Annotated in this window: 49 protein-coding genes (1 of these 49 running past the window's edge); 28 read left to right on the forward strand and 21 right to left on the reverse strand. The window is 68.3% G+C overall.

The genetic code is table 11. The features are described from left to right. Together D5S18_RS01695 and D5S18_RS01700 are read right to left on the reverse strand one after the other, a co-directional pair. Positions 1 to 109: the beginning of an ABC transporter ATP-binding protein gene (locus D5S18_RS01695; protein WP_120037178.1), read on the reverse strand. The gene continues 668 nt to the left of window position 1, outside the view; the window shows 109 of its 777 coding nt (coding positions 1-109); the start codon lies at positions 107 to 109; its stop codon lies off the left edge, out of view. 112 nt (positions 110 to 221) lie between these two features. Further along, the gene (locus tag D5S18_RS01700) at positions 222 to 668 is read right to left on the reverse strand and encodes a MarR family winged helix-turn-helix transcriptional regulator (RefSeq protein WP_120037180.1); all 447 of its coding nucleotides are present in this window, start codon (positions 666 to 668) and stop codon (positions 222 to 224) included. Between the two features lie 68 nt (positions 669 to 736). On the opposite strand from D5S18_RS01700, the gene D5S18_RS01705 reads away from it, so the two are divergent. The 3 genes from D5S18_RS01705 (at position 737) to fmdA (ending at position 3,462) form a co-directional block, all read left to right on the forward strand. Next, complete coding sequence (locus tag D5S18_RS01705; RefSeq protein ID WP_282434814.1) at positions 737 to 1,813, forward strand: substrate-binding domain-containing protein; 1,077 nt, start codon at positions 737 to 739, stop codon at positions 1,811 to 1,813. Positions 1,814 to 1,908: 95 nt separating this feature from the next. Beyond that, positions 1,909 to 2,187, forward strand: a complete 279-nt coding sequence (locus D5S18_RS01710) for an FmdB family zinc ribbon protein (protein WP_203236531.1) — start codon at positions 1,909 to 1,911, stop codon at positions 2,185 to 2,187. Positions 2,188 to 2,208: 21 nt separating this feature from the next. Continuing rightward, a complete protein-coding gene (gene fmdA, locus D5S18_RS01715) occupies positions 2,209 to 3,462 on the forward strand; it encodes a formamidase (RefSeq protein ID WP_120037184.1) in 1,254 nt (417 codons plus the stop codon). 56 nt (positions 3,463 to 3,518) lie between these two features. On the opposite strand, the gene D5S18_RS01720 is transcribed toward fmdA, so the two are convergent. From D5S18_RS01720 to D5S18_RS01730, 4 genes are read right to left on the reverse strand one after another with little or no spacing between them, the layout of a single operon-like run. Next, complete coding sequence (locus tag D5S18_RS01720) at positions 3,519 to 4,439, reverse strand: hydroxymethylglutaryl-CoA lyase (RefSeq protein ID WP_120037186.1); 921 nt, start codon at positions 4,437 to 4,439, stop codon at positions 3,519 to 3,521. After that, positions 4,436 to 4,630, reverse strand: a complete 195-nt coding sequence (locus tag D5S18_RS34310; protein ID WP_147403811.1) for a hypothetical protein — start codon at positions 4,628 to 4,630, stop codon at positions 4,436 to 4,438. Before D5S18_RS34310 ends, D5S18_RS01720 begins: the two co-directional genes overlap by 4 nt. After that, the gene (locus D5S18_RS01725) at positions 4,627 to 5,841 is read right to left on the reverse strand and encodes a CaiB/BaiF CoA transferase family protein (protein ID WP_120037189.1); all 1,215 of its coding nucleotides are present in this window, start codon (positions 5,839 to 5,841) and stop codon (positions 4,627 to 4,629) included. The genes D5S18_RS34310 and D5S18_RS01725 overlap by 4 nt, the downstream gene beginning before the upstream one ends. Before the next feature lie 53 nt (positions 5,842 to 5,894). Further along, positions 5,895 to 6,665 carry a deoxyribonuclease IV gene (locus D5S18_RS01730; RefSeq protein ID WP_120037191.1) on the reverse strand — a complete coding sequence of 257 codons (771 nt, stop codon included), beginning with the start codon at positions 6,663 to 6,665 and terminating at the stop codon, positions 5,895 to 5,897. 124 nt (positions 6,666 to 6,789) lie between these two features. On the opposite strand from D5S18_RS01730, the gene D5S18_RS01735 reads away from it, so the two are divergent. Further along, positions 6,790 to 8,016 carry a serine/threonine-protein kinase gene (locus D5S18_RS01735; protein ID WP_120037193.1) on the forward strand — a complete coding sequence of 409 codons (1,227 nt, stop codon included), beginning with the start codon at positions 6,790 to 6,792 and terminating at the stop codon, positions 8,014 to 8,016. 12 nt (positions 8,017 to 8,028) lie between these two features. Here D5S18_RS01735 and D5S18_RS01740 read toward each other — a convergent pair whose 3' ends face one another. After that, a complete protein-coding gene (locus tag D5S18_RS01740; RefSeq protein WP_147403812.1) occupies positions 8,029 to 8,313 on the reverse strand; it encodes a hypothetical protein in 285 nt (94 codons plus the stop codon). A gap of 280 nt (positions 8,314 to 8,593) precedes the next feature. Here D5S18_RS01740 and D5S18_RS01745 point away from each other — a divergent pair, with 280 nt between their 5' ends. Beyond that, positions 8,594 to 9,100 carry a hypothetical protein gene (locus D5S18_RS01745; RefSeq protein WP_120037197.1) on the forward strand — a complete coding sequence of 169 codons (507 nt, stop codon included), beginning with the start codon at positions 8,594 to 8,596 and terminating at the stop codon, positions 9,098 to 9,100. A gap of 46 nt (positions 9,101 to 9,146) precedes the next feature. Here the strand turns inward: D5S18_RS01745 and D5S18_RS01750 are convergent, their stop codons facing one another. Together D5S18_RS01750 and D5S18_RS01755 are read right to left on the reverse strand one after the other, a co-directional pair. Then, a complete protein-coding gene (locus tag D5S18_RS01750) occupies positions 9,147 to 10,265 on the reverse strand; it encodes an acyl-CoA dehydrogenase family protein (protein ID WP_120037199.1) in 1,119 nt (372 codons plus the stop codon). A gap of 9 nt (positions 10,266 to 10,274) precedes the next feature. Continuing rightward, the gene (locus D5S18_RS01755; RefSeq protein WP_120037201.1) at positions 10,275 to 11,447 is read right to left on the reverse strand and encodes an acyl-CoA dehydrogenase family protein; all 1,173 of its coding nucleotides are present in this window, start codon (positions 11,445 to 11,447) and stop codon (positions 10,275 to 10,277) included. 235 nt (positions 11,448 to 11,682) lie between these two features. Between D5S18_RS01755 and D5S18_RS01760 the strand changes: the two genes are divergently transcribed. Continuing rightward, entirely contained in the window at positions 11,683 to 12,537 is an 855-nt protein-coding gene (locus D5S18_RS01760; RefSeq protein WP_120037202.1) for a hypothetical protein, read from the forward strand. A gap of 55 nt (positions 12,538 to 12,592) precedes the next feature. On the opposite strand, the gene D5S18_RS01765 is transcribed toward D5S18_RS01760, so the two are convergent. Further along, entirely contained in the window at positions 12,593 to 13,489 is an 897-nt protein-coding gene (locus tag D5S18_RS01765) for an SMP-30/gluconolactonase/LRE family protein (protein ID WP_239003468.1), read from the reverse strand. A 103-nt stretch (positions 13,490 to 13,592) separates the two neighbouring features. On the opposite strand from D5S18_RS01765, the gene D5S18_RS01770 reads away from it, so the two are divergent. The 5 genes from D5S18_RS01770 to D5S18_RS01790 are packed head-to-tail and all read left to right on the forward strand — an operon-like array spanning position 13,593 to position 17,360. After that, positions 13,593 to 14,315: an alpha/beta hydrolase gene (locus D5S18_RS01770; protein ID WP_120037206.1), complete on the forward strand. Its 723-nt coding sequence runs from the start codon at positions 13,593 to 13,595 to the stop codon at positions 14,313 to 14,315. A 32-nt stretch (positions 14,316 to 14,347) separates the two neighbouring features. Next, positions 14,348 to 14,737, forward strand: coding sequence for a hypothetical protein (locus D5S18_RS01775; RefSeq protein ID WP_120037209.1), 390 nt, complete (start codon positions 14,348 to 14,350; stop codon positions 14,735 to 14,737). Next, positions 14,730 to 16,025, forward strand: a complete 1,296-nt coding sequence (locus D5S18_RS01780; protein ID WP_120037211.1) for a PPE domain-containing protein — start codon at positions 14,730 to 14,732, stop codon at positions 16,023 to 16,025. Before D5S18_RS01775 ends, D5S18_RS01780 begins: the two co-directional genes overlap by 8 nt. Then, positions 16,007 to 16,771, forward strand: coding sequence for an ESX secretion-associated protein EspG (locus D5S18_RS01785; RefSeq protein ID WP_239003469.1), 765 nt, complete (start codon positions 16,007 to 16,009; stop codon positions 16,769 to 16,771). Before D5S18_RS01780 ends, D5S18_RS01785 begins: the two co-directional genes overlap by 19 nt. 58 nt (positions 16,772 to 16,829) lie before the next feature. After that, positions 16,830 to 17,360, forward strand: coding sequence for a gamma carbonic anhydrase family protein (locus D5S18_RS01790; RefSeq protein ID WP_120037215.1), 531 nt, complete (start codon positions 16,830 to 16,832; stop codon positions 17,358 to 17,360). Between the two features lie 3 nt (positions 17,361 to 17,363). Here the strand turns inward: D5S18_RS01790 and D5S18_RS01795 are convergent, their stop codons facing one another. Then, positions 17,364 to 18,005 carry a phosphoribosyltransferase gene (locus D5S18_RS01795; protein ID WP_120037217.1) on the reverse strand — a complete coding sequence of 214 codons (642 nt, stop codon included), beginning with the start codon at positions 18,003 to 18,005 and terminating at the stop codon, positions 17,364 to 17,366. Between the two features lie 98 nt (positions 18,006 to 18,103). On the opposite strand from D5S18_RS01795, the gene D5S18_RS01800 reads away from it, so the two are divergent. Together D5S18_RS01800 and D5S18_RS01805 are read left to right on the forward strand one after the other, a co-directional pair. Next, complete coding sequence (locus D5S18_RS01800) at positions 18,104 to 19,882, forward strand: DEAD/DEAH box helicase (RefSeq protein ID WP_120037219.1); 1,779 nt, start codon at positions 18,104 to 18,106, stop codon at positions 19,880 to 19,882. A 91-nt stretch (positions 19,883 to 19,973) separates the two neighbouring features. Continuing rightward, positions 19,974 to 23,273 carry a bifunctional RecB family nuclease/DEAD/DEAH box helicase gene (locus D5S18_RS01805; protein WP_120037221.1) on the forward strand — a complete coding sequence of 1,100 codons (3,300 nt, stop codon included), beginning with the start codon at positions 19,974 to 19,976 and terminating at the stop codon, positions 23,271 to 23,273. A 23-nt stretch (positions 23,274 to 23,296) separates the two neighbouring features. On the opposite strand, the gene D5S18_RS01810 is transcribed toward D5S18_RS01805, so the two are convergent. Continuing rightward, a complete protein-coding gene (locus D5S18_RS01810) occupies positions 23,297 to 24,484 on the reverse strand; it encodes an amino acid deaminase/aldolase (protein ID WP_439651071.1) in 1,188 nt (395 codons plus the stop codon). A 69-nt stretch (positions 24,485 to 24,553) separates the two neighbouring features. Beyond that, complete coding sequence (locus tag D5S18_RS01815) at positions 24,554 to 25,093, reverse strand: TetR family transcriptional regulator (protein WP_120037226.1); 540 nt, start codon at positions 25,091 to 25,093, stop codon at positions 24,554 to 24,556. A gap of 388 nt (positions 25,094 to 25,481) precedes the next feature. Between D5S18_RS01815 and D5S18_RS01820 the strand changes: the two genes are divergently transcribed. After that, a complete protein-coding gene (locus D5S18_RS01820; RefSeq protein ID WP_120037228.1) occupies positions 25,482 to 26,228 on the forward strand; it encodes a tyrosine-protein phosphatase in 747 nt (248 codons plus the stop codon). A gap of 9 nt (positions 26,229 to 26,237) precedes the next feature. Here D5S18_RS01820 and D5S18_RS01825 read toward each other — a convergent pair whose 3' ends face one another. The 6 genes from D5S18_RS01825 to D5S18_RS01850 all read right to left on the reverse strand — a co-directional run bounded on the left by D5S18_RS01825 (position 26,238) and on the right by D5S18_RS01850 (position 31,465). Further along, positions 26,238 to 27,476: a class I adenylate-forming enzyme family protein gene (locus tag D5S18_RS01825; RefSeq protein WP_120037230.1), complete on the reverse strand. Its 1,239-nt coding sequence runs from the start codon at positions 27,474 to 27,476 to the stop codon at positions 26,238 to 26,240. Between the two features lie 77 nt (positions 27,477 to 27,553). Further along, a complete protein-coding gene (locus D5S18_RS01830; RefSeq protein ID WP_120037232.1) occupies positions 27,554 to 28,348 on the reverse strand; it encodes an enoyl-CoA hydratase/isomerase family protein in 795 nt (264 codons plus the stop codon). A gap of 46 nt (positions 28,349 to 28,394) precedes the next feature. After that, positions 28,395 to 28,865, reverse strand: a complete 471-nt coding sequence (locus D5S18_RS01835) for a hypothetical protein (RefSeq protein ID WP_147403813.1) — start codon at positions 28,863 to 28,865, stop codon at positions 28,395 to 28,397. A gap of 209 nt (positions 28,866 to 29,074) precedes the next feature. Beyond that, entirely contained in the window at positions 29,075 to 29,539 is a 465-nt protein-coding gene (locus D5S18_RS01840; RefSeq protein ID WP_120037236.1) for a hypothetical protein, read from the reverse strand. A gap of 32 nt (positions 29,540 to 29,571) precedes the next feature. After that, complete coding sequence (locus D5S18_RS01845) at positions 29,572 to 30,303, reverse strand: hypothetical protein (protein ID WP_120037238.1); 732 nt, start codon at positions 30,301 to 30,303, stop codon at positions 29,572 to 29,574. A gap of 37 nt (positions 30,304 to 30,340) precedes the next feature. After that, entirely contained in the window at positions 30,341 to 31,465 is a 1,125-nt protein-coding gene (locus D5S18_RS01850) for a hypothetical protein (protein ID WP_120037240.1), read from the reverse strand. Between the two features lie 154 nt (positions 31,466 to 31,619). Between D5S18_RS01850 and D5S18_RS01855 the strand changes: the two genes are divergently transcribed. The 6 genes from D5S18_RS01855 to D5S18_RS01880 all read left to right on the forward strand — a co-directional run bounded on the left by D5S18_RS01855 (position 31,620) and on the right by D5S18_RS01880 (position 42,690). Then, the gene (locus D5S18_RS01855) at positions 31,620 to 32,624 is read left to right on the forward strand and encodes a glutathione S-transferase family protein (protein ID WP_120037242.1); all 1,005 of its coding nucleotides are present in this window, start codon (positions 31,620 to 31,622) and stop codon (positions 32,622 to 32,624) included. A 52-nt stretch (positions 32,625 to 32,676) separates the two neighbouring features. After that, positions 32,677 to 33,396 carry a hypothetical protein gene (locus D5S18_RS01860; RefSeq protein WP_120037244.1) on the forward strand — a complete coding sequence of 240 codons (720 nt, stop codon included), beginning with the start codon at positions 32,677 to 32,679 and terminating at the stop codon, positions 33,394 to 33,396. Positions 33,397 to 33,398: 2 nt separating this feature from the next. Next, on the forward strand, positions 33,399 to 34,328 hold the full coding sequence (locus D5S18_RS01865) for an ABC transporter ATP-binding protein (protein WP_120037245.1): 930 nt from the start codon (positions 33,399 to 33,401) through the stop codon (positions 34,326 to 34,328). Beyond that, complete coding sequence (locus D5S18_RS01870; protein WP_120037247.1) at positions 34,325 to 35,107, forward strand: ABC transporter permease; 783 nt, start codon at positions 34,325 to 34,327, stop codon at positions 35,105 to 35,107. The genes D5S18_RS01865 and D5S18_RS01870 overlap by 4 nt, the downstream gene beginning before the upstream one ends. 86 nt (positions 35,108 to 35,193) lie before the next feature. Next, entirely contained in the window at positions 35,194 to 38,826 is a 3,633-nt protein-coding gene (locus tag D5S18_RS01875; protein ID WP_239003471.1) for an ABC transporter ATP-binding protein, read from the forward strand. 174 nt (positions 38,827 to 39,000) lie between these two features. After that, positions 39,001 to 42,690 (forward strand): multifunctional oxoglutarate decarboxylase/oxoglutarate dehydrogenase thiamine pyrophosphate-binding subunit/dihydrolipoyllysine-residue succinyltransferase subunit, encoded by a 3,690-nt coding sequence (locus tag D5S18_RS01880; RefSeq protein WP_439651072.1) that lies wholly within the window; start codon positions 39,001 to 39,003, stop codon positions 42,688 to 42,690. A gap of 56 nt (positions 42,691 to 42,746) precedes the next feature. Here D5S18_RS01880 and D5S18_RS01885 read toward each other — a convergent pair whose 3' ends face one another. Continuing rightward, positions 42,747 to 43,367 carry a TetR/AcrR family transcriptional regulator gene (locus D5S18_RS01885; RefSeq protein WP_120037251.1) on the reverse strand — a complete coding sequence of 207 codons (621 nt, stop codon included), beginning with the start codon at positions 43,365 to 43,367 and terminating at the stop codon, positions 42,747 to 42,749. A 91-nt stretch (positions 43,368 to 43,458) separates the two neighbouring features. Between D5S18_RS01885 and D5S18_RS01890 the strand changes: the two genes are divergently transcribed. The 4 genes from D5S18_RS01890 to D5S18_RS01905 all read left to right on the forward strand — a co-directional run bounded on the left by D5S18_RS01890 (position 43,459) and on the right by D5S18_RS01905 (position 48,614). Beyond that, positions 43,459 to 44,994 (forward strand): flavin-containing monooxygenase, encoded by a 1,536-nt coding sequence (locus D5S18_RS01890; protein ID WP_120037254.1) that lies wholly within the window; start codon positions 43,459 to 43,461, stop codon positions 44,992 to 44,994. After that, the gene (locus D5S18_RS01895) at positions 44,994 to 45,821 is read left to right on the forward strand and encodes an SDR family NAD(P)-dependent oxidoreductase (protein ID WP_120037256.1); all 828 of its coding nucleotides are present in this window, start codon (positions 44,994 to 44,996) and stop codon (positions 45,819 to 45,821) included. Before D5S18_RS01890 ends, D5S18_RS01895 begins: the two co-directional genes overlap by 1 nt. Positions 45,822 to 45,836: 15 nt before the next feature. After that, positions 45,837 to 46,742 carry an alpha/beta hydrolase gene (locus tag D5S18_RS01900; RefSeq protein ID WP_120037257.1) on the forward strand — a complete coding sequence of 302 codons (906 nt, stop codon included), beginning with the start codon at positions 45,837 to 45,839 and terminating at the stop codon, positions 46,740 to 46,742. An 81-nt stretch (positions 46,743 to 46,823) separates the two neighbouring features. Continuing rightward, positions 46,824 to 48,614, forward strand: a complete 1,791-nt coding sequence (locus D5S18_RS01905) for an AMP-dependent synthetase/ligase (protein WP_120037259.1) — start codon at positions 46,824 to 46,826, stop codon at positions 48,612 to 48,614. A 40-nt stretch (positions 48,615 to 48,654) separates the two neighbouring features. Here D5S18_RS01905 and D5S18_RS01910 read toward each other — a convergent pair whose 3' ends face one another. After that, positions 48,655 to 49,395: an IclR family transcriptional regulator gene (locus D5S18_RS01910; RefSeq protein WP_120037262.1), complete on the reverse strand. Its 741-nt coding sequence runs from the start codon at positions 49,393 to 49,395 to the stop codon at positions 48,655 to 48,657. 144 nt (positions 49,396 to 49,539) lie between these two features. On the opposite strand from D5S18_RS01910, the gene dhaK reads away from it, so the two are divergent. From dhaK to D5S18_RS01930, 4 genes are all read left to right on the forward strand, one after another. Further along, complete coding sequence (dhaK, locus tag D5S18_RS01915) at positions 49,540 to 50,541, forward strand: dihydroxyacetone kinase subunit DhaK (RefSeq protein WP_120037264.1); 1,002 nt, start codon at positions 49,540 to 49,542, stop codon at positions 50,539 to 50,541. Positions 50,542 to 50,543: 2 nt separating this feature from the next. After that, the gene (gene dhaL / locus D5S18_RS01920; RefSeq protein WP_120037266.1) at positions 50,544 to 51,155 is read left to right on the forward strand and encodes a dihydroxyacetone kinase subunit DhaL; all 612 of its coding nucleotides are present in this window, start codon (positions 50,544 to 50,546) and stop codon (positions 51,153 to 51,155) included. Next, positions 51,152 to 53,671, forward strand: coding sequence for a phosphoenolpyruvate--protein phosphotransferase (gene ptsP, locus D5S18_RS01925; protein ID WP_120037268.1), 2,520 nt, complete (start codon positions 51,152 to 51,154; stop codon positions 53,669 to 53,671). The genes dhaL and ptsP overlap by 4 nt, the downstream gene beginning before the upstream one ends. A 155-nt stretch (positions 53,672 to 53,826) precedes the next feature. Further along, on the forward strand, positions 53,827 to 54,477 hold the full coding sequence (locus tag D5S18_RS01930) for a TenA family protein (protein ID WP_120037269.1): 651 nt from the start codon (positions 53,827 to 53,829) through the stop codon (positions 54,475 to 54,477). Positions 54,478 to 54,606: the final 129 nt, after the last annotated feature.

Consider the following 54,606-nt stretch of genomic DNA (forward strand, 5'->3'; position numbering starts at 1 on the left):
CCTGTGTATCTCCTGATCCATAGACCTTGGTGAGGTCGATGGCGCGGGCCGCGGCGGGCTCGGTGCGCGTCGAATCTGCGGTGGGGACGCCCACGGCTTGGGAAGTCATGCTGTCCAGTGTGTAGAGGATTGACCGTGCGCGCCATCGGGGAGGTCCCCGGCTTCGGGACGATCCCGCTACCTCACCGGGATGGTCGCGCTACCCCACGAGGATGGTCGCGCTACTTCGCGGGGATGGCCGCGGCGCCCCTGGTGTCGTGCAATCGGTCCACGAAGGCGTCCAGGGTGCGCGTCATGCGGGAGCGGTCCGCGCCGAACGCGTCGAGTCCGGATTCGGCCAGGGTCCGATTCATCACCTGGTAGGCGAGTAGGCCGCGCCGGGTCGGGAAGACCAGCACCCGGCGGCGATCGGCCTCGTCCACCCGGCGGTGCACCAGATTGTCGGAGATCATGCCGTCGATGAGCCGGGTGAGGCTCGCGCCCGCCAGCAGGGTGGCCTCGGTGAGTTGGGTCATCGAGCGGCCCGCGCCGTCGGCTACCGCGGAAAGGACGTGCCAGCGGCCGACAGAGTGTTCCCCCGTACAGGTCGCGATGGCCCGGTCCAGCTCCTGCGATGCGCGACGCACGGATCGCGCCAGTTCTACGAGCGCGGTGCTATCGTCGTCCACCTGAGCACACTATATCGACTGCGCCGTATGAGAAAGATTCGGACGGAAATATACGGTGGTGATCAACGTTGGGGCCGCACGCATTTCGTAGCCGAGACACGGTCGACCTGGCCCTGGTAGTGCCACTGAGCGGGCCGGCCGGTATGTTCGGCCCGTCCTGCGAAGCCTGCGCCGACCTGGCGATCGGCGATATCAATGCCGCAGGCGGCATCCTCGACCGCGAGGTCCGCCTGCATCCGGTGGACGCGGGCGCGCCACTGCCCGTCATCGCCGCACAGATCGACCGCATGGTCTCCCTCGGACAGGTGGACGGTGTCCTCGGCTGGCATCTTTCCAACGCGCGCAAGGTGATCACGCCGCGCACGGCGCATCGGGTGCCCTATATCTACACCACCTTCTACGAGGGCGGCGAGAATGCCGACGGCGTCTACATGGTCGGCGAAACCCCTGAGCACCAACTGTTTCCGGCACTGCGCTGGCTGCGCGCGGAGTACGGCGTGCGCCGCTGGGCCGTGGTCGGCAACGACTATGTGTGGCCCCGCGAAACGGCCCGGGCGACAAGGGAATTCACCCTTTCCGCCGGACTCGACGTGGTGGGCGAGATCTTCCTGCCGCTGGGTGGGCGCGATTTCGGTGCGGCGCTGGAGATGATCCGGAACTCCTCGGCGCAGGGCGTGCTGCTGTTCCTGGTCGGCGCGGACTGCGCGGCCTTCAATCGCGCCTTCGCCCGCTCGGGTCTGGACGAGCGGCGGCTGCGCTTGAGCATGATGATCGGCGAGGACGTCCTCTACGCGGGCGGCCCCGAGAGCACCCGCGGATTGTTCACCGCCAGCGGCTATTTCGAGAGTCTGGTATCGACCGCCGGGATGGATTTCGGGGCGCGTTACCTGCGCGAATTCGGTCCGGCCGCGCCCGCGCTGAACAATATCGGCGAATCCTGCTATGAGGGGCTGCTGCTGTTCGCCGCGCTGGCGCAGGCCGCGCGCAGCCTGGATCTGGCGGCCATCGAGCGCGGCGCCGGGCTGGTGAGCTACGGCGGACCGCGCGGCGAGGTGAAGGTGCGCGGCGCGCACACCACCCAGCCGGTGTATCTGGCGGGCGCGGACGACCTCGAGTTCAGCGTGCGCGCCGAACTGTCTTCGTAATCCGAAATTTACCCCTCGGATTTGCCACGGGAATGCCCACCGCTTTGTATCGTCTCCGTACGGAATATGCCCGGTCGAAAACATTGAGGTGCGATGTGCCCACCTACCACTTCCGCTGCGAAGGTTGCGGCAGCTTCGAGGCCGGCTACGCCATGGCCGAGGTCCCGGCCACCGCACCATGCCCGACCTGCGCGGGCGCGAGCCGACGCGGCTTCGGCGGCGGCGCGCTGCTGCATACCGGATCGGCCGCGTCCCGATTGCTGGAGGCCACCGCGCGCACCGCGAGCGAACCGCGGGTGGTGAACGCGCCGCCACCCGGTCGCGGCACACCGGTCACCCGAAATCCGCTGCACCGCAAACTTCCCCGTCCCTGATCGAGGAAAGAAGAAAGATCCATGCCAGAACTGCTGTATCCGCTCGACTCCACCAAGCGGTTCACCGAGCAGAAGCTAGTCGGTCACAACCGCTGGCATCCCGATATCCCCCCGGCGGTCACCGTCAAGCCGGGCGCCGAATTCCGCGTGCACGTCCGCGAATGGTTCGACGGCGCGATCCACAATGACGATTCGGCCGAGGACGTGCTCAACGCACCGCTGAGCACCGTCCACTGCCTGTCCGGCCCCTTCGCCATCGAAGGTGCGCGCCCCGGCGACCTGCTCATCGTCGACATCCTCGATATCGGTCCGATTCCGCAGGAGGACTCCGGCCCGCTGGCCGGACAGGGCTGGGGCTACACCGGCATCTTCCCCACCGACAATGGCGGCGGCTTCCTCACCGAACACTTCCCGGACGCCTACAAGGCCATCTGGGACTTCAGCGGACACACCACCACCTCGCGCCACATTCCCGGCGTGAAGTTCACCGGGATGACCCATCCCGGTCTGATGGGCACCGCGCCCTCCCACGCCCTGCTGAACAAGTGGAACACCAGGGAAGCCGCGCTCATCGCGACCGACCCGCAGCGGGTGCCGCCGCTGGCGCTGCCCCCGGAACCGCGCGACGCCATCCTCGGCACACTGACCGGCACGGATTTCGATCGGGTCGCGGCCACCGCCGCCCGCACCGCGCCGCCGCGCGAGAACGGCGGCAACCAGGACATCAAGAATTTCACCAGGGGCAGCCGCGTCTTCTACCCGGTCTTCGTCGACGGGGCCAATCTCTCGGTCGGCGACCTGCACTTCTCGCAGGGCGACGGCGAGATCACCTTCTGCGGGGCCATCGAGATGGGCGGCTTCATCGACCTGCGGGTCGACCTGATCAAGAACGGAATGGAGCTCTACGGCGTCTCGGAGAACGCCCTCTTCATGCCCGGCAACGAGGGACCCAATTACACCGAGTACCTGGCATTCTCGGGCACCTCGGTAACCCTGTCGGGCGAGCAGCGCTACCTGGATTCGCAACTGTCGTTCGAGCGGGCCTGCCTGCACGCCATCGACTACCTCAGCAAATTCGGCTACAGCCGCGAACAGGCATACCTGCTGCTCGGGGCCGCACCCATCGAGGGCCGCTTCTCCGGCGTCGTCGATATCCCGAATTCCTGTGCCACCGTGTACATCCCGACCGCGATCTTCGATTTCCCGATCGCACCCACCGCGGCCGGACCGGTCCGCATCGATCCGGGCGCGGGCGCGCCGCACGCCGCACGCTGATCCGAGAAGGCCGATCCCCCTTCGGATTCCGAAGGGGGATCGGTGCCAGACAGCGCCTAGTCCCGGATCACCCATTCGAAGGCTTCGGCCTTGGACCTGGCGCCCTCGGCGGCACGCGAACGATTCGGTTCGCCCAAATCGGCCAGCAGTGCCTCGGACTCGCGCACCAAATCGGCGAGCACGCCGGGCGGGCACCAGTCCGGCCGGGTAGCGAACAGGATGTCCTCGGTGGCGGTATTGCCGCTCGCGCCGGGCGCGAACGGGCAGCCGCCCAGCCCGCCGAGCGAGCCGTCCACCATCTCCGCGCCCGCTGCGACGGCGGCCAGGGTGTTGGCCACACCCATACCCCAGGTGTCGTGACCGTGGAAGACGATGCGGCGCGGCGGCGTTCGCTCCCGCACCGCCGCGACCAGCGCGCCGACCTGGACCGGATGGGCCTGGCCGAGCGTGTCGGCGAGCACGATATCGGCCGCGCCCTCGGTGCGCGGATCATTCGCGATCGCCAACACCCGCTCCGGAGCCACCGGGCCGTCGAACGGGCAGGTGAAACTGGTGGCCAGGCAGAGCTGAATGGCGCCGCCCGCCGCCCGCGCCACCCGAATCGCCTCGGGCATCGCGGCCACGCTCTGCTCGGCGGTGCGACCGATATTGGCCAGGTTGTGCGGATCCGAAACCGACAAGCAGTACTGGAAATTCCGCACACCGGCCGCCGCCGCCCGCTCGACATGGCGCGGCGTGGCCACCCACACCCAGCAGCGCGCCAACTCCTCCGGCGTCAACTCCGCGACGACCTCCATGGTGTTGGCCATGGGCGGCACCAGATCCGGCCGGGCCATGGACCCGATCTCCAGCGCGGGCACACCCAGCGCGAGCAGGCGACGCACCAGACGCACCTTCGCCGCCGTCGGCAGCGGCTTCCCGGTCAGCTGCAAGCCGTCGCGCAGCGTCACATCGCGCAGCAGGACCGCCCCGGTCACGATCGATCCTCGCGGGCCGGACCCAGCGTCCGACGATCCGCACCGGGCTCCGACGGCACGCACATCACCCCGCCCCACGGCTTCTCGTGTCCGCCCGCCGGATTCGGATGCACCGTGGGACGCACGTGCCCTGGCGCGCGCACCTCCCACACGCTGCGTCCCGCAGGCCTACGACGCACCCGCCGCCTCATCGGGCCTCCAATGCGTCGATCTCGCGCTCGCTCATGCCGAGGAGTTCCCCGAGCACCTCCCGAGTATGTGCGCCGAGATCCGGGCCGAGGGTGCGGATCGGCAGCGACTGTCCGCCCAGCACCGGGACGATGCCGGGAAAACCGACCGTCTTCGGTTGCGCCGCACCGGTATCCACCGGGAACTGCTGAATCATATTGCGCGCCAGATACTGTTCGTCGGTCACGATATCGGCGGCCTTGTAGATGGGTCCGCACGGAATCCCGGCCGCGTCCAACAGTTTCAGCGCCTCGTCGCGGGTGTGGCGCGCGGTCCACTCGCCGATCGCGGCATCGAGCCGGTCGCGATGCTTCCAGCGACCCGCGTTGTCGGCCAGTTCCGGATCGGCCCCCAGATCCGGTCTGCCGATGACCTCCATATAGCGCTGGAAGATGGCATCGGCATTGCCGCCGATGACGATGCTCGCCCTATCGCTACACAGGTAGGAGTTGCTCGGCGCGATCCCCTCCACCCGCCCGCCGACCCGTTCGCGTTCGACACCGTAGGCAAGATAGTCGGGCACCAGCGATTCCATGACCGACAGGATCGCCTCGTTCAGCGCCACATCGATCACCCGCTCCGAGAGCGGAACACTCGCCTTACCGACGCGCTCGCGCCGGAACAGCGCCATCACCGTGCCGAACGCGGCGTAGATACCCGCGATGGAATCGCCGATGGAGACCCCGGTGCGCACCGGAGGACGATCCGGATCGCCGACCAGTTCGCGCAGTCCGCCCACCGCCTCGGCCACCGCCGCGAAACCGGGCCGCTCGGCCATCGGACCCGTCTGCCCGTAGGCCGAGATGCGGGTGATCACCAGATCCGGGTTGACCGCCGTGAGCTCCTCGGGACCCAGCCCCCACTTCTCGAGGATGCCGGGCCGGAAATTCTCCAGCAGCACATCGCAGTGCCGGACCAGGTCGAGCACGATCCGCCTGCCCGCCTCGGTGCGCAGATCCAGCGTGATCGACTTCTTGTTCCTATTGATGGTGCGATAGAGCATGGAGGTATCGCCTCCGTAGAGCCGCCAGTTGCGTAACTCGTCACCCGCGCCCGGACGCTCCACCTTGATCACCTCGGCCCCGAAATCGCCGAGCATGCGCCCGGCGGTCGGCGCGGCGATGTAGTTGCCGAGTTCCAGGACGCGCACGCCGTCCAGCGGCCGAATACTCATGGCCACCAGTGTGGACCATCCGGCCCACTCGACTCAGCCGAGGCCCACACCGCTCAGCCGAGGTGTTCGCGCAGGTAGGCCAGATCCGCGGCGACCCCGTCGGCCGGGGTCTCCAGCACCACCGGCGCGTCCGCCGTGCGGCAGACCTCGGCCAGCAACTGCGGGTCGATGGTGCCGTCGGCGAAATTGGCGTGCCGGTCGGCGCCGGAATCGAATTCGTCGCGCGAGGAGTTCAGGTGCACCAGATCGATGCGGCCGGTGATGGCGCGGATCCGCGCCACCACGCCGACCAGGTCCTCACCGCCCGCCCAGGCGTGGCAGGTGTCCAGGCAAAAGCCCGCGCCGAATTCGCCGACCGCGTCCCAGAGCCGGGCGATGGCATCGAAATGCCGCGCCATGGCATGGTTTCCGCCCGCCGTGTTCTCGATCAGGATGGGCACGGCGAATCCGCCCTTGTCCTGCTGACGCTCGAACAGCTTGCGCCAGTTGTCGATTCCGGTCTCGATCTCGGCGTCGGAACGGACATGCCCGCCGTGCACCACCAGACCGAACGCACCCAACTCGGCGGCGGCCAGCGCCTGCTGGGCCACCGCGTTGCGCGAGGGCATGCGCAGCCGATTGTTCAGACTCGCCACATTGATTTGATAGGAGGAATGCACCACCACATCGATCGGGCTGGCCAGGATCTCGGCGGCGCGCGGATGCGGCTCGGGTTTGTCCCAGCTCTGCGGATCGACCACGAACATCTGGATGACCTCGGCACCGAGTTGCTCGCCGAAGCCGATGGGATCACCGTCGAGCCGGGTGTGTGCTCCGATCTTCATGCCGGTCAGCGTAGCCCCGACCCCTGACGCCCCTGCCGCGGCGGCTGCTATGGTTTGCCATAGTTCGAGCGGTCGATGGGTCGATGGGTCGATTGGGGCTCGACCGCGGCGGGAAGTGGGGAACATGCTGGCCAGCGGTGCTGTCTTCGCGGGCTATCGCATCGAGCGTCCGCTGGGTCGCGGCGGTATGGGCTCGGTCTATCTGGCCCGGCATCCGCGCCTGCCCCGACATACCGCGCTCAAACTGCTGAATCCGGAACTGTTCTACGACAAGGAGATTCGGGCCAGATTCGAGCGGGAGGCCGATCTGGTGTCCCGGCTGGATCATCCGAATATCGTCACCGTCTACGACCGAGGGCTGGAGAACGATCAGCTCTGGATCTCCATGCAGTACGTCGACGGCATCGACGCCGGATCGGTCGATCCGCTGCGCCTGCCGCCCGAACGCGCGGTGCAGATCGTCACGGAGACGGCCGAGGCGCTGGACTACGCGCACACCGCCGGTGTGCTGCACCGCGATGTGAAACCGGCCAATGTGCTGTTGGCCCGCTCCGGCGGCGGCCGGGGTGAACGGGTCTACCTCACCGATTTCGGTATCGCCCGATTGCGCGACGACACCGGCCACCTCACCCAGACCGGAACCTTCACCGCCACCCTGGCCTACGCCTCCCCCGAACAGCTCAGCGGCGCGACCCTCGACCACCGCGCCGACCAGTACTCGATGGCCTGCTCGCTGTTCTGGTTGTTCACCGGCGGCAGTCCGTATCCCGGCAACAATCCCGCCCAGATCATCCGGGCGCATCTGCAAGCGCCGCCGCCCGCGCTCAGTTCCGTGCGGCCCGGTCTGCCGATCGCGTTGGACGCCGTACTCGCCAAGGCGATGGCCAAGCGGCCGCAGGATCGCTTCGACTCCTGCGGCGAATTCGCGGCGGCGGCCCGGCAGGCGCTGGATCCGCGCGGCGTTTCCACCATGCCCACGCCCGCCGTGCCGATGCAGGCTCAACCCACTCAGGCTCAGCCCTTTCCCAATCAGGCCCAGCCCTTTCCGAGTCAGGCTCAGCCCTTTCCGAGCAGGCCTATCCCGACCCGACCCATTCCCCCGGCTCCCGCACCGCGTCCGAATACCGGCCCGCCGATCCCGCAGCCGTACTACCCGTCGCCACAGCAGTACGCCCGCCCACCCGCACCGCGAAAGTCCAATGCGGGCTTGATCATCGGCATCTGCGTCGGCACGGTGCTCATGGTGCTACTGCTGCTGGCCCTGATCGGCGCCCTCACCAGCAATGGGAACAGCCGCGCCCTACCTTCGACGCGACCCGCGATATCGGTTGTCGGCGCGCCGAACTCGTAGCGCGCGAAACCGTCAGGCCGGCTCGGCCAGGTGATATTCGGCGCGCAGTTTGAGCAGGATCAGTCCCGTCGTGCAGGCGAGAATCAGGCCCGCCACGGTGATTTCGACGCGCAGGCCAACGAGTCCGAGGACCGCGCCGACGAGGCCGCCGAGGAAGATCACCCAGGCGACAGCGCGCGCGAGGATCGGAAAGACCTGGTGTCGCGGCGAATTCGACAGTTGGATCCGGGGGGAATTCGACGCGACGCGGGTCGCGGCGTTCACATCCTCCAGCGGAGTTGTCGAGTAAGCTCCCATCATTCACTCCTTGATGACGCCGGATAGGCAGGCGAAAAGGGAGTCGAGCGCGGCGCGAACCGCATCCCTCATCGTGTTACCGACGTCTCATGCGTAACTGTGATCACACACGCTACGACCAGCCCGATGCGTTGCACCACGACACGTGCCCGCGACACGCCGATGAGACCAATTCGATATCTGCTTCAATCTCGAACGGGTTACCGAATGCGTTCAAGACTTCGACGAACCGGGCGGCTAAGGTGAGCCCGACTCGAAACACACGAGGAGTGCGACACCCATGGACAGCAGCAGGGCCAGGATCATCGGTCCGGCAGTGGCGGTCGGCGCGGTCTCCGCGGGTCTGATCCTCATCGGCGCGTGCGGCGTCGGCAGGCAGGACACCTATGTCGCCCCACCGCCTTTGAAGAACGGACCCGCGTTGGCCGCCGCCCCCGTGCGCGATGATGTGACCTCCTCCAGCACGCCCAAGGTCATCATTCCGCCGTCGCCGAGTTGGCGGATGGCGCCGAATATGCCGCGCCAGGAAACGAATTTCACGGTCCCGCCCTCCGGCGGCTCCACCACCGAGACCACCACCCCCGGTCGATCGCCGAGCGCCACCGCCGAGGCCGACGACCCGACGCTCACGCTGCCCCCGCGCACCACCGCGAGCGACGACGAACCGCTGAACCGCACCACGGTTCGCCCGCGCCCCACCACCTCGGCCCCGACGACCACCCGCCCGGCGGGTCGATCGACCGCGCCGTCGAGTCACGCGACCGCCGAACCGGATCCGGACGAGTGAGGCGAGGGTGGTGCGGGCCAATCGAATTCCCGCACCACCCCGCCCGCTACAGCTCCGGTAGCAGGTAGTCGCCGACCCTGGTGCTCAGCACGCGGCTGTGCTCCAGGTCCCCGCCGAGCGTGCGCCCGATCGCGGTCAGCCGGGCCACGTAGTGGCCGACCGGATATTCGGCGGTGACGCCGATACCGCCGTGCATCTGGATCGCCTCCTGCCCGATGTGGCGCGCCGCGCGCCCCACCTGCAACCTGGCGCGCGAGGAGAGCACCGGATCGGTGGCGCCGTCGGCGAGCGCGGCGGTGGCGTACAGGCTCATGCTGCGCGCCAACTCCAGGGAGACGTACATATTCGCGGCCCGCTGGGTGAGGGTCTGGAATTTGGCCAGCGGCACACCGAACTGCTTGCGCGTCTTGAGGTATTCGGCGGTGAGGCGCAGCGACTCCTCCATCGCGCCGACGGATTCGGCGCACAGGCTCGCCTGCGCGCACGCCTCGATGGCCGCCAACGCCCGGCTGCCCTCGCCCGCGCCGAGCAATTCGGCGGGCGCGGCGTCGAATTGGATCTGCGCGCCGCGCCGCCCGTCCACCGTGCGGTACGGCGTGCGGGTCGCCGCAGCGGCTTGCACCAGGAACAACCCGATCCCGCCACCGGGCAGCGTCGCGCTCACCACGAGCCTGTCGGCGCAATCGCCGTGCGGCACCGGATTCTTCACACCCGTGAGCGTGTACCAGTCGCCCTGCTCGACGGCGGTGGTGGCCAGGTCCGTCGCGGGCCAGCGCACACCGGGCTCGCTGTGGGCGAAGGCGAGCAGCACCTCGCCCGCGGCGACCTCGGGCAGTACGGTGCGCCGCTGCTCGGCGGTGCCCGCCGCGGCGATGAGGCCACCCGGCACCAGCACGGCGTCCAGGATCGGCTCGGGGGCCAGCCTGCGGCCCACCTCCTCGAGCACCACCATGGTCTCCACCGGACCCGCGCCGACGCCGCCGTCCTCCTCGGTGAAACTCAGTCCGAGCACGCCGAGTTCGGCCAACTGCCGCCACACGTCGCGGCTCCAGCCCAATTCGGTATCGGTGACCTCGAGCCTGGACTCCGGGTCATAGTTGCGGGCCAGCAGTTCGCGCACCGTGTCGCGCAGCATGACCTGTTCTTCGGTGAGTTCGAAATCCATTGTCGTGCCTCACAATCCAAGGATCGTGGAGGCGATGATGGTGCGCTGCACCTCGCTCGAACCTCCGTAGATGGTCGTCTTGCGGTAGTTCAGGTAGCCGGGGCCGCTGCGCTGTGCCCAATCGGGCGAGGCGATATCGTCCGCGTCGACCGGCAGCGCGTCCTCGCCGGCGATATCGAGCAGCAGTTCGGTGGCGGCCTGCTGCAATTCCGAACCGCGCAGCTTGAGCACCGAGGAGGCCGGATTCGGCTTGCCGTCACTGGAATTGGAGACCACCCGCAACTGGGTCAGTTCCAGCGCCAGCAGTTCGTTCTCGAGTTCGGCGACCCTGGCGGCGAAGACCGGATCGGCGAGCAGCGTGCCGGATCCGGATCTGGTCCGCGCCGCGTACTCTTTCGCGACACCGATCTTGACCTTGGTGCGACCGACACCGGTAATGCCGGTGCGCTCGTTGCCGAGTAGGAATTTCGCGTAGGTCCAGCCCTTGTTCTCCTCGCCGACCAACTGATCGGCGGGCACCCGGACATTCTCGAAGAAGACCTCGTTCACCTCGTAGCCGCCGTCGATCAGCTTGATCGGGCGCACAGTGACACCGGGCGATTTCACATCGAAGAGCAGGAAGGAGATGCCCGCCTGCTTCTTCGAGGCGCCCGGATCGGTGCGCACCAGAGCGAAGATCCAGTCGGCGTACTGGGCCAGGGTGGTCCAGATCTTCTGGCCGTTGACGATGTAGGAGTCACCGTCGCGCACCGCCGTGGTGCGCAGCGAGGCCAGGTCCGATCCGGCGTCGGGCTCCGAGAAGCCCTGGCACCACCAGATATCCAGCGCGGCGGTGGCGGGCAGGAAGCGCTGCTTGATCTCCTGCGAGCCGAAGTGGGCGATCACCGGGCCGACCATCTGGGCGTTGAACGTCAGCGGTTCGGGCACCGAGGCCAACTGCATCTCGTCCTGCCAGATGTGGCGCTGCATGGGCGTCCAGTCCTTGCCGCCCCACTCGACCGGCCAGTTCGGCACGGCCAGTCCGTGGTCGTTGAGGATCCTGTGGGCGGTGACGACATCCGCGCGCGAGAGCTCGCGGCCGTATTTGACGCGCTCACGGATCTCCGCCGGAATCTCGGTGCGGTAGAACGTGCGCAATTCGTCGCGGAACGCGACTTCCTCGGGGGACAAGACTATTTTCATACACGACTCCCAGTGTGTCTCGTACGTCCTCGTCCAACCTACCCCCCGGTAATCTGGCACTGTCGCCGGGATCACGCGCGGTGAAACACCCCTACCGCCGCCAACTCGAGACCTCGGACCGGCGCGATGACGCCTCGCCTGGTAGCTTCTCGGAAAACTGCGGATCGGGGTCCGCAGGTTCGGCGCCCTCGGAATCGGGTGATCCGAACTCGAGTTCGGTGAACAAGGAGTACGTGTGAACGGCAGAACCCTCGCGCGCGCCGCGGCGGCAGTCACCTCCCTCGGCGTCGGCGCGGTTCTGACCCTCTCCGGCACGGCCGCGGCCGCGCCCGAACCCACGCCCCCGCCCACGCCTGCCGAATCCGGACTGACCAAACTCGGCGAGATCGCCGAGAAGGACCCGGACAAACAGGCGGGCGTCGAAGCGCTGCGGCAGTACACCAGGCTGGTCACCATCGCCGCCGGGCAGAACATCGGATCGGCCTACATACCGTTCGCCTACGCCGCACCCACTTTCGGCTGCGGCAGCAACGGCCCCATCACCACGGTCATCGCCGCCGTCACCACGACCGGCCCCAATGCGGACGAGGGCCGCGCCCCCGATCCGGGCACCCTGCGCTTCAGCGCCACTCCCGGACATCCGGGCCTGCCGCTGTCGTCCGGACTCACCGTCGCGTGGGTCAATATGAATACCGGCGCGAGCGGGATCGACGCGCTCGACGATGTCACCGAGTACCGGCTGCCCTCGCTGTCCAAGACCGTCAACAGCGGACCGGGCACCGTCCTCGCCTCGATGTGGGGCACCATCAACTTCCCCGGCGCGCTCTGCGTCATGACCCCCACCGTCGGCACATTCGCGGTGCCCGACGTCCCGGTCGAGGCCGCGCCCGCTCCCGCCCCCACCGAACAGTTCGGCGCGCCAGGGCCGGATGTCCACATCACCGGCACCACCGCCCCGCAACCGGGGAGCCCCCAACCGGCGCCCGAACCGCAGATCGCGCAACCCGCGCTCGCGGAAACCCAGCCCGCACCCGCCGCCGCCCGTCCGCAACCCCCGGCGGCGGCCTCGGTGGATCAGCACACCAACTGAATCCCGGCCACGTGCCAAACTGTCCGCTCGATTGGGCTGATAGCCCGGTGCATCGCTATGCCTCGGGCAGATGTATCCGCAGGATATTTCCGCTCTCGGTGCCGACGAGCAGTTCGCCGGGACGGTCGGGGCGGGCAGCGGCGGAGGTCATCGGCTCGCCGCGCAGGATGGTGCAGGTCGCGCCGGTGCGCGGGTCGACGCGGACCAGTTGACCGGAAATCGTGGTGACGGTGAGGGTTCCGGCAGCGTCGAGGATCATGTCGTCGGCGAAATCCCCGACTCCGGGCACCGGAGACGGGATTTGGGCCACCACGCTCGCCGCACCGGGATCGGCGATCGGGATGCGCAGGATCTGACCGAGCGGGCCGCCGTTGGCGCTGACGAGCAGTGCATCACCCTGCACCACAATGCCATTCACGCCCGAATGGACAGCGCGGTCGGTCCAGTCGCGATCGATGGAGCCGTCGCGACGGATGCGCACCACGCCGGAACCGGCGGCGACATACAGGTACCCTTCGGCGTCGAAGGCCGCGCCATTGGGCATGGTCAGTCCGGTGGCGAAGGTCTCCGGATTCGGGGCGGCGGGATCGAAGCGCACGACACTGCCCGCGCCACCGGAACCGGCGAGCGAATCACCGGAATTCACATACAGCAGGCCATCGGGGCCGAAACGCGGCGCGCCGGGGGCCTCGACCGGAACCCGCGCAGTCAGCGCGCCCGCGGCGTCATAGCGCTGGACCTCATTGCGATACAGCCGCGCGACCCACAGATTGCCCTGCGCGTCGTAGACCAGATTCTCCGACCAGTCGAGCAGCGGCGTCCCCGATGGCAGCGCGACCTCGACACTCGCCTGCGCGCATCTGGGCGCGGCCGCAGCGACGGGCGTGCCGAAACCCAATGTCAGGGCCAGCAGCGGCGCGAGCGCCAACCATCCACCACGAAAATCTCGCATCACACACCTCGGAATCGCGAACAGATGACCAGGCAGTTTAGCTGTTTCCGCCGCAGATAACCGAAGTCCCCTGTTACACATAAATTTTGGCAAGATTGCCCGCATGCTCTTTTTCGACGGCGCTCGTGGCCGTATGCACTACCGGCGCTGGCCGGTCGAGGACGCCCTGGCCACAGCGGTTCTGCTGCCGGGTATCGGCCAGCACAGCGGCCATTACCACCGCTTCGCCCGCACCCTCACCGCCACCGATATCGAACTGTGGGCCCTGGACACCTCGGGCCACGGCCTGAGCGAAGGCGATCCCGAGAACCCCGGCACACTGGCCGAATTGGTCGCCGACGCGCTGATCCTGGTCGAACTGGCCCGCTCGTCCCGACCGGAGCGCCCCCTATTGCTGATGGGCCATTCCCTGGGCGCGGTGACGGCGCTCGGTCTGCTCGGCGCGGCCGTCCCGGACACGGCCACCGCCACCGATCTGCGCGCTGTCGAAGGCAAATTTCCGGTCACCCCGAGTGTGCCCGCCGAGACGCTGGCCGGTCTGGTGCTCTCCGGCGTGCCCAAACGCGCTCTCGGCGGCGGCACACCCGGCGCACCGGGCACACCGCTGCCGCGCGACCTGCCGATTCTCGCCGTGCACGGCATGGAGGACCGGCGAGCTCCGATAGATGCGATGAAAGTGTGGACTGGCCGCCACGATTGGGTAAGTTTCCTTGAGTACGCCGACGCCGGACACGATCTGCTGCACGAACGCGTGCAGGCACGGGTCGCCGCCGATATCGCGGAGTGGATGCGCGGGGCCGTCGCGGGGTTGGCACGACAGCGGTGAACTGAGCAGGTAGGGCGAGAAGGGGGACGGCAGTGCCGACGAACAACGTTGCCGCGCTGGGCACAGCGGTGGGCGAGGGTCAGCTGTGGATCGATGGCCTGCTGGTCGCCGACGGTGCGCACGAGCGGTGCGCCACCCGCTACGAACAGCTCGCCGATCGAGTCGAGGAGCAGATCCGCATCCTCTCGGCCGCCACCGCCCTACCGGGCTTCGGCGGTTTCGAATCGGGCGATGCGCTGCGGCGCGGCTTCGAGACCAAGGCCGACACCGCGATCGAGCGCTTGCGCGAGTACGCCGCGTCGGCCAGGGAGTTGGCCCAGACCTTCCGCGCGGCGGCCGCCGCCTACACCAGATCCGACGAGGAACTGGCCGCGGCCGTCAAGGCGGCAGGCGCCGAGAATGCCGGAGTGCGCTATGCGTAGGCTGCCGCACACCCACGAGCGGGGCACCAACCAGTTCGTCGATCCCGAATACGCGCCGAGCGTAGAGGTTTTCGACAATCTCACCCACGAGGAGATCCACCGCAAGGTGCAACTGCTCGACCCGTCGGCCCTGGCCGCGGGCAAGCAGGCATGGCACGGGTCCGCGGGCGGATTGGCCGAGGCGGTGGCGCAGGCGCACACCGAGATCCGTGCCGCCATCGCCGACGGTTGGCGCGGCGGCGCCGCCGAGACGGCGGCGGCGACAGTGCGCGATTTCGAGCACACCGGGCAGCGCCTGGCCGATGTCATGGCGGCGGTGGCGCAGCGGCTCGGTCAGGCGGGCGATGCCGCGGAGGCGCTGAAGGCCGCAGTGCCGCAGCCGGCCGACGAGCGGGCCGATCTTTCCGGCGCGCTGCTGAATCCCGCTACCGCCACGGCGAATACGGCCGTGCACAAGGCAGCCGAGGGGGCGCGCCAGGATGTGGTGCAGGCCATGGACAGCATCTATGCCACCGCCTTCCTGTCCTCGGGTACCGGTGTGCCCGCGTTCCCGGACGGCATCGGGATCGACGGACAGTCCGGCGCGCCCGCGAGCGGTGGCCACGGCGTATCGGGAACCGTTGCAGCCCAGCCGATTTCCCATATCGCGGCCACGACATCAGAAGTAGCGAGCGGTTCCGACGCTCCCGAGCGGACGACCGCCGCGGCTGCGCGACCGGCGACGGTCGCCGAGTCCACCGCGACCGAGACTCCCGCGACTCGCGCCGCGGCGGTGAGTTCCGCGACCGCATCGACCGGTGCAGTCACACCGGCCGCCACCCAAATCGCCTCCGCAGCAGCAACTCTCCGCGCAGTGTCCACCAAAACTGCTGGTAAGCAACAATTGTCATCGGCAACACCGGGCACCGCCACCGCTTCGACCAATGTCCAACCGATCCCGCCCATCCCCACGCGTCCAACCCAATCCGAGGACGACAAACGCAAACGCGAGGAGCGCCGCGAGGATTCGGGGCCGACCGGCGACGCCGTCACCGGTGTCGGCGCGGGCGCGATCGGCGGTTTGGTCGGCGGCGCGTTCGCCGCGGCCGAAGCACCCCGTTCCGGGCCGAGCGTGGCCGCCGGTGCGGCACGCGCGGCCCGCGCCGAGGAGGACGACGAGGACGAGGACTACCACTTCGTCGACGACGATCTCACCTTCCTGGAACCGGGCGAGGACGGCACCGACCTGATCGGGTCCATGGATCCGACCACACCGCCGGTGCTGGGTGAGTGGACCGAACTGGAGTGAACTGGACCTTCACCCCCGACCAGTTCGCACTGGCCTGGGACCGCATAGACGGCGACCGCATCCCCTATCCGCTGGCCGTGCGCCTGTCCGCGCGCGACAGCGCCGAGCGCGCGGCCATGCTGCCGGAGCTCACCGCATGGTGCGATGCGCAGGTCGACGCGGATGTGGAGGCCGCGCTGCGGGTGCTCGCCCATCCGACCATCTGCGTGGAGGTCTTCGGTGAGCGAACCGAGGGCGCGGCCATGCGGCCGGTGCGGGTGCTCGGCGCGGCGGCCGGGAATATCTCCGTCACCGCCGCCCAGCGCCCCGGTGCGAGCGTCGAGCGCGGCGGTGAGCTGAGACTGTATGTCGGCGGCGCGAAAACCCTTCCCGCACGGGTGATCTCGGTCCTGCCCGAGAACGCGCCCGGCGGGTCGGAACGACTCGCCGCACCGCTGGCACGGGTCAATGAGGACAGCCGCGACCTGGTCACCGTGCCCGTCTCGGGACCGACCGCATCGGCGCGCATCCGCCGCCTGCTGCGGCAACCCCGTGACGGTATCGGCCAGTTGGTGGTCTCGGTGCGCCACGAGGCCGAATTGCGACCCTTCGGCGTGCTGTGCTGGATCGATGTCGCGGGCGACGGCCGCTACGCGGTGCGCACCGGTGGCGATGTGGATATCACTCCCGTCACCGCGGAGGCGTTCACCGCCGCGCTGCGCCCCATGATCGTCGCGGCGGCCCGCAGCGTCGAGGATCAGCACTGAGTTCGAGCACCGAGTCGCCATCCGGCGCCGCCCCCTATCGCCGGGATACGGTGGGGCAATGCCGCTTTACGAATTCGAAGGCAAACGGCCGCAGGTGGACCCGACCGCGTTCATCGCGCCCACCGCGACCCTGATCGGGGATGTGCGGGTGGAGGCGGGGGCCTCGGTCTGGTACGGCGCGGTGCTGCGGGCCGATCTCGCGCCGATCATCCTCCGCGCGGGCGCGAATGTGCAGGACAACGCGGTGCTGCACGTGCCACCGGAGGTCGCGGTGGAGATCGGCCCCGGCGCCACCATCGCGCACGGCGTGGTCTTCCACGGCGCGGTGCTCGGTGCGAAATCCATTGTCGGCAACGGCAGTACGGTGCTGGACGGGGCGAAGATCGGTGCCGGTGTCATGCTCGCGGCGCATTCGCTGGTGCAGCCGGGCACGGTCATCCCCGATGATGTCCTGGCCGCGGGCGCGCCCGCCACGGTGCGCAAGACACTCGAGCCGGGCAGTTCGGCCGAACTGTGGGTGCAGACCAATCCGGATTTCTATATCGAGCTGGCGCGCAGGCACCGCGACGGGATCACCGAGGTGCGGTGAGCGTCAGCGCGGCGCGGCGGTGCCGCCGAGCAGGGCACGCACCTCTTCGTCGTCGAGCTGGTGGAAATCCCGGTAGGCCATGCCGACACCGCCGAGCGTGCGCGGCACCATCGGGCAGATCACCTCGTCGGCCGCGGACTCGATCCGCCGCAGCGCCTCCCCGGAGGACACCGGGACGGCGACGACCAGCCGCTGTGGCCGCGCCGCCCTGGCCACCCGGCAGGCGACCAGCACGGTCGCGCCGGTGGCCATGCCGTCGTCCACGATGATCACCGTGCGTCCGGCGCGCGGCACCGGCGCGCGGTCCCCGCGCAGCACCGCGCGCCGCCGCTGCATCTCCCGCAGCTCGGCAGCCTCGATCTCGGCGAACTGTTCCGGAGTTATCCCGGTGTGCCCCAACACATCCGAGTTGAGCACTCGCACCCCGCCCTCACCGATGGCCCCCATGGCCAGCTCCGGCTGCCACGGCAGGCCCAGTTTGCGGACCAGCAGAATATCGAGTTCGCCCCCGATGACCTCGACCACCCCCGCCGCCACCGGCACACCGCCGCGCGGCAATCCGAGCACCAGCGGCCACGCCGCGCGCAGGTGTAACAATTCCTTACCCAGCGCGCGCCCGGCGGACGCCCGATCGGTGTAGATCATCGATTCCGAACGCTACTCCGCCCGTCACGCAGTTGCGTAGGTCTCACCGATCGGGGCCGTGCCGACGTGATCGGGACGACACAGTAAACTCCTGGTCAATGAGCACCAATGAGGTCGACAGCGTTCCTGGCGACGAGAACCAGGAGACGACCGGCCCCTCCTTCGCCGATCTCGGAATCGATGACCGCGTCCTGGCGGCCATCGCCGATGTCGGTTACGAATCGCCGTCTCCGATCCAGGCCGCGACGATTCCGCCACTGCTGGAGGGCCACGATGTGGTCGGCCTCGCGCAGACCGGCACCGGAAAGACCGCCGCGTTCGCTATCCCCATCCTGATGGGGCTGCAGGCGGTCGGGAAGGCGCCGCGCGCATTGGTGCTCGCGCCCACCAGGGAGTTGGCCATTCAGGTGGCCGAGGCGTTCGGCCGCTACGCCACGCATATGCCCGGTATTCACGTGCTGCCGATCTACGGCGGCCAGAGCTACGGCGTGCAGCTGTCCGGGTTGCGCCGGGGCGCGCAGGTCGTGGTCGGCACGCCGGGCCGGGTGATCGACCACCTGGAGAAGGGCACGCTGGACCTGTCACAGTTGCAGTACCTGGTGCTCGACGAGGCCGACGAGATGCTGAAGATGGGGTTCCAGGAGGATGTGGAGCGCATCCTCGCCGACACCCCGTCCGACAAGCAGGTGGCGCTGTTCTCGGCCACCATGCCCGCGGCGATCCGCAAGATCTCCAAGCAGTATCTGCATGATCCGATCGAGATCACGGTCAAGTCCAAGACCACGACCAACACCAATATCACCCAGCGCTGGGTGCAGGTGTCGCATCAGCGCAAACTCGACGCGCTGACCAGAATCCTCGAGGTCGAATCCTTCGAGGCCATGATCATCTTCGTGCGCACCAAACAGGCCACCGAGGAGTTGGCCGAGAAGTTGCGGGCGCGCGGGTTCTCGGCGGCCGCCATCAATGGCGATATCGCGCAGGCCCAGCGCGAGCGGACCATCGGCCAGCTCAAGCAGGGCGCACTCGACATCCTGGTCGCCACCGATGTCGCCGCCCGCGGCCTGGATGTGGACCGCATCTCGCATGTCGTCAACTACGACATCCCGCACGACACCGAGTCCTATGTGCACCGCATCGGCCGCACCGGCCGGGCGGGCCGCTCCGGTGAGGCGCTGCTGTTCGTCGCGCCGCGTGAGCGTCACCTGCTCAAAGCGATCGAGCGGGCCACCCGCCATCCGCTCGAAGAGATGCAACTGCCCAGCGTCGAGGATGTCAACGCCCAGCGTGTGGCCAAATTCGGCGACGCGATCACCGAGAATCTGGCCTCGGCGAATCTGCCGCTGTTCCGCAAGCTGATCGAGGACTACGAGCGCGAGCACAATATCCCGCTGGTGGATATCGCCGCCGCGCTCGCGATCGGCTCCTACGACGGCGACAACTTCTTCATGGAGCCCGAACCGGAACCCGAACGCCGGGAGCGGATGCCCCGCGAGCGCGCGCCGCGCCGCTTCGAGGGCGAGGAGCGCCCGCAGCATCATCGCGGCACCGGCGAGGAGTTGGCCACCTATCGGATCAGCGTCGGCAAGCGGCACCGGGTGGTGCCCGGCGCGATCGTCGGCGCGATCGCCAACGAGGGCGGCCTGCGACGCAGCGATTTCGGCCATATCAGCATCCGGCCCGACCACAGCCTGGTCGAATTGCCCGCGCAGTTGTCGGCGGAGACGCTGGAGGCATTGCGGCGCACCAGAATCGGCGGTGTACTGATCCAGTTGCAGTTGGATTCGGGACCGCCCGGACACCGTTCGCTGACCAGGGGTCCGCGCCGGGACCGCGACGGCGGCAAGCGTCCGGAGCGGCGCAAACCGCGCTCCTGAACGGGGTTGCCTCGGGGCCGACGCGGGTGCACAACGAGCGCTAGCTAAGGTGTTGCCATCCGGTGTACCGCGACACACAGGAGGGGCGCGTTTGTTCGTGTTCGGTGATCGTGTCGTCTGCACCGCCGTCGACCTGGTGCGCGCGGCGCGCTGCGAATTCGCGCTGTTGCGCGCCCTCGATCGGCAACTGGGCACCCTGGCCGACGGGTTCGAGGTGATCGATCCGGCGGGTCCGGAACCTCCCGTCCCCTATGGCGATTCACGCGAACCCGCCGAACTCCGCCTGGCCGAACTTCGCGACAGATTCGCCGGAGCGATGGTGGAGATTCGGCCCGCGCCACCATCGGCGGATCCGGCGGCGCGGGTGGCCGCGCTGCGGGCCGCGCACACCGAGACCGTGGCCGCGCTGCGGACGGGCGTGCACGTGGTGCGCGGGGCCACCTTCTTCGACGGACGTTTCGCGGCCGATTGCGAATTCCTGGTCCGGGCCGGACATCGGGTCCGCTACACCGCGCAGGGCAGCGCGCCCGGATCCGCCGACCGGGTGGGCGCCGCACTCGAATTGGCCGCCTGCGCGGCCGGTCTGGAACATGCGGGCGCGCTGACCGCCCCGATGGTCCGCCTCTACCTCGGCGATGTGGCCACCGACTATCCGCTCGACGACCTGCTACCGATCCATCGAACGCGCAGACGCCGAGTCGAACGCATCCTCGAGGAGAAGCTGAGCGAGCTGCTGCCCGCGCAATGGGGCGACCGGCGCTACCTGGCCTGCGGACGCTGTCGCGAATGCGTCACGGCCATCGAGAACGCCCGCGACCTGTATCTGGTGGCGGGCATGGGGAATTCCGCGCGCGCCCGGCTGCGCGCGGCGGGCGTGCACACCATCGAGCGGCTGGCCGCGAAGGCGGAGCCCGTGTCGGGTCTGTCCCCGCGCACCTTCGCCGCGCTGCGCCGCCAAGCCGAGATCCAATTGCGCGACACCGAATCCGCGACCCCCGCGCACACACTGATCGACGCCATCGCGCTCGGCGCGCTGCCACCCGCCTCCCCCGGCGATCTGGCGTTGACCGTCACCGGCGAGGTCGTGGAGGTGGGCGCGAGCGACGGGGTGCGGCTCGCGGTGCGGGCGGGACGGGCGCTGCCCGCCGTCCTCGACCTCATCGCCGAACAGCGGCAACGTCATCCGGATATGCACGTCTACCACTACGCCGCCACCATTCGCACCGATCTGCTCGTCCACACCGCCTCGGCGGGCGTCGGCGAGGAGTTCCTGGACGAACTGCTGCGGGCGGGCGTGCTGATCGACCTGTACCCGATCGTGCGTTCCGCCCTGCTGGTCGGCGCGACCTCCTACGAGTTGGCGGCGCTGCGCCCACTGCTCCCGAATTCGTCGCCGCCCGAACGCGATTGCGTCGTCGCGCTGCGGCTGCGCGACTGGTTGCTGGCCCGCGCCGCCGCGCCGCGCCCCGATCTGCCGGTGATGGCCTGCGCCGGGTCCTGGTGCCTGGTTCCCGGCCCCGAGGAGCCGGAAGCGGCGCTGCCGCAGCGCCCGTCCTCCGTCGAGGCGGCCCTCACCGAATTCGTGACCGTCCAGACGAATCCGCGCCAGGAGCATCATCCCGCCGCCGTCACCGCCGCGGCCCTCGGCTACCACCGCCGCGAGCGCAGGCCGCTGTGGCTGGCCCATATCGACCGGCTCGGCCATCCCGTCGACGAATGGGTCGACGCGCCGGGCGTTCTGGTGGCCGAATGGGGCACCGTCGACACCAAGTGGCACCGCGCCCCGCACCGGCAGACCATGCGCCGCTACCTGACCCTCACCGGACGCATCGGCACCGGCGGTGAAACCCAGCAGGCGCTGGCCCCCGGCGCGACGGTGCACACCTTCTACGATCGCCCCGCCGCGGCGGGCATGGTCACCGCGATCGGCCGCCGAGCCACCGCGACGGCCACCGTGCTCGGCTGTTCGGTCGACGCGGAATTCGACGATGTGGTCCGCCTAGAGGAGTTGCTGCCCGAGGGCTGCGAACCCTACGACGAACTGCCGATCGCCATCGCACCCGGCCTGCCCGCCTGGGACGCCAATACCGAAGGCGCGGTCGAATACGCCGCCCAGCAGTTGTTGGCCGCACTCCCCGACATCCCGTACACCGCCCTGTTCGACATCATCGCGCTGCGCCGCCCGCGCCTGCGGCGGGCGCTGTCACTGCCCGAGGTGCACGGCGACCATGCCGCCGCCATCACCGCCGCCGTACGCGACCTCGACGAGTCCTATCTCGCGGTGCAGGGTCCCTCCGGAACCGGCAAGACCGCGACGGCGGCGCGGATCGTGGAACGGCTGGTCACCCGCGACAAATGGCGCATCGGCGTGGTGGCGCGCACGCACAAGGCGGTGGAACATCTGCTCGACGCCGTGGTCCGGATCGGGGTGCTGCCGGAACTGGTGGCCAAACTCGAGGCCGAGGCGGTCAAACCGGAGTGGCTGGTCATCGAGGCGGCCAGGGTGCCGCGCTTCCTGGACAACTGTGTCAACGGCTGCGTGATCGGCGGCCTGCCCACGGATTTCGCCGATGAGACCATCGTGCCCGCGGGCAGACTCGACCTGCTGGTCGTCGCGGACGCGGGCGGTTTCCCGCTCGCCGATACCGCCGCCGTCGCCGTGAGCGCGCGCAACCTGCTGCTGCTCGGCGATCTCGCGCCGGATACCGCGCGCGCCACCCATCCCCAACCCGTCGGCCGCTCGGTGCTGAATTGGTTGGCGCAGGGCCGAGCCACCCTGCCCACCGAACTCGGCTACTTCCTGGATCGCACCTGGCGCATGCATCCCAAAGTGTGCGAGCCGATATCACGGCTGTTCTACGAGCACCGCTTGCGTTCGAATGAAACCGTCACGCTGGCAAGACATCTGGACGGCGTCGCGCCGGGCATCGAGACCGTGCTGGTGGACCACCACGGCAACGGCGCCGAATCCGAGGCCGAGGCGCGCGAGGTGGTGCGCCGGGTGCGCGCGCTGCTCGGCGCGGCCTGGACCATCGGCGCGGTCACCCGACGACTGCATCCGCACGATATCTTCGTCGTCGCACCCTATCCGGCGCAGGTGGGTCTGATTCGAATCCTGTTGGCCCGCGCCAAGATCGAGGATGTGCTGGTCGGCACCGCCGACCGGTTCCGAGGTCGGGAGGCCGCGGTGGTGCTGGTGTCGATGACCACCTCGAGTCCGGCCGACGCGCCGCACGGTATGCCCGCGCTGCTCTCGAACGCGCTCCTGCGGGCCGCGCTGAGTCGGGCCATGTGGAAGGCGATCATCATCCGCTCACCACTGCTGACCGAATACCTGCCGCCGCATACCGACGAATTGGCCGATCTGGCAGGCTTTCTCACGCTGAGCTGACCAGGGGTCCGGGGACCGAAGGATCAGCCGAAGCACTGCCCCTCGCCGCGGTAGGTGGGCACCGTCGCGCGGGCGCCGTCGGCCGCCACCATGTGCAGCCGGTCGAAACGTTCGCACAGTTCGCCCGCCTTCGCATGACGGAACCAGACCCGGTCGCCGATGCGCGATTGCGCCGCGCCGGACAGCGGGGTCTGCACCTCGCCCGCACCCTCGGTGCCGAGCAACCGCAAACCCTTGGGCCACACTGGTTTCGGAACCCGCGCGGGTCCGGTCGGACCGGAGGCGATGTAGCCGCCCGCGAAGACCGTCGCGATGGTCGGAGTCGGCCGACGCAGCACCGAGGTCGCGAAATACAGTGCGGGGCGCGGGGTGAAGGCGCGGTAGTGGTCGAAAAGCGTTGGCACGTAGAGGCCCGAGCCCGCCGTCACCTCGGTGACCTCCGGGTCGGCCGCGCTCACCTCGAGCGATCCGGTGCCGCCGCTGTTGACGATCTCCAGTTTGCCGGTCTCGGATCGCACGGCGTCGAGAACCAGCGTTCTGCGCCTGGTGATTTCGGCGGCGGAGGCCCATTTCACCAGTCGCACCGCGGGATTGGCGTCGGGCAGTCCGGCGATCTGCGCCTCGTAGGTCATCACGCCGAGGACCTCGAAACCGCGCCGCATGGCAGTCGCGGCCAAACGCGCGGCCTGTTCGGGGGTGTGGACGGGTGAGCGGCGCACGCCGAGGTGCAGCGGGCCCAGACGCAGGGAGGCGTCCACGTCGAGACAGACGCGAGGGCGCACCAGGTCGGTGCCGACGGCCGCGCGGATCAGGTCGAGTTGGGTCGGATCGTCGATCATCAGGGTGATGGACCGCAGCAGCGTCGCGTCGGCGGCGAGTTCGGCGAGGGCGGCGCGGTCGACGGTCGGATAGCCGAGCAGAACATCGCGCGCACCGAGGCGGGCCAACCAGATGGCCTCGGCCAGGGAGTAGGACATGATGCCCGCGAATCCGCCGCGTGCGGTGAGTCCGGCGCCGAGCACCTCTTCCAGGACGGCCCGGCACCGCACCGATTTGCTCGCGACCCGCACCGGCACGCCGTTCGCGCGGCGGATCAGGTCGGCGGCATTGGCGCGCAGTGCGGTCAGGTCCAGGGCGGCCAGGGGCGGATCCAGGTCGGCGGTGGCCGCGTGGAGTCCGGCGATCGGCGACGTCTCGGTCACCCTCCCCAGTGAACCATTGAACTGGTCACACGTCCAGCAAAGCGGGTGAGGTCGACCGCCGCGGCGGACGGATCGGACTCAGACCTCGACGGCCTTGGTCGACAGGCTGCTGACCAGGTCGTCCAGCACGACGAGCATGGTCTCGTCATCGCTGTCGGACAGCCAGCGCAGCACCGTGCCCTGCAAAACCGAGACGGTGTAACTCGCGATGGCCTCCACCGGCTCGAGCCACTGCGCGCCGGAGCGATCCGCGCACAGGCGCAGGAAGTCCGCGACCTCGCAGTCCATCTCCCGGAACACCGAAGCGGCAGGATTGCCCTCGGTCGGCGCGGGCTCGGCGAGCGCGGTGTCGGAAAGCCCGGCCGCCGAGTACGCGGCGGCGGCCACCGGCTCGCGCGTCGCCCACCGGCTGCGCAACGCGTTGACGATCCGCTCGTAGGCGCGGATCTGCCCGTCGGGTGCGGCCTTGATCAGCGGCCAGTAGGCACTGACCCCGGCGTGCAGCAGCACCCGCAGGGCGCGCACTCCGGTGATATCGAGCGAGGCCGCGGCCCGCTCGATCGCCTCGCAGATCGTCGGCCGCAGCCGCGTCTCCGTTATTTCTCCACTCGCACTCAACAACGACTCCCTCGGCCCTGCTTTGGAAATCCCCAGCCTGCCCGGTCCAACATTCAGCAACGGTACCCGTTTTACAAGGTTTAAGAATAGGTTCTGCGGGTATTTCCAGACTGGAAGAATGTTTTGTTACCCAAACGGAACAGCTCCGCAACCATCCGGTTGCGGATCTCGACGCTCCGAGACCTCCGTTTGCCTCGGTCCACACCGCCCCGGCGCTGCCCACGCCAGGACATAGACCATCGATCAGTCTATGGAACAACCGCCCGAGAGTGGCAAATCTGTGGGCGACCACACAGCAAACGATCGGCACTAACCGGACATCTCGCCGTGCGCTGTTCGATCCGAGAACGACACCATCGCGATACTGTCGGGCCGCTAGCCTGGATCGGTGACTCTCTCGCCGCCTGCCGATCAATTCGCCGTCTCCGGCACCTTCAACTTCCGCGACACCGGCGGCCTGCGCACCGTCGACGGCGGCAAGACCCGCCGCGGCATCCTGCTGCGCTCCGCCCAACTCACCGGCCTCGACACCGTCGGACAGGCGACACTGCGGGATATGCGCGTCTCCGACGTGCACGATCTGCGCGCCATCCCGGAAATCGACTATCACGGCTCGGATAATCTGCCCGCCGAAATTCGCCTGCACATCACACCATTCGACTCCAGAATGGGACAGCAGCCCCCGCACGAGGCACAGACCGATTCCGCGCGCGAACACATGCACGAGGTCTACCGCATGTTTCCGCTGCTGCCCGAGGCCAATTCGGCCATCGTGCGACTGGCCGATTCGCTGGTCGACGGGGCGGGCGCGGTCCTGGTGCACTGCGCGGCGGGCAAGGACCGCACCGGCTGGGCGGTGGCCAGCATCCTGCGCGCGATCGGCGTCGGCGAGGCCGACGTACTGGCCGACTTCCTGCTCAGCAATGCCGCGGTCCCCTCGCTGCGCACCATGCTCGGCGCGAAACTGTCGGCGGGCGAACAACTCTCCGAGGACATCCTGGGCGTGCGCGAGGAGTACCTCGCCATCGGCACCGCCTCGGCGCTGGCCGCGCACGGCAGCATGGAAGGTTACTTCGCGGCCATCGGATTGACGCCGCAGTTGCGCGAGCGCCTGCGCACCCGCCTGCTCGAATGACCCCGCCGGTCACACGGCGCGCACCAAACCGTCCGCATCGATGCTGACCTGCGCGCCGGTGTGGAACCAGCTTCCGGTGAAACGAGCCTGCGTGGTGGTGGGATCGTCCCAGTAGCGCCGGGTGACATTCGGTCCCCGGCAGAGCAACTCACCGCGACCCGCCGCCGCGCCCGGCCCGGACAACGCCAATTCCGTTCCGCCGAACGGGAATCCGAGCACCCCAGCGCCGAGTTCGCCCGCGAGCCCGATCCCGCAGGTCTCGGTCGCACCCCACACCGACCACTGACGCGCGGCCGGAAACACCGCACGCAGCGCCGACCCCAGCGCCGCGTGATCCATTGCCGCGGCCGCACATTCGGACCGGTGCCCGGCACTGCTCAACCGAACCACCGTCGAAGTCGGCAATCCGTCGGCACGCCGCGCCGACAGCTCCGGCAACAGCCCGGCGAAGATGCGGGGGGTCGCCGAAACCATGTCGATGCGCTCCGCCACCAAGGTTTGCGGGACCGTCGCCGGATCGGGGGCGAGTACGGCGGTGCCGCCGACGGCGAAGGTGGACAGCAACTGGTCCACACAGCCGCTGGCGTGCGCGAGCGGAAGCAGCACCAGATTGCGCAGACCATCGGTCGGCAGTTCCAGCGCCGCGACCATGGAGCGGATCGCGGAGAGCAGATTCTCGTTGGTCAACTCGACACCCTTCGGCCCGGTCGACTTGGCGGCGGTCCCGGTGTAGCAGAGCACGGCCAGATCACCCAGTGCCGCACCATCATCGATGAAAGCCGCGCCGTCGGGCAGTTCGGCCTGCGCGCCGCGACCCGACGACCCGGTGCGGCCGAGAACGAAATCGGCTCGGCTGTCCCGGATCACCCGATCGGCCACCGCGTCGGGCAGGTCGTCGTCCACCAGAACCGGCACCGCGCCGCTGAGCAGCGCGCCGAGGAAGGCGCGCACCCACCGCACCCCGCAGGGCAATCGGATCGCGACCCGGTCACCGAAACCGATGCCGTGCTCCTGCAACCCGCCCGCCACCCGCGCGGCCGAATGCCACAGCTCGCGATAGGTCAGGCGGGGGCCGCCGACCTCGACCACCGCCTCGCGCCGACCGAAGGCATGCACCCGCAGATCCAGCAGTTCGGTCAGCGCCGGAGTCAGATTGCCGTAGCGGAGCACCCCGTCGGCGCCGCGCGAGAGCGGATCGGCAGCCGAACCGCGACGGGACAGCGAGTATTCGACCGGTAACTGCGACATCCGACCTCCGCGCGCCTCGAACCTGCACGCAGCATATGACGCAAGTCACAAGAATCACCGCAAAAGCGGCGAACGTGTCACCGACCCGTGTAACTCGCCTGCCCCGGACCCACCTCGAGGAAGCTGCGCACCGCGCCCTTCAGATCCTCGGATTCGAACAGCACCGCGGACACCTCGGGCGTCACCGAATCCGCGTGCGCCACACCGCCGGAACGCCACGCCGCGATGATCCGCCTGGTGGCGTTGTGCGCCCTGGTCGGACCATCGGCCAGACGGGCCGTGAGATCCCTTGCCGCAGTGTCGACATCGTCGTGCACCGCATTGACCACACCCCACTCCGCCATGGTCGCCGCATCGTAGAGATCGCCGGTCATCACGAATTCGCGCGCGCGACCCGAACCCGCCCGCTCCGCCAGGCGCTGCGGACCGCCCATCGACGGCGTCAGCCCGACCACCGTCTCCACCAAACCGAACTTCGCCTTCGGCGCGGCCAGGATGATGTCGCAGGCCAACGCGATCTCGAGCGCCGCGGTGAGGGTCAATCCGTGCGCGGCGAACACCACCGGACACGGCAGGGCCTCCAGCGGATGAATGATCCGCTCGAGCAGGGCCTGCCACAGCTCGGCGCCCTGCTCCCGCGACAGACCATCGAAAATGTGCACATCCACCCCACCCGAAACCACCCTGCCCTCGGCCCGCAGCAGCAGCGCCCGCGGCGGGCGCGCGCTCAACTCGGCAACATCGGCGATGAGAGTGTCGATCACCGCTTGGTCGAACAGATTCAGCGGCGGATGCGCCAGCGTCAGGGTCGCCACCTCCGCACCCGCCCGAGTCAACGTGCGTTCCAGTCTGGTCGGCTTCGAATCAGTCATGTCCGGAGCCTAAGTGGGAACAGGGTTCGGACAGTAGGTCGAACCGCTATGTGGTGTACAGCTCCACATGGACGAACCGAGTCGTCGCGTCCCGCTCGTCCACCGTGACGACCCGGTGCACCCTCCGCTTGTCCGGGTTCCAATAGACGTCGCCGGCCTGAAGGATTGACGGCGATGTATCCAGCGGCGGACCGGCAATGGCGGCCTCGATGACACGATCAGCCTTCGCCAGCGGCGCTACGAAATTCGATGCTTTCAGCAGCAAAGTAAGACCCTGTTGCTCCGTAGACAGCGCCAGCCGGTACCGCATGTCGATGCCACGATCGAATCGGGCATCGAGAACGGTGACACCCGCAGGGATGACCAGTCCGCCGAATTCCGCGGCCTCCTTGACAGTTTCGGCAACTCCCGCAGTGTGCCCGCGACTCCCCTCCGAATGCCCACCACCACAACCTGTCACACCGACCACCAGGACCAACGCCGCCATCACGCCTCTGAAGGCACCGACCAGCCACACTCGTCGCATTCCGTGCATCAAATACCTCATCGGGTGGGATCACTCCATCGACAGAACTCAACTTGGCAGTATCGGCGGGGGAGCATCGAGCATCGCCCGTCAGAAAGGTTCGGCGGCGGATGCGCCAACGTGAGAATCGCCGCCTCCACGCACGCCGTCGCGTGGATGGATTCCAGCGTTGTCGCGTTCGTTCCAGTCATATCCGGAGCCTAGGTAGTAAATAGCTGCACGTGGACGTAGCGATTCGATGAGTCCCGCTCGTCCACGACAATGACCCGGTTGATCGACCTTCCACCCGGGCGCTGGTATCGGTCGCCGCCCCGCAGAATCGACGGCGAGGTATCCAGCGGCGGACCGGCAATGGTGGTCAAAGGAACGTAATAGACCTTGTCCAACTGCGCCGAGAATTTGGATGCGGTCAGCAGAGCGCCGAGCCCCTGCTGATCGGTAGAAAGCGCCACCTGATACAGCGTGTCGAGGCCGCCAAGGGATCGGGCATCGAGAACGGTCACACCCGCAGGGATGACCAGTCCACCGAATTCAGCGGCCTCCTTGACAGTTTCGGCAACTCCCGCAGTGTGCCCGCGACTCCCCTCCGAATGCCCACCACCACAACCTGTCACACCGACCATCAGGACCAACGCCGCCACGAAACTGGCGAGAGCACCGGGCATCCGTGTTCGCCGAACCCCGCGCATCAAGTACCTCATCGAGTGGGATCACTCCTGTCGCCGTCCCGGCTGTCCTGCGCACCAGGCAAATTGATAGGTCCAGCAGAAGGGACAGCCCCCTCATATCGACGAACGCCGCTCGATCCATCCATGTCGAACTCCCGCGCCAGGCCCGCCGTGTGCAGGGCTCCCATTCGCCTATCCGTCACCGTGATACCGGCGATCTCGGTACTCTTACTACCGTCCCAGTTGTACCGATCATGCACATGCACCTTGTACTCCGCAGTAATGCGCGGATCTGCACCATCGGCCGGCTTGTGGACTGTCACCACACCAGTCGTCGAAAGTTCAATTGCGCCCATCGCGTAGTACCAGTCTTGACTCAACGCAGGAGAGATGTAAAAACCGCCGGGCAGCCATGGCGACTGGAATTGCACCGGGTTCTCGTAGTTGTCGGTAGCCGCTGCTTCGCCGGCAATCCTTCGAATCTCTGTCGCGGCCAACGCATTTGCCGCACTATCAGCGGAGGGTACGTCCCGGAGTAGTTCATCCACATGAGGATCCAAAGTGGTGCCGGTATTGTCGAGGTAGTGGCGCAAATGTCTCGCAGCGTGGGTCAGCCCCTTCGCGTCTGCGGCCACGACCATCTTTGCGGCAACCTCGGCGAAAAGGATGTCGTCGCCACGACTGTAGATGGGTTGCGAGCCCCACGCGCCCTGCCCCGCATCGTTCGGCGGGTGCGGGAGTGGATCAGGAATCGGTGCCATGATTCTTTCGTTTCGTCGATGCCGACAGCGATCGGGGTCAAACCGCGGAGGCTGCGGCGTCTTCCCACCAGACGTTGTTCCCGTACCCGTATCGGCCTGTGCTGTGATCGATGATCACTTTGTCGGGCAGCTCGAATTCGTTCGGGTTGTATGACAGGGCGGTCCGGCCGGGTTCATAGTTCATCGCACCGGCGATCCGCTCGATGGTGGTCGTTATCGCGTCCTTCCTGGCTGCCGCATCCTTTTTCAGCGTTTCGACAGCGGAGGATATTTGGGATTTCATGGAATCCCGCATGGGGCTGTCGAGCAGCAGCGCCCAAACGCCGAGGGGCAAAGTGAAATCGAGGAAGCCAATGGACTTGGTGACCGCACCGAGCAGGCCGATCGACTGGTTGCACACAAGACGTTCGAGGAGCCGCCCGCCGTTCTCCACGATCTTGGCCAGGGTGTCGAGGTCCGTGCTGCGGCCTGCGATCGAATTCCCCAAACTGGTCGCGGTGATTCCGAACGCGTTCGAGGCATCGCCCGTCCAACTGGTTCGCAACCAACTCGCGCCGCCGGAAATATTCTGCGAGGTGACGTAATCGTTGATCCCCAATAAGGCGATCCGCTTTCCGACCCCCTGCAGCGATTCCCAGTCCGCTACGAGTGGGGACAGGTAGTCGGCGACGGGCTTGATGCCGATGGCTCGGCTCAGGGGCTCGTCGTACGGGGTCAAGGTCTCGATAGTCGCGGTGACCACCTGGCGAACCGTGTACTGAGCGTCCTGCACGTCCTGCAAGGTCGGGAGCTGTAGTCCGCCGAAACGCGAGATGCCCTGCGCCGAACTCGTTGCGGCCGTGGCCTGCCCGTCCAGTGTGGCCGTTGCCCGCGAGATGGCCAGAGCGTGCTGTTCGTCGGAGTTCTGGAATTGGTTCGCCGCGGTGCCGAGGTTTGCGGCGAGGGTGTCGAGGACGCCCAGATTGTTCCGATGTGCGCCGGCCAGCGTGCTTTCCAGCTTCTGGACCGATTGCGCCAACACAGCCAACTGCCCGCCCGTCCCGGCAGGGAGCGACAGCGTCGGCAAAAATCGGGCCGCGTTCGCGGAAAAATTGGTACGGACGTCTTGCAGATCCAGCTTGAAGCCGGTGAGTTCGGAGATACCGACAGCGAATTCGACCATTTAGCCCCCCATGTCAACGCAACACACAGTATCGCCCTGCGCAGGCGGCAGGCTAGCACAGTTCGCTCCCGGTTCCTGGCGTTCATCTCTCGGGTGCAGGTGCCGATGAAGTTGCGGCTGAGCCGCGCAGTGGCACGTCTGAAACACTGGGTGGGTGACCACACAGTCGTCTTACGTCGAACCCGGCGAATTCAAGCGCGACACCAATTACATCGATACCCGGATCACGGCCGACGGCCGCGACGGTTACCCGGTCGAACCGCATCGGTATCGCCTGGTCGCCGCGCGGGCCTGCCCGTGGGCCAATCGCACGGTGATCGTGCGCCGCCTACTCGGACTAGAGGGAGTCATCTCGCTAGGGCTGTGCGGACCCACCCACGACAAACTGAGCTGGACCTTCGACCTGGACCCCGGCGGGGTCGACCCGGTCCTCGGCATCCCTCGACTGCGCGACGCCTACCTGAGGCGTTTCCCGGACTATCCGCGCGGTATCACCGTGCCCGCGCTGGTCGACGTGCCCACCGGCGCGGTCGTCACCAACGACTACGCGCGGATGACCCTCGATTTCTCCACCGAATGGACCGCCTACCACCGGCCCGGCGCACCGCAGCTGTATCCCGAGCCGTTGCGCGCGGAGATCGACGAGATCAACGCGGTCGTGTTCCGCGAAGTCAACAATGGGGTGTATCGGTGCGGATTCGCGGGCGCCCAGGACGCCTACGAGGCAGCCTACGACCGCCTCTTCGCCCGACTCGACTGGCTCTCCGAACGCCTCGCGACCCAGCGCTACCTGGTGGGCGACACCATCACCGAAGCCGATGTGCGACTGTTCACCACGCTGGCCCGCTTCGACCCGGTGTACCACGGGCATTTCAAGACCAACCGCAGCAAACTCAGCGAGATGCCGGTGCTGTGGGCCTATGCCCGCGACCTGTTCCAGACCCCCGGCTTCGGCGACACCATCGACTTCGGCCAGATCAAGACGCACTACTACGTGGTGCACGCCGATATCAATCCGACGGGTGTGGTCCCCAAAGGGCCGGACCTGTCCAACTGGCTCACCCCGCACGGCCGGGAAGCCTTGGGCGGCAGGCCGTTCGGCGCGGGCACTCCCCCGCCGCCGCCACCGGAGGCAGAGCGCGTACCGGCCTTCCACTGACCGATGCCATAGAGTTTCAGCAGCGTTTGCGCAGAAATAAGGGGTATTGCCGATGAGTTACGGCGCGTTCGAGAAGACCGTGGTGGCGTTGTTGGAGAACGGGTCACGGTTGCAGGGACCCGCGGTCGCCAGGTATGTCGAGCGGCTGCGGCGCGCCCATCCCGAGGAGCGCCCGGCGCAGCTCATCGAGCGGTTGGAGCGGCAGTTCCTGCTCGCGGTGACCGGCAGCGGCGGCGCGGCGGGGGCCACGGCGGCGGTGCCCGGCGTCGGCACCATCGCCTCGTTGGCCGCGATCACCGCCGAGACCGCGTTCTTCCTGGAGGCGTCGGCGGTGTTCACGCTGGCGGTCGCCTCGGTGCACGGGATCGCGCCGCAGGACAAACAGCAGCGCAGGGCGCTGGTGTTGGCGGTGGTCCTGGGCGATTCGGGCATGCAGATCGTGGAGGGCACGGTCGGTCACTCGGCCAAGAACTGGGGCAGCCTGATGGCCAACCGGATTCCCGGACTCTCGGCGATGAACGACTCGCTGATGAAGCGATTCATCGTGCGTTTCCTCACCAAGCGGATGGCGCTCGCGGCGGGCAAGATCCTGCCCGCCGGGATCGGCGCCGTCATCGGCGGATTCGGCAATCGGGCACTGGGGAAGACCACGATCGCCAACGCGCGCAAAGCATTCGGACCCGCGCCCGCGACCTGGCCCGCCGGGGAGCTGGTCATCGACGCGGATCCGCTGCCCGCGCTGGACGCGCCGCAGCCCCCCGCGGCGCACTGAACATGAATGCGCAGAAGACTCCCGCCCTCGCGGCACGCGGGCTGACCAAACACTTCGGCCCGGTGGCGGCGGTGCGCGGTATCGATCTCACCGTGTCCGCCGGGACGGTGGCGGCGCTGATCGGTCCGTTCGGCGCGGGCAAGTCCACCGTGCTGCGACTGCTGCTCGGACTGTCGCAACCCACCTCGGGCACGGTCGAACTGCACGGACCCGCGCGCGGAATGCTCGCGCCGCGTGGACTACATCCCGGCCTGACGGCACGCGATCACCTGCGCGGCTACGCGGCGGCCGTTCGCCTGCCCGATGAACGGGTGGATCAGGTGCTCGGCCTCGTCGGACTGGAGGAGCGCGCCGCCGCCAGGATCAAGATGCTCGCACCGGGCGAGCGGACCAGACTCGCGCTGGCCACCGTCCTGCTCGACGACCCACGGGTCCTGCTGCTGGACGAACCCTTCGACGGACTCGACCCGACCGAACGCGCCCGCCTGCACGACCTGCTGCGCCGACATGCCCGACGCGGCGGCAGCGCACTGCTCACCGGCGAGAGCCTCGCCGCCGCGCTGCCCGCCGCCGACCAGGTGATCGTGCTCAGCGCGGGCACGGTGACCTATCAGGGCACGCCGACGCGGCTGCGGCGCAATCATCCCGACCGACTCGTGGTGGCCGCGAGCACACCCATCGCACTGGCCACCATGCTCGCCGCGCGCGGCTACACCGATGCCGTCATGCGGCCGGACGGGCGGCTGGCCATCGCCGAGGCAAGCGAGGCCCAGATCCGCGACGCCGCGATCGCGGCGGGTGTGCGGATCGACGCGATCCTCGCCGATCCCATCCATCCGGATCGGGTCCTGGCCGGACTCACCAAAACCGCTGTGCCCTCGGCGATTCCGGCCGGAGTCGCGCCGCCGCAACCGTACGGGATACCACGATGACCGACCTGATTCCGGCCGATCTGCTCCCGGCCGCGCACTCCGAGATCCGCAGGGTCGTCGGTCTGCGGTGGCCGCGCGTGCTCGCCGTCGCGCTCATCGCGGGCGCGGGGGTCGTGAATATCGGCTTCGCCGTTACCGCCGGGCACGCGGACCCCAAGGGTCAGCCCGCCACGGGCACCGCGACCATCGGGCTGTACCTGGCGCTGGCCGCGACGGCGCTGGCGGCGGCGATCTTCGGCGCGCTCGGCTCGGGCGGGGAGTACCGGTACGGCACGCTGGCCACGGCGGCGCAGTTCATCCCGAATCGGGATCGGCTGGTGACCGCGAAGTTCGCGGTCACCGTTGGGGCGGCGCTGGCGGTGGCGGCGCTGGTCGAAGTGATCGGCGGCGGCTTGCTGCTCGGCCTCGGCCGGGGCAAATTCCCGGTCTGGGGCAATCTGATCGGCGCGTTCGGCGGTGGACTGCTCGCGGTGGTGTGCTGGGCGGTCATCGGCACCGCGCTCGGCATGTTGGTGCGGACGGCTTCGGGTGCGGTGACCATGCTGCTCGGGTGGTTGGTGGTCGTCGAACCGCTGGTGTGGCTGGTCGCGGGCAAGGCGGGGGCGGGTGGGGTGGTGGCTTTGCTGCCGGGCTCGGCGACGATCGGGACGGTGGCGGTCGGGTCGTTCGCGAAGAGTCCGCTCATCGCGCCGACGCCCGCGGCGATCGTGGTGCTGGTGTGTTGGGCCGCCGCGATGGCGACCGGCGCATGGTGGACGGTGCGGCGCGGCGAGATGTGATTTCGTCGAATTCCACAAGTAGGTCGTTCTCCACAGCGGGGCGATCGGCACCGTGGCGGTCGAGGGGCGCGACTATCGTCGGTTGCGTGAGTGGGGACGATCAACCGGGGTGGATTCGGCGGCTGTGGGGCGAAAGTCGCTCGCACGGCAAACTTCTCGTGGGCCTCGCGGTCGCGGTCCTGCTGGGCGCGGCTGTCGATGTCACCGCGCCGCTGCTGGCCAAGCGCGCGCTCGATGCGGCCGTGTTGGGCCACACCGGGATCATCGCGGTGGTGGCGGCCCTGTTGGCGGCGTTGGCCGCGGGCCGGTTCACCGCGGCTTTCGGGCGGCGAATGCTGGCCGGCCAACTGTCACTCGACGTTCAGCACGGGCTGCGGGTGCGGCTGCTCGGGGCGTTGCAGCGGCTCGACGGTCCGGGTCAGGACGCCATTCGCACCGGGCAGGTAGTGTCGCGCTCCATCTCAGACCTGCAATTGGTGCAGGGGCTGTTCGCCATGGTTCCCATCTCGGCCATGTCGGCGCTGGAATTCCTGCTCGCCGCCGGGGTCATGGTGTGGTTGTCGCCGCCCCTGGCAGCGGTCGCCCTGCTGGTGGTGCCCGCCATCGCGCTGGTGGTGTTGCGCATGCGGCCCCGGATCTATGCCGCCACCTGGTCGGCGCAGCAGCGGGCCGCCGATCTGGCCCAGCACGTGGAGGAGACGGTCACCGGAGTCCGGGTGGTCAAGGGATTCGGGCAGGAGGCCCGAATGGTCGAGGTGTTGGCCGAGCACGGGCGCGCGCTCTATGCCGAGCGGCTGCGCGCGGCGCGGCTGAATTCCCGCTTCGCACCGCTGGTCTTGGCGATCCCGCAGCTCGGCCTGGTCGCGGTGATCGGCTTCGGCGGGGCGCTGGCGCTGCACGGCACGATCGGTATCGGCACGTTCCTGGTGTTCGCCGCCTATGTCACCACCATGAATTTCGCGGCGCGCACGGTCTCGGGCATGGTGGTGCTGGCCCAGCTCACCCGCGCCGCGGCCGAGCGGGTCTACCAGGTCATCGATGCCGCGCCGGAGCGGGTCGATCCGCCCGAACCCGAACCGCTGCCCGAGGGGCCGCTCGGCATCGAATTCGATGCCGTCACCTTCGGATTCGATCCGGCGCGACCGGTGCTGCGGGAGCTGGATCTCACCGTCCGCCCCGGCGAGACGGTCGCCGTCATCGGCCCGGCGGGTTCGGGCAAGTCGACGTTGGCGCTGCTGCTCGCGCGGTTCTACGCACCGGATTCCGGTGCGGTCCGACTGTCCGGGGCGTCCGGATCGGTGGACATCGCCGCGGCGCGCGGCGCGGAGGTGCGCGGCGCGGTCGGGGTGGTCTTCGACGAGCCGTTCCTGTTCTCCGACACCATCGCCGCCAATATCGCGCTCGGCCGCCCCGAGGCCACGGCCGCCGAGATCCGCCAGGCGGCCAAAATGGCGGCGGCCGACGATTTCATCGCCGAACTCCCCGACGGCTACGACACGGTGGTGGGCGAGCGCGGACTCACCCTCTCCGGTGGGCAGCGTCAGCGTTTGGCGCTCGCGCGCACCCTGCTGGCCCGGCCGCGCGTCCTGGTGCTCGACGACGCGACGTCGGCGGTCGACGCGGTCACCGAGGCGGCCATCTTCGACGCGCTGCCCGATCGGGGCGGCCGCACCACGCTCATCCTCGCGCATCGCGAATCCACACTGGCCCATGCCGATCGGGTCATCCGGCTGCCCGCGCCCGCGGCGGGCGCGGGTTTGCGCCCGATCGAATCGAGCGTCAAGACGCGCGAGCGGGTCGAGTCGTGGGGCGGCCGATCGCTGGATATCCAGGAGACGCCGGAACTTCGACGCAACCTGGCGAAACTGCCACCCTCCGCCGAACAGCCTCAGGTGGGCGAGGCCGAATTGCGCAGTCCCGACCCCCGATTCCGGCTGGTCCACCTACTGCGCCCGGTGCTCGTGGCGCTGCTCGCGGTGGTCGTCCTGCTCGCGGTGGACGCGACGCTCGGCGTCGCCTTTCCGGCGCTCATTCGCTTCGCCATCGATCACGGTGTGGCCCAGCGGGATTCGTGGGCATTGGCGCTGGCCGCGCTGATCGGCGCGGCACTCGCGCTCGCCGGATTCGCGGTCAACGCGGTCAATGCCGTGCTCACCGCGCGCACGGGTGAGCGTGTGCTGTACGGGCTGCGGGTGCGCAGCTACGCGCACCTGCAGCGACTCGGGCTCGATTTCTACGAGCGCGAACTGTCCGGCCGCATCATGACCCGGATGACCACCGATGTGGACGCGCTGTCCACCTTCCTGCAGACCGGGGTGGCCACCACCCTCGTCAGCCTGCTCACGCTGATCGGTATCGCGGTGGCACTGCTGGTCATCGATGCCTCCCTGGCGGCAGTGGTGCTGCTGGCCATGCCGCCGCTGCTGGCGGCCACGCTGTGGTTCCGCCGGGTCTCGGCCCGCGCGTACGCCGAATCGCGGGAGCGGGTTTCGACGGTCAATGCCGACTTCCAGGAGAATGTCGGCGGATTGCGCGCGGTGCAGGCCAACCGGCACGAACCGGCCGCCGCCCGCCGCTTCGCCGAGTACTCGCTGCGCTACCGGCACAGCAGAATGCGTGCCCAGCGGGCCATCTCGCTCTATTTCGCCTTCGTGGTGATCTGGGAGGATCTGGCGCTGGCCGCAGTGATCTTGATCGGCGCCCGCGAGGTCGCTTCCGGGACAACAAGCCAGGGAACGCTCATCGCGTTCGTGCTCTACCTGGGCCTGATCTTCGGCCCGATCCTGAATCTCTCGCAGACCTTCGACAGCTATCAGCAGGCCGCCGTCGGCCTGCGCCGCATCGGCGAACTACTGCGCACCCCGTCCACCATCGCCGCTGATCCCCCCGATGCGATATCCGTCACAGGACGGCTGCGCGGTGCGGTCCGGCTAGCCGGGGTGCACTTCCACTATCCGGGCACCACGGTGCCCGCACTCGACGGCGTCGCCCTCACCGTCGCGCCGGGCGAGACGCTGGCCCTGGTCGGGGCCACGGGCGCGGGCAAATCCACCATCGTCAAACTCTTGGCCCGCCTGTACGACCTCCCGCCCGAAGCCGCAGACCCGATCCTGGTCGATGAGACGGATATCCGCCGCTACCGCCTGGCCGACTATCGCGCCCGCCTCGGCCTGGTCCCCCAGGAGGCACACCTGTTCACCGGCGATATCGCGAGCAATATCGCCTTCGGCAGACCAGGGGCCACCCCGGCGGAGATCGCGCGGGCGGCCAGGGCCGTCGGCGCGGCCGACATGATCGAGCGACTGCCCGAGGGCATGGGGCAGCAGGTCGGCGAGCGCGGGCGTGGGCTCTCGGCCGGTCAGCGTCAACTCATCGCGCTGGCCCGCGCCGAACTGGTCGATCCGGACCTGCTGCTCCTCGACGAGGCCACCGCGACACTCGATCCGCAGACCGAGCACGCGGTGCTGGTTGCGAGCCGATCGCTGGCGCGCGGCCGCACCACCGTTCTGGTCGCGCACCGACTCGCCACCGCCGCGCGGGCCGACCGGATCGCCGTCGTCGATCACGGCCGGATCACCGAACTGGGCACCCACGCCGAACTGCTGGCGGCGCGCGGGCGCTATGCCCGCCTGTGGGCGGCGGCGCGACAATCGGAAGGCATATTCTCGGTCACAGACGAGTCGTCAACCATGGAGTCGGGTGTATCCGGTGGTCCGTAGATCCGCCGATTTGCTGCTGGGCCTATCCTCAGATAGGGCGCATCGGCGCGCATCCGCTGATCCCCGTGCCGGGCACGTCACAAACGTCGCAGCGCTTAGAACGAAAAGAGGCGAACACCTGCTGTGAGCAGCTCAACTTCCCAGTTCGGACAGAACCAGTGGCTAGTCGACGAGATGTATCAGAAGTTCAAACAGGATCCATCCTCCGTCGACGAGAGCTGGCACGAGTTCCTGGCCGATTACACCCCGGAAGCGACGAGTGATTCCGGCAACAGCCAGACCGCTCCCGCCGTTCCCGCGCAGGCGGCCACCCCGGCACCGGCCGCCGCGGCCCCCTCCCCGGCGCCCGCCGCGACCGCCGTGTCTGCGTCGGCAGTCGCCCCGGCCCCCGCGCCCGCCCCGGCCGCCGCCCGCACCCCGCAGACCACGCCTGCGGCGACCTCGAACGCGGCCCCCACCTCGGGCGCGCCCGTGAAGGTCGCGACGGGCGAGGAGTCGAAGGTGCTGCGCGGTCCGGCCGCCGCCGTGGTCAAGAACATGTCCGCCTCGCTCACCATCCCCACCGCCACCTCGGTGCGCGCCATCCCGGCCAAACTGATGATCGACAATCGCCTGGTCATCAATAACCACCTGGCCCGCACCCGCGGCGGCAAGATCTCCTTCACCCACCTGCTCGGCTACGCCATCGTGCAGGCGGTCAAGAAGTTCCCGAACCTGAACCGGCACTTCGCCGAGATCGATGGCAAGCCCAATGCCGTCACCCCGGCCCACACCAACCTGGGCCTCGCCATCGACTTGGCGGGCAAGGACGGCAGCCGCTCACTGGTGGTCGCGGCCATCAAGGGTTGCGAGACAATGACTTTCGGGCAGTTCCACACCGCCTACGAGGATATTGTCCGCCGGGCCCGCGACGGCAAGCTCGGCATCGACGACTTCTCCGGCGTCACCATCTCGCTCACCAATCCGGGCACCATCGGCACCGTGCACTCGGTGCCGCGGCTGATGCCCGGCCAGGGCGCGATCATCGGCGCGGGCGCGATGGAGTACCCGGCCGAGTTCCAGGGCATGAGCGAGGACCGCATCGCCGATATCGGCATCGGCAAGCTGATGACCCTCACCTCGACCTACGATCACCGCATCATCCAGGGCGCGGAATCGGGCGACTTCCTGCGCACCATCCACCAATTGCTGATCTCCGACGAGTTCTACGACGAGATCTTCCACGGCCTGGGCGTGCCCTACGAGCCGGTGCGCTGGCGCAAGGACATCCGCGAGCGCGGCGTGGACAAGAGCGCGCGGGTCCTCGAGCTCATCGCCTCCTACCGCAGCCGCGGCCACCTGATGGCCGACACCGACCCGCTGCGTCTGGTCAAGGACAAGTTCCGCAGCCATCCCGACCTGGACGTCACCCAGCACGGCCTCACCCTGTGGGACCTGGACCGCGAATTCAATGTCGCGGGCTTCCACGGCCGCGAGACCATGAAGCTGCGCGATGTGCTCTCGGTGCTGCGCGACGCGTACTGCCGCCACGTCGGCGTCGAATACATGCACATCATGGAACCCGAACAGCTCCAGTGGATTCAGGAGCGGGTCGAGACCCAGCATGTCAAGCCGACCGTCGCCCAGCAGAAGTACGTCCTGAATCGGCTGAACGCGGCCGAGGCGTTCGAGACCTTCCTGCAGACCAAATACGTCGGGCAGAAGCGTTTCTCGCTCGAGGGCGCCGAGGCCGTCATCCCGATGATGGACGCCGTCATCGACCAGTGCGCCGCGTACGCCCTCGACGAGGTCGTCATCGGTATGCCGCACCGCGGCCGCCTGAATGTGCTGGCCAATATCGTCGGCAAGCCCTACTCGAAGATCTTCACCGAGTTCGAGGGCAATATGAATCCGGCGGCCACCCACGGCTCCGGCGATGTGAAGTACCACCTCGGCGCGCGCGGCACCTACCTGCAGATGTTCGGCGACAACGAGATCGAGGTCTCGCTCACCGCGAACCCCTCGCATCTCGAAGCGGTGGACCCGGTGCTCGAGGGTCTGGTTCGCGCCAAGCAGGACCTGCTCGACAAGGGCGACGGCCCCACCGGCTTCTCCGTGGTGCCGCTCATGCTGCACGGCGACGCGGCCTTCGCCGGTCAGGGCGTGGTGGCCGAGACGCTGAACATGTCGGGTCTGCGCGGCTACCGTGTCGGCGGCACCATCCACATCGTGGTGAACAACCAGATCGGCTTCACCACCGCACCGGAGAACAGCCGCTCCACCGAGTACGCCACCGATATCGCGAAGTTCATCGGCGCGCCCATCCTCCACGTCAACGGCGACGACCCGGAGGCGTGCGATTGGGTGGCCCGCCTGGCGGTCGATTTCCGGCAGAAGTTCCGCAAGGACGTCGTCATCGACATGATCTGCTACCGCCGTCGCGGCCACAACGAGGGCGACGACCCGTCGATGACCCAGCCGTTCATGTACGACCTGATCGACACCAAGCGTTCGGTTCGCAAGGCCTACACCGAGAGCCTGATCGGCCGCGGCGATATCTCGCTCAAGGAGGCCGAGGACGCGCTGCGCGACTACCAGGGCCAGTTGGAGCGGGTGTTCAACGAGGTTCGCGAACTCGAGAAGTACGTTCCCGAGCCCAGCGAATCGGTCGAGGACGACCAGTCCGTGCCCGGCACCGTCGTCACCGCCGTGGACAAGGCCGTGCTGCAGCGCATCGGTGACGCCTTCCTCGGCGTGCCCGACGGCTTCAATGTGCATCCGCGCGTGAAGCCGGTGCTGGAGAAGCGGCGCGAGATGGCCTACGAGGGCAAGGTGGACTGGGCGTTCGCCGAGTTGCTCGCCTTCGGCACCCTGATCGATGAGGGTCGCGCGGTGCGGTTGACGGGTCAGGATTCGCGGCGCGGCACCTTCACCCAGCGGCACTCGGTCATCATCGACCGCAAGTCGGCCGAGGAGTACACGCCGCTGCACAATATCGGTTCGGACAAGCCGGGCTGGTTCGCCGTGCACGATTCGGCGCTGAGCGAATACGCCGCCGTCGGTTTCGAATACGGCTATTCGCTGGGCAATCCGGACGCGCTGGTGCTGTGGGAGGCCCAGTTCGGTGATTTCGTCAATGGCGCGCAATCGATCATCGACGAGTTCATCTCCTCCGGTGAGGCCAAGTGGGGTCAGCTCTCGGAGGTGGTGCTGCTGCTGCCGCACGGCCACGAGGGTCAGGGTCCCGACCACACCTCCGGCCGGATCGAGCGCTTCCTGCAGTTGTGCGCGGAGGGTTCGATGACGGTGGCGGTGCCGTCCACGCCTGCCAACTACTTCCACCTGCTGCGCAGGCACGCGCTCGACGGTATCCGCCGTCCGCTGATCGTCTTCACCCCGAAGTCGATGCTGCGCAACAAGGCCGTGGTGTCGGATCTGAAGGATTTCACCGAGTCGAAGTTCCGTTCGGTGTTCGACGAGCCGGCCTACGAGCAGGGCATCGGCGATCGGTCCAAGGTCAAGCGCGTCCTGCTGACCAGCGGCAAGCTCTACTACGAGTTGGCCGCGAACAAGGCCAAGCTCAAGCGCGAAGATATCGCGATCGTGCGGATCGAACAGCTCTACCCGCTGCCGAAGTTCCGTTTGAACGAGGCGCTGGCAGGCTATCCGAATGCCACCGATATCGCCTGGGTCCAGGAAGAACCCGCCAACCAGGGCGCCTGGCCCTTCTTCGGTCTGAACCTCCCGGAGATCCTCCCCGAGCGTTTCACCCGTCTGCGCCGCATCTCGCGCCGCGCCATGTCGGCCCCGTCCTCGGGTTCGAGCAAGGTGCACGCGGTGGAGCAGCAGGAAATCCTCGACGAGGCGTTCGAACCCACCGCATAGCCCCACCCCGCAGCGGGCCGGATCGCATAGTCAATGCGGTTCGGCCCGTTTTGTTTTCAGCCGCGCAGGGCGGCGGCGAGGGCGGGGTTGAGGGTTAGGGCGAGGGCCAGCAGGGAGTCGACCAGCAGGGTGATGAGGGCGGGGCGGGGGATGGGTTCGGTGCGCAGCCAGGTGAGGGTGGTTTCCTCGACGAAGGCGATCCAGCCGCGCAGGGCCAGGTGGAGGCGGGCGCGGTCGAGGTCGGGGGTGGGGAGGGGGGTTTCGGCGAGGATGAGGGTGATGATGGCGTCGCGGGTTTGGTCGACGAGGGGGACCACGTCCGGGTTGGCGCTGCCGGGGCCGCGCAGCAGGGCCAGGTATGAGGTGCGGTTCTCGCTGACGTAGTCGATGTAGCGGGCGATGCAGTCGCGCAGCATCTCCGGCAGCGGCAGGGTGCGGTCGGGCGTGATGCGTTGTAGCAGTTCACCGTTGGCGTGGCGCACGATGGCGAGTTGGAATTCCTGTTTGTTCTGGAAGTAGTGGAACAGCAGGCCGCGCGAGATGCCCGCCCGCGCCGCGATCTCGCTGAGCGAGATGTCTTCGAGCGCGCGCTCGGCCAGCAGTTGTGCCCCGAGGGTGATCAGTTGGGTGCGGCGCTCGTCGGGGCTGAGCCTGGTCCGTTTCACGGTGGAACTCACTCCGCAAGCCTACTGAACAACGGTCAATACTGTTGAGCACTGTTCAACAAGACTGTTGACTAGTGCTTAATAGCGCCGTACCCTCAATTACATGAGTCGCAGGGTTACAGACAATGCTGTCGGCAACCGCCCGACCCGGCATGCCAAGACGATCATCATCGGCAGCGGATTCGCGGGCCTGGGGCTGGCCATCAGGCTGAGCCAACAGGGCCGAACCGATTACCTCGTGCTGGAGCGCGGCAGCGATGTCGGCGGCACCTGGCGCGACAATACCTATCCGGGCGCGGCCTGCGATGTTCCCTCGCAGCTGTACTCCTACTCGTTCGCGCTGAACCCGAATTGGTCGCGCTCGTTCTCCAAGCAGGGCGAGATCCAGAGCTACATCCAGGGTGTGGCCAAGCGCCACCGGGTGCTGGACAAGCACATCTTCGACTGCGATGTCACCGCCGCCCGCTGGAACGCCGAAGCCGCCGTGTGGGAGATCGAATCCACCAAGGGCGATTTCACCGCCGATACCGTGGTCTCCGCAGTCGGCGCGCTCTGCGAGCCGATGCTCCCGGATATCAAGGGCATCAACGGATTCGAAGGCGAGATCTTCCATTCCGCCCGCTGGAATCACGACGCCGAACTGACCGGCAAGCGGGTCGCGGTGATCGGCACGGGCGCTTCGGCCATCCAGATCGTGCCGTCGATCGCCCCACAGGTCGCCCACCTGGACGTCTATCAGCGCACCGCGCCGTGGCTGCTGCCCCGCACGGACCGCCCCTACCTGCTGCCGGAACGGCTCGCCTTCCGCTATCTTCCCGGCGTACAGCGACTTTCCCGCGCGGCCATCTACGCGGCCCGCGAGACCCAGGTGGTGGGTCTGGCCAAATTCCCGCCGCTGATGCGCGCGTTCGAGGCCATCGCCAAGGCCAAGTTGCGCGCCGAGATCCGCGATCCGGAGCTGCGCGCGAAAGTTACCCCCGATTTCCGCATCGGCTGCAAGCGCATGCTGATCTCCAACAACTACTATCCGGCGCTGAGCCGCCCGAATGTGGACGTGGTCACCGACGGTATCCGGGAGGTGCGCGCGAATTCGATCGTCACCGCCGACGGCACCGAACGCGAGATCGACGCCCTCATCGTGGCCACCGGCTTCCACGTCACCGATTCGCCCACCTACAACACCATCACCGGGGCGGACGGTCGCACCCTTGCCGAGGTGTTCGACGAGATCGGTCAGCAGGGCTACAAGGGTTCGGCGATCAACAACTTCCCGAATATGTTCTTCCTGCTCGGCCCGAATGTCGGCCTGGGCCACACCTCGATGGTGTACATGATCGAATCGCAGATCAACTACATCGCCGACGCGCTCGACACCGTGGACCGCATGGGTCTGCGCACCGTGGAGGTGCGCCGCGAGGTGCAGGACGCCTACAACCGGGGGTTGCAGGCCAAGATGGCGCCGAGCGTCTGGATGACGGGCGGCTGCTCGAGCTGGTATCTCGACAAGCACGGCAACAACACCACGCTGTGGCCGGACTTCACCTTCGAATTCCGTAGGCTGACCAAGAAATTCGACGTTGCCGCATACCGGACCACGACGCGCGGCGCGTCCCGTTCCGAGCTGAAAGTGGTGGGCTGATGGGCAACGAGTATTTCACGGGCAAGGTCTGTGTGATCACCGGCGCGGGCTCGGGTATCGGCCGGGCACTGGCCGAGAATCTGGCCCGCCGGGGCGCCAAGCTGGCGCTGTCGGATATCGACACCGAGGGTTTGGCCGAGACGGTGGCGCGCTGCGAGCAGTTCGGCGCCGAGGTGCGATCCGACCGGCTGAATGTGGCCGAGCGCGAGGCGGTCCTGCTCTACGCCGATGAGGTGCACAAGCATTTCGGCGTGGTGCACCAGGTCTACAACAACGCGGGGATCGGCTACCACGGCGATGTGATCCGCTCGGAGTTCAAGGACATCGAGCGGATCATGGATGTCGATTTCTGGGGTGTGGTCAATGGCACCAAGGCATTCCTGCCGTATCTGATCGAATCCGGCGCCGGTCATGTGGTGAATGTGTCGAGCCTGTTCGGTCTGATCGCGATTCCGGGCCAAAGCGCCTACAACTCGGCCAAATTCGCGGTGCGCGGGTTCACCGAGTCGCTGCGCGAGGAGATGCTGATCGGCAAGGAGCCGGTCAAGGTGACGTGTGTGCATCCGGGCGGGATCAAGACGGCCGTGGCGCGCAATGCCACCTACGCCGCGGGCATCAATGGCAAGAGCGCGGCCGCGCAGTTCGACAAGTATCTCGCCATTCACACCCCGGAGATGGCCGCGCAGACAATCACCGAGGGTGTGCGCAAGGGGCACGGGCGGGTGCTGATCGGTTGGGAGGCCAAGCTACTCGACGCCCTGGTGCGGGTCACCGGGTCCGGCTATCAGCGGCTGGTCGCGTTCACTTCCCGGCGCGTACTACCGTGAGCCGGCGGTAATCCCATGCGCGACATCGCACTTCCGCTGCCGGTCGCCAGGGCGGTGCTCGGTCCCCTCTACCGGGTGGCGCTCGACAGCAGGCTGCCGTGGCGGGTCCAGCGCCTGCTGTTGGATCTGAGTTCGCGGGGGCAACTGCTGCCCGGCGGCGTCGACATCCGGCCGATCACCTTGGGTGGCAGGCCCGCCGAGCGGAGCGCCACCGGGTCGACCGAACCGGACGCGGCGGTGCTTTACCTGCACGGCGGCGGCTACGCCGTCGGTTCGCCGGCGACCCATCGTTCGCTGACCGCACGTCTGGCCCGCGACACCGGGTATGCGGTCTACTCGCTCGACTATCGGTTGGCCCCGGAGCATCCGTTCCCGGCGGCGCTCGACGACGCCGAGGCCGCCTTCCTGGCGTTGGTCGCACAGGGGTACGCGCCGGAACGCATTGCCGTCTGTGGTGATTCGGCGGGCGGCGGTCTGTCGCTCGCGGTGGCGCAGCGGCTCGCGGCCCGGCACGGGCACACCCCGGCCGCGCTCGGCCTGATCGCGCCGTGGACCGATCCGAATGAGATTCCCGCGCGGGAGCGGGATCTGGTGGTCAACAAGCCGTGGTCGCGCGCCTGCGCCGCCGCGTATCTCGGCGAGAACCCTTCGGATATCGAGGGATACGCGCCGCTGCGCGGCGAGATGGTGGGCCTGCCATCGACATATGTCCAGGTCGATGTGAGCGAACTGCTGCACAAGCAGTGCGTCGAACTGGTGGAGACGCTGCGGGCGGCCGCGGTGCCCGTGCGTTTCACCGAGAGCCGCGGACTGTGGCACGTATCCCAACTGCAGGCCGCGCTGGTTCCGGAGGCCGCGGCGGCACTGGCTGAATTGTCCGAGTTCCTGCGCGATGCGCTCCGGCCCGTCGGCACTCGATAACAGGTGGTCCGGGCGGGCACCCCGGTCATAGGTGTCGTAGATTACTTGCGGGTAAACCAAACGTGGAAGGGCACCGCACCGATGCGAGAGTTCGAAGTTCCGGCTTCCTACACCATCCCCGAAGACGCCAACATGTCCGATGGTGCCTTCCGGCATGCCGAGCAGACCCCCGGTCTGGTCGTGTTCAATACGCCGGATGGCAAGGGCGGCTGGAACGACATCACCGCGACGGAGTTCGCGGCGACGGTCACCGGCGTGGCGAAGGGCTTGATCGCGGCCGGGATCGAACTCGGCGACCGAGTGGCCATCCTGGCCCCGACCCGCTACGAGTGGGTCGTGCTCGACTTCGCCATCTGGGCGGCGGGCGGCTGCACCGTCGCCATCTACGACAGTTCCTCGGCCGAGCAGGCCAAGTGGATCCTGCAGGATTCGGCCACCAAGCTGCTGATCGTCGAGAACGACAAGCATCGGGCCACCATCGGCGAGATCGAGGCGGATCTGCCCGCCCTGCGCGAGACCCTGCTGCTGGAGAAGGGCGCGATCGAGGAGCTCACCGCGCGCGGCGCGGACCTCGGCGACCAGGTGGTGCACGAGCGCCGCGCCCAGGTCAAGGCGGCCTCTCCCGCCACCCTCATCTACACCTCGGGCACCACGGGCCGCCCCAAGGGCGTCATGCTCAGCCACGCGAACCTGTACGGGGAATCGGCCGCGGACCGAGCGGCCATGAGCGAATTCCTGCGACCGGGCAACAGGTCGCTGCTGTTCCTGCCGCTGGCGCACGTCTTCGCCCGCGCGGTCGCACTCGCCGCCTTCGACGCCGGTGTCACCGTGGCGCACACCTCCGACTGGTCCACGCTGGTCGAGCAATTCGGCGCCTACAAGCCGGACTTCATCCTCTCGGTGCCCCGCGTCTTCGAGAAGGTCTTCAACGCGGCCAAGCAGAAGGCGCACGACGGCGGCAAGGGCGCCATCTTCGATCTGGCCGCCGATACCGCCGTCGCCTACAGCACGGCGTTGCAGTCCGGCGGTCCCGGCCTGGTGCTCAAGCTCAAGCACGCGGTCTTCGACAAGCTGGTCTACGGCAAGTTGCGCGAGGCGCTCGGCGGGCGCTGCGACTCGGCCGTCTCCGGCGGCGGGCCGCTCGGCGCGCGCCTTGGCCACTTCTTCCGCGGCGTCGGCGTCACCATCTACGAGGGTTACGGCCTGACCGAGAGCACGGCCGCCGTCTCGGTGAACACTCCGCGCCACATCAAGGTCGGCACCGTCGGCAGGCCGCTGCCCGGCCACGGCGCCAAGATCGCCGAGGACGGTGAACTGCTGCTGCGCGGCCCGGTGATCTTCAACGGCTACTGGGGCAATGCCGAGGCCAGCGAGGACGCCTTCGCCGACGGCTGGTTCAAAACCGGCGACCTCGGCGCGCTCGACGACGAGGGTTTCATCACCATCACCGGCCGCAAGAAGGAGATCATCGTCACGGCGGGCGGCAAGAATGTCTCCCCCGGCATGCTCGAGGACGATCTGCGGGCCACCGCGCTGATCAGCCAGGCCATGGTGGTCGGTGACGGGCAGCCGTTCATCGCCGCGCTCATCACCTTGGATCCGGAGGCGCTGCCCAGTTGGAAGGAGCGCAACAACCTGCCCGCCGACACCCCGATCGAGCAGGTCATCGAGAATCCGGCGCTGGTCGCGGAGATCAATGCGGCGGTGGCCGAGGCCAATAAGAAGGTCTCGCACGCCGAGGCGATCAAGAAGATCCGCATCCTGCCGATGGACTGGACCCAGGAGACGGGCGAGTTGACGCCGAAGATGTCGCTGCGGCGGGCGGTGGTCATGAAGAAGTACGCGGCCGACGTCGACGCGATCTACAACTAGGCCCTTGTCGCGAAAGGCCTGCTTCGGGCCTTTCGGCGTTTCAGGCGGGTGCGGGCCAGCGGGTGGCACCGAGTTCGCGGGAGATGGTGCGGGCGGTGGTGCGCACGGCCGCCACCGCGGTATCGGGTGCGGGCCATTCGGCGGTGGGCACCACGATGCCGACCGCGCCGACGACCGCGCCGGTGCGGTCGAAGATCGCGCCCGCCAGGCCGGATTCGCCGAGCACCGCCTCGTCGCGCTCCGCGGCGAGGCCGGATTCCCGCACGTCCGCCAGGTGCTGTGCGAGCGCGGCCGGATCGGTGATGGTCTCCCCCGTCATGCTGCGCAGCGGTCCGTCCGGCGCGGGCGGCAGGAAGGCCAGCACCGCTTTGCCCAAAGCGCTCGCGTGTGCCGGGATCTCGATGCCCACCTCGGGCATCTGTCGGCTCCCGTCCTGGCGCGGTTCGTGATGGATGATGACGATATCCGCGCCGAACAGCACGCCGACCCGGACCGCGAATCCGGTCTGTCGGGCCAGTTCGTGCGCCCAGGTGAGTGCGCGGGAGCGCAGGTCGAGGGTGTCGAGGTAGACATTGCCGAGGCGCAGCACCGCCGGACCGAGTTGATAGCGCCCGCCGCCGTGTTCCTGGACGACCACGCCGTGCGCGGCCAAGGTGCGCACGATGCCGTGCACGGTCGTGGCGGCCAGCCCGAGTTCGGCCGCCAATTCCGACAGTGTCATCCGCCGCGCGCCCTGCAGCGCGAACAGGATCCGGACGGCCCGATCCACCGACTGGATCACCAGATCTCCTCTCCCAGGGGTCTTGTGACCCAAGAAACACCAACGTATCCTACGGAGATCATTCGACATTATCGAATAGCATTCGACATATCCCGTCAGACCACGGTGTAGACCACGGCAACGAGAGCCGTCAGGAGACCCGCAATGAAGAAGTTGATCAACGATCCCGCCGATGTGATCGGGGATGCGCTGGCCGGTATGGCGGCCGCGCACCCGCAATTGCGGATCGACCAGGACAATCGCCTCATCCTGCGCGCCGAGGCGCCGGTGCCCGGCAAGGTCGGACTGGTCTCCGGCGGCGGTTCCGGACACGAACCGCTGCACGGCGGCTTCGTCGGACTCGGCATGCTCGACGCCGCCTGCGCGGGCGAGGTCTTCACCTCGCCGGTGCCGGACCAGATCCTGGCCGCCACCGCCGCCGTCGATTCCGGCGCGGGTGTGCTGCACATCGTCAAGAACTACACCGGCGACGTGATGAACTTCGAGATGGCCGCCGAACTGGCCGCCGCCGAATCCGGCGGCGAGGTGATCGCGGTGGTCGTCGACGACGATGTCGCCGTCCAGGACAGCCTGTACACGGCGGGACGCCGCGGCGTCGGCGCGACGGTGGTGCTGGAGAAGATCGCGGGCGCCGCCGCCGAACAGGGCAGGCCCCTGGCGGCCGTCGCCGACATCGCGCGCGCCGTCAACGCCGGTTCGCGCAGCATGGGCATGGCGCTGACCTCGTGCACCGTGCCCGCCGCGGGCAAGCCGACCTTCACCCTGGCCGAGGACGAGATGGAGATCGGGATCGGCATCCACGGCGAACCGGGACGCAGGCGGGTTCCGCTGGCTCCCGCGCGGGAGGTGGCGCAGATGCTGGTGGAACCCATCCTCGGCGATCTGCCATTCGCCAAGGGCGACAGAGTGATCTGTTTCGTCAACGGAATGGGCGGCACCCCGCTCATCGAGCTGTACGTGATGTACAACGAGGTCGACCGCATCCTGCGCGGACACGGCATCGAGGTGGTCCGCTCGCTGGTCGGCCCCTACATCACGAGTCTGGAAATGGCAGGCTGTTCGGTGACGCTCACCAAAGTCGACGACGAACTGCTGAATCTGTGGGACGCGCCGGTACGCACACCGGCCCTGCGCTGGGGAGTGTGACCATGACCGAAACTTTCGACGCCGCCGCATGGGTCCGCGGGTACGCCGCCCTCATCGACCGCGATGCCGATACCCTCACCGAACTCGACGCCGCCATCGGCGATGCCGACCATGGCGGCAATATGCGCCGGGGCACCGCGGCGGCGGTCGAGGCCCTTGCCGAGACCGGCCCGGCCGAGACCCTGAAGCAGACCGGTATGACGCTGATCCGCACCATAGGCGGGGCCAGCGGTCCGCTGTACGGCACCTTCTTCCTGCGTTTCGCCGCCGCCCTCGGCGAAACCGTGGACGCGGCCGCCTTCGCCAAGGCGTTCCGCGCCGGACTCGACGGGGTCGTGGCCCGCGGCAAGGCCGAGGCGGGCGACAAGACCATGTTCGACGCGCTCGCGCCCGCCGCCGATGCCATCGACCAAAGCCTTTCCGCCGGAGGCGGATTCGCCGCGGCACTGGATGCGGCGGTGGTCGCCGCCGAGGCGGGCCGCGACGGGACCATCCCCATGCAGGCCCGCAAGGGTCGCGCCTCCTACCTCGGCGAACGCAGTGTCGGACACCAGGATCCCGGCGCGACCAGCGCCGCCCTGCTGGTGCGCGCCGCCCGACAGGCGCTGCGATGAGCACGATCGGCATCGTGGTGGTCTCGCACAGCAGAGCCCTGGCGCGGGCCGCCGTGGCGCTGGCCGAGGAGATGCGGCAGGACCGCGCGGTCCGCGTCGAGATCGCCGCGGGCTTGGACGAGACCACCCTCGGCACCGACGCGGTCGCCGTCGCCGAGGCGATCGCCGCCGCCGACTCCGGTGCGGGCGTACTGGTTCTGATGGATCTCGGCAGCGCCGTCCTATCCGCCGAACTCGCCCTCGACCTGCTCGAACAGCCACACCTGGTGCGGCTGTGCGCCGCGCCGATCGTCGAGGGTCTGGTGGCGGCGGTGGTCTGCGCGGGCGGCGGCGCGGATCTGGCGGAGGTGGCGGCGGAAGCCGAACAGGCGCTGCTCGGCAAGCAGACGCAGCTGGGTTCCGAGACCGCGGCACCGGCGCCTGCCGCCGATATCGCGCAGGCGACCGAACAACCAACGGCGCGAACGACTTTCCTGGTGCGCAACGAGCACGGCCTGCACGCGCGGCCCGCCGCCCGGTTGGTCGGCGAACTGCGCGACCTCGACGCCGAGGTGCGCCTGCGCGATCTGACCACCGGCACGGGACCGGTCTCCGGCCGCAGCCTGAGTCGAATCGCCGCGCTCGGCGCGCTCGCGGGGCACGAAATCGAGGTGAGCGCGACGGGTCCCGCCGCGCAGCTCGCCGTCGATCGAATTCGCGACCTGGCCGATCGGTGGTTCGATGAGGGACCCGCCGAGCATCCGGCGACGGGCGAAACCGCGGGCGACGCGCCGACTTCGACGCTGCCCCCGCGTCATGCGGCAGGCCCCTTCGCCGCTTCGGCCGGCATCGGGATCGGGCCGGTGTGGCAGTCGGCCGCTGTCGAATTCCACCTGCCCGATGCACCGGCCGGGCCGCCTGCGGTGGAGCTGCACGCACTGGAGACGGCGATCACCGAAGTGCGGCAGCAGATTCGGGCGGATATCGCCCGGACCGGGGGCGGACGCCGGACGGCGGAATCGGAGATCTTCGAGGCGCACCTGCTGTTCCTCGACGACGCGGAGCTACTGGGCGAGGTGACGCGGCGAATCGCGGAAGGCGCCCCTGCGGCCGCTGCCGTGGCCACGGTATTCGATAGTGCCGCAATCGAATTGACGCGGTTGCCGGACGAGTATCAGCGGGCGCGCGCGGCGGATGTACGGGCGGTGCGTGATCAGGTGCTCGCGGTCCTGCTCGGACACGGGGTCGAGATCGTCACGAGGCCGGGTGTGCTGGTCGCGGCGGATCTGACGCCCGCCCAGTTGGCGGCGCTGAATCCGGACGTGGTGACCGGAATCGTTCTGGCACAGGGCAGTCCGACAGCCCACAGCGCCATCCTCGCCCGCGCCAAGGGAATTCCGGCGGTAGTCGGGGCAGGACCCGAGGTGCTGCTGATTCCGGAGGGCACAACTGTCGCGCTGGACGGGAGTTCGGGGCGGCTCGTCATCGATCCCGAGCCCGAGATCGTCACCGAGTTCACCGAGCAGGCCGAGCGCGAGCGCGAAAAGCGCAGGGCCGCAGCGGAGCTCGCGCAACTGCCCGCCATCACCACCGATGGTGTCGAGGTGCATGTCGGGGCCAATGTCGCAAGCATCGACGATGCCGCCGCGGCGGTGCGGGCGGGGGCGGATCTGTTCGGCCTGGTCCGGACCGAATTCCTGTTCCTCGGTCGGGCGGACGCGCCATCGGTCACCGAGCAGGAGCAGGTGTACCGCGAACTGGCCAAAACCCTGGACGGACGCCGAATCATTCTGCGCACCTTGGATGTCGGTGGCGACAAACCGCTCCCGTATGTCACTCAAGCGCCGGAAGCCAACCCGTTCCTCGGTGAACGCGGCATTCGACTCGCTCTGGCACACCCGGATCTGCTGCGCGACCAGTTGCGCGCCATCGCCGCGGTGGCCGCCGAATATCCGGTGAGCGTGATGTTCCCGATGGTCACCACCGTCGAGGAGGTCCGCGCCGCGCGGGCACTGCTCAAAGAGGTAGCGCCGCAACCTCTCGCACTGGAGGTCGGCATCATGGTCGAGGTGCCCGCCGCCGCCGCCAAAGCCGCGGTCCTCGCCCAGCACGTCGACTTCTTCAGTATCGGCACCAATGACCTGACCCAATACGCCATGGCCGTGGACCGGGGCAATGACACCGTCGCCACCCTGGCCGACCCGCTCGATCCGGGTGTGCTGCGCCTGATCGACCTGGTGTGTCGCGGTGCGGGCCGCGCCAGGGTCGCCGTCTGCGGTGAGATCGCCGCCGACCCCGTCGCGGTGCCGATCCTGCTCGGTCTCGGCGTCACCGAACTCAGCGTCGCCGCGCCGGTCGTCCCGCTCATCAAGGCCCGCGTCCGCGAACTGGACCACGCCGCCTGCGCCGCCGCCGCCGTGCGCGCGCTGAGCTGCGAATCCGCCGCCGAGGTCAGGGCTCTGGTCGACGCGCGCACCTCTGCCTCCGCTGCGGCCGTGCGCAGGTCGACGGACGGCTGCGCCGACAGCCCCCGCTAGGCGCGGTCGACACGCGGATCACTGAGGGCCGATCGACCCGCGAGTTCCGTGCGCTGTGCGTTCGTAGCCGCGAATGCCGTGCGCTGCAACCGTTTCCACCGAAGCGATGCGGTGGCACGGCGTCCGGCGTTGAATGGGGCCGGGAGGTGAGCGAGATGACGGCAGCGGAATTGCTGGCGCGGATCCAGGCCGAGATCGCACCGCGCGACGCGGACAACGAACTCGTGCCGCTCATCGCGGCGGGGCGGGCGGAGCGCGGCGTTTTCGCCGCGCTCGCCGCCGAGGAATATCTGATCACCGACAGCGACTGGCGCAGTATGCACGCGTTGGCGGCGCGGGCGGACGAGCCGAGGTCGCGGGAGTTCTTCGAGGCGCTGGCGTCGGGTGAACGGCAGGCGCACCGGCTGCTCGACGGGTTGCTCGCGGCCACCGGACCGGATCCGGGGACGGACCTGCCGAGGGCCGGGTGCCAGGCATATCCGGCGTATATGGCGTGGTTGGCGCTCAACGAGGCGTCGGGTGCGGCCGTCGCGGGCATCTTCGCCAACTTCGCGGCATTCGGGCGGTACTGCGCGGCGGTCGCGGCGGGCATGCGCGAGCACTACGGGTTCGATGATGCCGCCTGTGCCTTCTTCGACTATTTCGCCGCCGACGTGCCCGAGATCGAAAGACTGGCGCTCGCCGCCATCGAGGCCGGATTGGCTTGCGGGCGGCTGGATCCGGCGCGGGCGCACGAGTGCGCGCGCCTGTTCCAGAGCTATGAGCTCATGTTCTGGAATACCCTCGCCGCCGAGTTCGGCGGCTAGGGCCAATGCCGCTCAGTTAGCGATCCTGCCGGGTTGTCAACCCGGCAGGATGTGGATGCTGATCTGCGTTTTGTAGCTGTTGCGGTCGATGTCGCCTTTGGCGCGGTGTTTGGAGATGGCGCGTTTGAC

The organism is Nocardia panacis (genome assembly GCF_003598715.1).
Classification (GTDB): Bacteria; Actinomycetota; Actinomycetes; order Mycobacteriales; family Mycobacteriaceae; genus Nocardia; species Nocardia panacis.

Coding starts and splice junctions, on each gene's coding strand:
- fmdA (WP_120037184.1), top strand. CDS start 2,209: ATGCCAGAACTGCTGTATCCGCTCGACTCCACCAAGCGGTTCACCGAG.
- D5S18_RS34310 (WP_147403811.1), bottom strand. CDS start 4,630: ATGAGGCGGCGGGTGCGTCGTAGGCCTGCGGGACGCAGCGTGTGGGAG.
- D5S18_RS01725 (WP_120037189.1), bottom strand. CDS start 5,841: ATGAGTATTCGGCCGCTGGACGGCGTGCGCGTCCTGGAACTCGGCAAC.
- D5S18_RS01730 (WP_120037191.1), bottom strand. CDS start 6,665: ATGAAGATCGGAGCACACACCCGGCTCGACGGTGATCCCATCGGCTTC.
- D5S18_RS01735 (WP_120037193.1), top strand. CDS start 6,790: ATGCTGGCCAGCGGTGCTGTCTTCGCGGGCTATCGCATCGAGCGTCCG.
- D5S18_RS01740 (WP_147403812.1), bottom strand. CDS start 8,313: ATGGGAGCTTACTCGACAACTCCGCTGGAGGATGTGAACGCCGCGACC.
- D5S18_RS01745 (WP_120037197.1), top strand. CDS start 8,594: ATGGACAGCAGCAGGGCCAGGATCATCGGTCCGGCAGTGGCGGTCGGC.
- D5S18_RS01750 (WP_120037199.1), bottom strand. CDS start 10,265: ATGGATTTCGAACTCACCGAAGAACAGGTCATGCTGCGCGACACGGTG.
- D5S18_RS01755 (WP_120037201.1), bottom strand. CDS start 11,447: ATGAAAATAGTCTTGTCCCCCGAGGAAGTCGCGTTCCGCGACGAATTG.
- D5S18_RS01765 (WP_239003468.1), bottom strand. CDS start 13,489: ATGCGAGATTTTCGTGGTGGATGGTTGGCGCTCGCGCCGCTGCTGGCC.
- D5S18_RS01770 (WP_120037206.1), top strand. CDS start 13,593: ATGCTCTTTTTCGACGGCGCTCGTGGCCGTATGCACTACCGGCGCTGG.
- D5S18_RS01780 (WP_120037211.1), top strand. CDS start 14,730: ATGCGTAGGCTGCCGCACACCCACGAGCGGGGCACCAACCAGTTCGTC.
- D5S18_RS01790 (WP_120037215.1), top strand. CDS start 16,830: ATGCCGCTTTACGAATTCGAAGGCAAACGGCCGCAGGTGGACCCGACC.
- D5S18_RS01795 (WP_120037217.1), bottom strand. CDS start 18,005: ATGATCTACACCGATCGGGCGTCCGCCGGGCGCGCGCTGGGTAAGGAA.
- D5S18_RS01800 (WP_120037219.1), top strand. CDS start 18,104: ATGAGCACCAATGAGGTCGACAGCGTTCCTGGCGACGAGAACCAGGAG.
- D5S18_RS01825 (WP_120037230.1), bottom strand. CDS start 27,476: ATGTCGCAGTTACCGGTCGAATACTCGCTGTCCCGTCGCGGTTCGGCT.
- D5S18_RS01830 (WP_120037232.1), bottom strand. CDS start 28,348: ATGACTGATTCGAAGCCGACCAGACTGGAACGCACGTTGACTCGGGCG.
- D5S18_RS01840 (WP_120037236.1), bottom strand. CDS start 29,539: ATGCCCGGTGCTCTCGCCAGTTTCGTGGCGGCGTTGGTCCTGATGGTC.
- D5S18_RS01845 (WP_120037238.1), bottom strand. CDS start 30,303: ATGGCACCGATTCCTGATCCACTCCCGCACCCGCCGAACGATGCGGGG.
- D5S18_RS01850 (WP_120037240.1), bottom strand. CDS start 31,465: ATGGTCGAATTCGCTGTCGGTATCTCCGAACTCACCGGCTTCAAGCTG.
- D5S18_RS01860 (WP_120037244.1), top strand. CDS start 32,677: ATGAGTTACGGCGCGTTCGAGAAGACCGTGGTGGCGTTGTTGGAGAAC.
- D5S18_RS01865 (WP_120037245.1), top strand. CDS start 33,399: ATGAATGCGCAGAAGACTCCCGCCCTCGCGGCACGCGGGCTGACCAAA.
- D5S18_RS01870 (WP_120037247.1), top strand. CDS start 34,325: ATGACCGACCTGATTCCGGCCGATCTGCTCCCGGCCGCGCACTCCGAG.
- D5S18_RS01880 (WP_439651072.1), top strand. CDS start 39,001: ATGTATCAGAAGTTCAAACAGGATCCATCCTCCGTCGACGAGAGCTGG.
- D5S18_RS01890 (WP_120037254.1), top strand. CDS start 43,459: ATGAGTCGCAGGGTTACAGACAATGCTGTCGGCAACCGCCCGACCCGG.
- D5S18_RS01895 (WP_120037256.1), top strand. CDS start 44,994: ATGGGCAACGAGTATTTCACGGGCAAGGTCTGTGTGATCACCGGCGCG.
- D5S18_RS01900 (WP_120037257.1), top strand. CDS start 45,837: ATGCGCGACATCGCACTTCCGCTGCCGGTCGCCAGGGCGGTGCTCGGT.
- D5S18_RS01905 (WP_120037259.1), top strand. CDS start 46,824: ATGCGAGAGTTCGAAGTTCCGGCTTCCTACACCATCCCCGAAGACGCC.
- dhaK (WP_120037264.1), top strand. CDS start 49,540: ATGAAGAAGTTGATCAACGATCCCGCCGATGTGATCGGGGATGCGCTG.
- dhaL (WP_120037266.1), top strand. CDS start 50,544: ATGACCGAAACTTTCGACGCCGCCGCATGGGTCCGCGGGTACGCCGCC.
- ptsP (WP_120037268.1), top strand. CDS start 51,152: ATGAGCACGATCGGCATCGTGGTGGTCTCGCACAGCAGAGCCCTGGCG.
- D5S18_RS01930 (WP_120037269.1), top strand. CDS start 53,827: ATGACGGCAGCGGAATTGCTGGCGCGGATCCAGGCCGAGATCGCACCG.